We start from the raw sequence: 51920 nt of genomic DNA on the forward strand, positions 1-51920 counted from the left end.
TTTATGGTTATGGCTTGTATTGCCGTAACCGGAGTAGTACAGGCGCAAAAAATTACTGTTACTGGTGTTGTTAAGGATAGTCTTAATAATCCTTTAGAAATGGCTAACGTAGTAGCTATTAATGCAGAAACTAAAGCATTAGATGGTTTTGGAATTACCAATGAAAAAGGTATTTACAAAATGAATGTCGAGGAAAATTCTAAATACAATATTAAGGTAAGTTATTTAGGTTTTAAAACAAGAGAAATTGTTTTAGAAACTAAAGAAACAGATATAAACAGAAATTTTACTTTGTTAGATGAGGCAGAAAGTTTAGATGGTGTAGAAATTACGTATGAGATGCCTGTAAACGTTAAGGGAGATACAATTGAGTATAATGCAGATTCTTTTGCTACAGGTACAGAAAAAAAACTTGAAGATCTTTTAAAAAATTTACCAGGAGTAGAGGTTAATGACGATGGTGAAATTGAAGTAGAAGGTCAGTCTGTTGGTAAAGTAATGGTAGAGGGTAAAGATTTTTTTGACGGCGATAGCAAATTGGCATCAAAAAATATACCTGCAAATGCTTTAGATAAAATACAGGTTTTAAAAAACTACAATGAGGTTGGACAGTTAAAAGGTGTAACAGATAATCAAGACAATTACGCAATTAACATAAAACTAAAAGAAGGTAAAAAGAATTTTTGGTTTGGAGAAATCACAGCAGGTGTAGGTAATGAAGAACGTTACATTGCGCACCCTAAATTATTTTATTACAACCCTAATTATAGTATAAACTTAATTACAAACTTTAATAATATTGGCGAAGTACCATTTACACGTAGAGACTATTTTAGGTTTACTGGTGGTTTTGGTAATGGAGGTAGCACAAATACAGGTACAAGTTTTAATGTAGGTTCTAGTGATATGGGCTTTTTAACACTACAAAATAATAGGGCTCAAGAAATAAGCTCTAAGTTTGGTGCTGCTAACTTTAGTTATTCTCCTAAAAAAACTTGGGATTTAAGTGGTTTTGCAATCTACTCTGGTAACGTTACAGATATGCAGCAAAATACATTTAGACAATACAAAGCTAATGCAGATGGCAGCCAACCATCTCCAGATGAATTTACAGAGAGTGTAACAAACCAAAGAAGTGATTTGGCTTTGCTAAAGTTAAGTTCTAGTTACAAACCTAATGCAGATAATCATTTTGATTATGATATTTTTGGTAGAATATCTAGCCAAAAAGAAGTGCAAGATTTGTACTCAACTTTAACAGGTGATATAGATGAAGTTCAAAAACAGGACCCGTATAGTATAAATCAGAACGCTAATTATTACTACACTTTAAATGCAAAAAATATTTTTGCCGTAGAAGCACAATATTTATTACAACAAGAAGATCCTTTTTACAATGCAGCTTTGGCACAAAGTGATCAGTTTAGGTTAGATGAGGTTTTAGGTATGGACCAAAACCAAGATGGTTATGATGTTGTGCAAGACAAAATGGTAAAGACCAATAAACTAGATGCAAAAATAGATTACTGGTACATTACAGGAGATAAGAGTAATTTAAAATTTACACTTGGTTCTTTATTAAGTACACAAAAGTTTAATTCAGAAATTTTTCAGATTTTAGATAACGGTAATAAATTTACGTTAGATGATGCTGTTAGCTCTGTAGAAAATGATGTTAAGTACAACTTTACAGATATTTATATGGCTTTTGAGTATAGAGTAAAAGTAGGTGCATTTACATTTACTCCCGCAGTTTCTGTACACAATTATACAACAAAAAATGAGCAATTAGGATCTACTGTTACAGATGATTTTGTTCGTTTGTTGCCAAGTTTTAACACAAGATTACAAATTAAAAAGAGCGAGGATATCAACTTTAATTACAGAATGATGACTAGTTTTTCTGATGTTAACCAGTTTGCATCTTCTTTTGTAATGAATAATTACAACTCTCTTTTTCAAGGTAACAGAGATTTAGAAAGTGCATTGTCTCATAACTTAACACTGCGTTATAACAATTTTAATATGTTTAATTTTAGCAATATTAGAGCATCATTATCATATAACAAAAGGGTAGATCAAGTACGTAACATATCAGATTTCTTAAACTTTGCCAACCCAGATTATCCTGCAACTTCTGATGATGAGTTTATACAAACATCTAACAGAATATCGTCTCCGTTTAACTCTAACTTTGCAGATGAAACTTTTTCTGCAAACGGATCTTTTGAGCGTACTTTTGGTAAAATAAAAGCAGGTTTAGGAGCAACTATGAACTACTCTAAGTTTAACCAAATTGTAGATAATGAGCAAGCAATTAACGAGTCTTTTACAACTACTTACAGAGGTAGTTTAGGAACACGTTTTTTAAACGCGCCAAATATAGAGTTTGGTTATAATTTAGCCGTAAACAATTACGAGCAGCCAAATGGCTCTAGTATAAAATACTTTACACATCAGCCAACCATAAAATTAGATGCTACTTTTTTAAGAGATTTTATTTTTAATGCAGACTACTCTTATTACAACTATAAAAACGAGGTAGAAAGTTTAAATACATACTCTTTTATGGATGCAACATTGGGCTACCAAAAAAAGGATAGCAAATGGGAGTATATTTTAGGAGTAACAAACCTTTTTAATACAGAATCTTTAAATCAGGATAGTGATAATACCTTGTTTGTTAGCACAAGTGAGTATTTTATACAGCCAAGATATGTAACCTTAAAAGTAAGGTACAACCTGTAATACAGCATTGTTTGTTTATATAGAGGCTATGGATTGCAAATTAATTTGTAACCATAGCCTCTTATTTTTTCGTTAAAACTATTTTAGAACCAATCTAATTTTATACTTTTGCAGTCTAATTTAAGAGGAAGGATTTGACTGATTGCAACCTCGTATACTGTTACTCAGTACTACAAAAAATGCTAAAACAGATTTAGTTAATTTTTTTTGACGCCTTTTCCTGTTTTTTTTGCAATCTATCTTACCGTTTCTCTACTAACAATAGAAGTACAATATTATGGCATATTTATTCACATCAGAATCTGTAAGTGAAGGACATCCAGATAAAATTGCAGATCAAATTAGTGATGCATTATTAGATAATTTTTTAGCTTTTGATCCAGAAAGTAAAGTAGCTTGTGAAACACTAGTTACAACTGGGCAAGTAGTACTTGCTGGTGAGGTAAAAAGCAATACCTATGTAGACTTGCAAAACATAGCACGTGAGGTAATTAATAACATTGGTTACACAAAAGGAGCTTACCAATTTAGTGGAGATTCTTGTGGTGTTATCTCATTAATACATGAGCAGTCACAAGACATTAATCAAGGTGTAGACCGTGGTTCTAAAGAAGAACAAGGTGCTGGAGACCAAGGTATGATGTTTGGTTACGCAAGTAAAGAAACAGAAAACTATATGCCATTGGCATTAGATATTTCGCATAAAATATTACAAGAGCTTGCTGCATTGCGTAGAGACGGTAAACAAATCTCTTATTTACGCCCAGATGCTAAGGCGCAAGTAACCATAGAATATTCAGATGATAACGTACCGCAAGGTATAGATACTATTGTTGTATCTACACAGCATGACGATTTTGATGCTAATGATGAAAAAATGTTAGCGCAAATAAAATCAGATATCATTTCTATTTTAATGCCAAAAGTAATAGCGCAATTTCCAGAGAAAGTACAAGCGTTATTTACCAACAAAATTCAGTATCACATTAACCCAACAGGTAAATTTGTAATTGGTGGTCCGCACGGAGACACAGGTCTTACAGGCCGTAAAATTATAGTAGATACCTACGGTGGTAAAGGTGCTCACGGTGGTGGTGCATTTAGTGGTAAAGATCCAAGTAAGGTAGACCGTAGTGCAGCATATGCGGCAAGGCACGCAGCTAAAAATTTAGTAGCAGCTGGTATTGCAGACGAGATTTTGGTGCAAGTAAGTTACGCCATTGGTGTAGTAGAACCAACATCTATTTTTGTAGACACCTATGGTACAGCAAAAGTAAATTTAACAGATGGAGAAATTGCCAAAACAGTAGCACAAATTTTTGATATGCGTCCGTTTGCCATAGAAGACCGTTTAAAGCTAAGAAACCCTATTTATTTAGAGACCGCAGCTTATGGCCATATGGGTAAAGAACCAAAAACAATCACAAAAGTTTTTGAGTCTCCATACAATGGTAAAGTAGAAAAAAAAGTAGAACTTTTTACTTGGGAAAAATTAGATATGGTAAGCGCAGTAAAAGCTGCTTTTAACCTTTAAAATAAAGTTTTTAATACTATATAAGTGCTTTGCTGTAATGGTAAAGCACTTTTTTTGTGTTTGATGTTTTGCTATTTATTTGGGTGTTACCGCAAGGGTCGGGCTTTTTGTTTCAATCTTTTTTAAGAAATATAAAAAAGGATTTTCACTGCAATCCCTAACACAAATAAAGTTTTAATTTAAAAAATCGTTACAAAAACAAACAATTATTGTGTTTCTGTTATTTAAGCTTGTTAAAAAGGTTAAAATCAATATTTTTTCAAAAAAGATTAGGATATTAAATTTTTCTAAACATATATTTGTAGCTCAAAGTTCAAAACACTTATTGAATAGTTATCAAGAAAGGCGGAGGGATTAGACCCAATGAAGCCTTAGCAACCCTTTGTGCAATACAAAGAAGGTGCTAAATTCTACCAAGTACAGCGGTACTATAGGCAGATAACGAAACAAGCTTTTTTATTTCAAAAAAAGCAAATTTCCAATTTCTTTTTAACTCATTTAATTTTTAAACCATCTTGCAAAGTCGGCAAGACGCGGTTTTGGCTTTTTTATTTTATCAATTTTAATAATTAAAAAATCAAAATTATGAGTACTCAAAAATTAGCAACAAACGCATTACACGCAGGTCACAACCCATCAGAAACAGGAGGAACAAGAGCAGTACCTATTTACCAAACGTCTTCATACGTTTTTAAAGACACAGACCACGCAGCAAACTTATTTTCTTTATCAGAATTAGGATTTATTTACACACGTTTAAACAATCCTACAAATCAAATATTACAAGACAGGTTAGCAGCGGCAGAAGGTGGTGTAGGAGCAGTAGTTTTTGCATCTGGCACAGCAGCAATCTCTACAGGTTTACTAACTCTTTTACGAGCGGGAGACCACATTGTAGCATCTAGCAGTTTGTATGGTGGCACATTTAATCTGTTAAATGTAACCTTACCAAGATTAGGTATTACAACCACTTTTGTAGATGCTTCTGAACCTGAAAATTTTGGTAAAGCAGTACAAGAAAATACAAGAGCATTTTTTGTAGAGTCATTAGGAAATCCTAAGCTAGATGTTTTAGACTTAAAAGCAATTTCTAAAGAAGCAAAAGAAGCACAAGTGCCTTTTATTGTAGACAATACAGTAGCATCACCAGCATTACTAAACCCAATTGAGCACGGTGCAAATTTAGTAATACACTCGCTAACAAAATATATAGGCGGACAAGGAACTTCTTTAGGAGGTGCAATTGTAGATGCAGGTACGTTTGACTGGACAAACGGGAAATTCCCAGAGTTTACAGAGCCATCTGCTGGGTACCACGGTTTAATATATAGTGAAGCTCTTGGTAATGCTGCATTTACATATAAATTAATTTTAGAGGGGTTAAGAGATTTTGGTGGAGCTTTAAGTCCGTTTAATGCATTCCAAATAATACAAGGTTTAGAAACTTTACCAGTGCGTATAAAACAACATAGTGCAAACGCATTAGAATTGGCTGCTTGGTTAGAGGGTAGAGATGAGGTTGCTTGGGTAAATTACCCAGGATTAGAAAGTAATAAATACTATGACCTTGCCAAAGAATATTTACCAAAAGGACAAAGTGGCTTAGTTACATTTGGTGTAAAAGGAGGTTTTGAAGCTGCTAAAAAACTAACAGATGCCACTAAAATATTCTCTCTTTTAGCAAACATAGGAGATACAAAATCTTTAATAATTCACCCAGCAAGTACAACGCATCAACAATTAACAGTAGAGCAGCAGGAGTCTGCAGGTGTTGGTCAAGATTTAATTCGTTTGTCTGTTGGTCTAGAAGATATAGAAGACTTAAAGTTAGATTTAGAAGAGGCTTTTAAGGCAGTATCTGCCGTTACGGCCTAGTAATAATTAGTTCTCAAAATAAATTACAAATAATCTAATTGGTCTTTAGATTAAAACAACTTACTATGTTGCATTACATAAAACTAAAAAAATATACAACGCTAAGTGGTAGCACACAAAATATAGACTTGTCATATCAGGTATTTGGAGCAGAATTGCACACCGCACCAATTGTACTTGTAAACCATGCTTTAACAGGTAACTCTAATGTGTCTGGTGAAAATGGTTGGTGGTCTACACTAATTGGCGAGGGAAAATGTATAGATACCACAAAATATACAGTGCTATCTTTTAATATTCCTGGCAATGGTTTTGATGGTTTTGTAATAGAAAATTATAAAGATTTTGTGGCTAAAGATATAGCGCATATATTTTTATTGGGATTAAAAGAACTAAATATAAATTCGCTTTTCGCCATAATAGGAGGTTCTTTAGGCGGCGGTATTGCTTGGGAAATGGCAGCGCTAAACCCAAGGCTAACTCAACATTTAATTCCGGTTGCATCAGATTGGAAATCTACAGATTGGCTTATTGCCAATTGCCAAATTCAAGAACAGTTTTTGGTGAACTCTAAACAACCTGTACACGATGCGCGTATGCATGCAATGTTGTGTTACCGTACACCAGAATCTTTTAAGGCTCGTTTTAATCGAAGTACAAATACAGAAGAACAGTTGTTTAATGTAGAAAGTTGGTTAACGCATCATGGTAAAAAATTACAAGAGCGTTTTCAATTATCTGCATATAAATTAATGAATCAGTTGTTAAAAACCATAGACATTACTAGAAATGGTAATGAGGCTTTTATCAACCTGCAAAATAGCAATACATCTATACATATTGTAGGTGTAGATTCTGATTTGTTTTTTACGGCAAAAGAAAATAAAGATACGTTTAAACAATTAGCACAAGCTAATAGTAATGTTACCTATGGGGAAATACACTCGCTTCACGGTCATGATGCTTTTTTAATAGAGTTTGATCAGTTAGAGCAATTGCTAAATGGTATTTTTAGTGACCAAAAAAGTACTGAAGATTTAAAAGTAATTAAGTTTGGAGGTAAATCGCTAGCCAACGGTGAGGGTATTTCTAATGTGGTACGCAAAATAGAATCTAAGATTAAGGCACAAGAAAATATTGCGATAGTAGTTTCTGCTCGAGGAGAATCTACAAACGTATTAGAAAAATTATTAGATTTAGCGGCAAAGGGAGAACCGTATTTAGCAGCCTTTGAAGATTTTAAAGCTTATCAGCAAAATGGGTTACAATTAGATTTTTCAACAGAATATAAAGAGATATTACAAATTTTAGAAGGTGTTGCCTTGTTGGGTGATTATAGCCTAAAAATTAAAGATCAGGTATTAGCATACGGAGAATTGCTTTCTGCACAATATGTTGTAAAAGCACTTGCTAAAGAAGGTGTAAAAGCTGAGTTTATAGATTCTAGAAAAGTAGTGAAAACTGATGCTAATTTTGGTAATGCAAACGTGTTAGAGGAAGAATCTAAAGCTAAAACACAAAAAATAATTTCTAGTTTAGCCAGTAATGTTGTGCCTGTTATTACAGGTTTTATTGCGTCTACAGAAGAAGGTAAAACAACAACTTTAGGTAGAAACGGTAGTAATTATTCAGCCTCTTTATTTGCCAACTTTTTAAATGCTGTAGAGTTACAGAGTTATACACACGTAGATGGTATTTTTACCGCTAATCCAGATTATGTTTCCGATGCAAAACGTATAGAACAATTAAGCTATTCTGAGGCTAACGAGCTTGCAAATTTTGGAGCAACTATTTTACACGCAAAAACAATTATTCCCCTATTAGAAAAGAATATTCCACTACGTATTTTAAATACTTTTAATGGTGATAATGAAGGCACATTAATTAGCGCCAAGACAACTAAGGAGGGTATAAAATCACTTTCTGTGATAGAAAATGTGGCTCTTGTAAACCTAGAAGGCCGTGGTTTGTTAGGTAAGGCTGGTATAGATGCACGTATATTTAAATCACTTGGTGATGAAAAAATTAGTGTTAGTATTATTTCCCAAGGATCATCAGAACGCGGTATTGGCTTGGTGGTAGATGCTGTAAGTGCAGATAAGGCAAAACAGGTTTTAGAGCGCGAGTTTGCTTCAGATTTTTACTCTAAAGACATCAACCTAATAACTGTACAAAAAGATGTTTCTGTAATATCTATTGTTGGTCAGGATTTAAGTACGTTTCATAAGCCATACAATGCATTAATAAAAAACCAGATTGTGCCATTGTTGTTTAATAATACGGTGTCTGGTAAAAACGTGAGTTTAGTGGTTAAAAAAGCTAGTTTACACAAAGCTTTAAATGTAGTGCACGGACAAATATTTGGTGTTGTTAAAAAAGTAAACATAGCCATTTTTGGTCACGGTACTGTTGGTGGTACACTTATAGAGCAATTATTAAAATCTGCTAAAGCCATAGAAGAACGTAAAGGAATTAACCTTAATGTTTTTGCAGTTGCCAACTCTAAAAAAGTATTGCTTAGTAAAAAAGGAATTGGAGAAGATTGGCCTACTAAGTTAAATGAAAATGGAAAATCCTATGAGCTTGCAGATATTTTTGAGTATGCAGAAAAACATCATTTAGAAAATTTAATAGCCATAGATAATACTGCAAATGAGGCTTTTGTGGCTAATTATGTTGATTTGGTAGAAAATGGATTTGATCTTGTATCATCTAACAAAATAGCAAATACTTTAGGGTTTGATTATTACAAAAAACTTAGAGAGATATTAGCTAAAAATCAGAAACAATATTTGTATGAGACTAATGTTGGAGCTGGCTTGCCATTGATAGATACTATTAAGTTATTGCATTTGTCTGGTGAAAATATTACCAGAATTAAAGGCGTATTCTCCGGATCCTTAAGTTATATTTTTAATACGTATTCTGAAGCAAATGTACCTTTTTCTACTATTTTAAATGAGGCAATGGAAAATGGATACACAGAGCCAGATCCGCGTGAAGATTTATGTGGTAATGATGTTGGTAGAAAATTATTGATTTTAGCACGTGAGTTAGAGTTAAGTAATGAATTTTCAGATATTAATATTCAAAATTTAATTCCAGAGGCATTAAGAGAAGGTAGTAAATCAGAATTTTTGAGTCAAGCTGATGCTTTAGATACTGCATTTTCTAAAATTAAAGCAGACCAAAAACCAAATCACGTTTTACGTTATGTAGGCGATTTACACGGTAATCTTCAAGAAGAAAAAGGAATTTTAGATGTAAAATTAGTTTCTGTTCCTAAAGAAAGTGCATTAGGTCAAGTAAAGGGATCAGATTCTATTATAGAAATTTATACCGAGTCTTATGGTAAAAATCCATTAGTAATACAGGGTGCAGGAGCAGGAGCCGCCGTAACCGCAAGAGGTGTATTTGGAGATATTTTAAGAATTGCAGAAAAAGGATAGCTTTTGCTTAGAAATAAGAGACAAGAATATAGAGTAAAGAAAAAAGAATATAGCGCTAATGGCTAATAATAGATGGTCAAGAATAAAAGAAATACTATGGATAATAAATTTGAAACTAACGCAATACGAACACAAATAGAACGCTCACAATTTTTAGAGCACTCTGCACCTTTATACTTAACATCTAGTTATGTTTTTGAAGATGCAGAAGATATGCGTGCGTCTTTTGCTGAGGAAAAGGATAGAAATATTTACTCTAGATATTCTAATCCTAACACGTCAGAATTTATACAAAAAATATGCAAAATGGAAGGAGCGGAGGCAGGCTTTGCTTTTGCTTCTGGTATGGCTGCTGTGTTTTCAACTTTTGCAGCTTTAGTAGAGAGCGGAGATCATATTATTTCATCTAAAAGTATATTTGGCTCTACACATAGTTTATTTGTAAACTTTTTCCCCAAATGGAATGTGACCACAAGTTATTTTGATGCTCATAATTTAGAAGGTATTGAAGCTTTAATCACTCCAAAAACTAAAATTTTATATGCCGAGTCACCTACCAATCCTGCTGTAGATATTTTAGATTTAGAGGTGCTTGGTGCTATTGCTAAAAAACACAATCTTATTTTAATTATAGACAATTGTTTTGCATCGCCCTATTTACAACAGCCTATAAAGTTTGGAGCAGATTTGGTGATACATTCTGGTACAAAATTAATAGATGGTCAAGGTCGTGTACTAGCAGGTATAACGGTTGGTAGTGCGGATTTAATAGATAAGGTTTATCGTTTCTCTAGAATATCAGGGCCTGCATTGTCTCCTTTTAACGCGTGGGTATTGTCTAAAAGCTTAGAAACGTTAGCAATTAGAGTAGATAGGCATTCTGAAAATGCATTGCAGTTAGCCGAGTATCTAGAAGCGCACCCAAAAGTAAACTGGGTTAAATACCCTTTTTTAAAGTCGCATCCACAATACAAAGTAGCTAAAAAACAAATGAAAGCTGGTGGTTGTATAGTTGCTTTTGAGGTAAAAGGAGGTTTGCAAGCAGGACAAGAATTTTTTAATGCTATAAAGTTGTTATCGCTCTCTGCAAACCTAGGAGATTCTAGAAGTATTGTAACTCACCCTGCATCTACAACGCATAGTAAACTTGCAGCAGAAGATAGAGTGGCCGTGGGTATTACAGATGGTACCGTTAGGGTTTCCGTTGGTTTAGAACATATAGATGATATTATTGCAGATATAAAACAAGCGTTGGGGTAGGTTGTAGTAATAAAGTATATATTTAGGCTTTTATAATAAGGGTTTAATTTAAAAATAGTTAGCTAAAAATCAGCACTTTTTTAAATCCCAATTTTGCCTATCTTTGTACTATGCTATCCAAAAAAACCAAATACGGGCTTAAGGCCTTAACTTATTTAGCTCAAAAAGAAGATAGGAATCCGGTTCCTATTGGAGAAATTGCGCAACAAAATAACATATCTCAAAAATTTTTAGAGAGTATTTTATTAATGCTTCGTAGAACAGGAGTTTTGTCTTCTAAAAAAGGTAAAGGAGGTGGTTATTACTTAATTAAGGAGCCATCAGAAATTTTAATGACAGATGTTATTAGAGTGTTAGAAGGGCCTATTGCAATGGTACCTTGTGTTAGTTTAAATTTTTATGAAAAGTGTGATGATTGCCCAGATGAAGGTACTTGTTCTGTTCACAAACTAATGCTAAAAGTAAGAGACAGTGCTTTAGAAATATATAAAAACACCACTCTTAGTCATCTTATCTAAGATTAAAATATTTACCGCTATACTATTTTAGCTTTGTAAGGCTACCAATATTCTATTGTGTTCTTTTACAGATACTTCATATTTATCAAAAAAACTTCTTATTTTTTGATAATCTACTAAAACCATAGGATTTATGCGTTTTTTAACAGTTACTATCGTTAAAAGTTATACATTTGTAATTCCTACTAATTAAATAGGGTAATAAAAATTAAGTAAATGATTGCTGATCAATTGATTTTAAATAAAGAAACTTCTAAAGGAAGTTACAAGTCAGACAAACAGTCAGAGAGTCCTAAAAGGAGCATAGTCAAGTCTATTAGCTGGAGAGTAGTGGGGACAATAGACACCGTTTTAATTTCTTGGTTTGTAACCGGAACATTAAAATTAGCGTTCTCTATAGGTTTAATAGAATTAGTTACAAAAATGGTATTGTATTTTTTTCACGAGCGTGTTTGGAATTCAATTAAGTGGGGTAAATAACATATAAGTATAGTAAAAATGAGTTTTACAGAAGATATCATAAAAAATTTAAATGCTCAGTTTAGAGGTATTCCGCCAGAAGAAATTATTTCTTGGGCAATAGAATATGCAAAAAATGCTGTAATTACTACCAATTTTAGACCTTATGAGGTTGCTATACTAAATGCGGTAACTGCAATTAAAAAAGATATTCCTGTTGTTTGGTGTGATACAGGTTACAATACACCAAACACCTATAAACACGCAGAAGAGTTAATTTCTACACTAGATTTAAACGTAAAATTATATGTGCCTTTACAAACTAGTGCACACAGAGACGCTGTAATGGGTATACCATCTATAGACGATCCAAAACATAAAGAGTTTACAGAGCAAGTTAAGTTAGAGCCTTTTAAAAGAGCTATGGCAGAACACAAGCCAGATGTATGGTTTACTAACTTAAGAAAAGGCCAAACGGCACTTAGAGATTCACTAGGAATTTTAAGCTTAAGTAAAGACGGAATTTTAAAAGTAAGTCCGTTTTACCACTGGTCAGATGTGCAGCTAGATGCATATTTAGCAGAACGTAATTTACCCAACGAACATAAATATTTTGATCCTACTAAGGTATTAGAAAACAGAGAGTGTGGTTTACACACTTAGGATAAACTAGGATTTAAAAAGATATAAAATAAAACACCAATATTTTGGAAACATTGATAAAAGATACAAAATCACAAACAACAGCCAACACTTCATTACAAGGGTTGGGTAATGCTTTGGAGAACGAAGCTATTTACATTTTTAGAGAAGTAGTAGCCCAGTTTGAAAAACCTGTATTGTTGTTTTCTGGCGGAAAGGATAGTATTACTCTAGTACGCTTGGCACAAAAAGCATTTTGGCCGGCTAAAATTCCGTTCCCTTTAATGCATATAGATACAGGACATAATTTTCCTGAAACTATAGAGTTTAGAGATAAATTGGTTAAAGAATTAGGTGTAGAGCTTATTGTTAGAAATGTACAAGATTCTATAGATCAAGGAAAAGTAGTAGAAGAAACAGGTAAGTACGCAAGTAGAAATATGCTACAGACTACTACACTTTTAGATGCTATTGAAGAATTTAAATTTGATGCTTGTATTGGTGGTGCTCGTAGAGATGAAGAAAAAGCGAGAGCTAAAGAGCGTATTTTTTCTGTTCGAGATGATTTTGGACAATGGGATGAAAAAAACCAGAGACCAGAATTGTTTGATATGTTAAATGGAACAATAGAAATAGGACAAAATGTACGTGTTTTTCCTATTAGCAACTGGACAGAGTTAGATGTATGGAGCTATATTCAAAAAGAACAAATTGAAATTCCATCAATCTATTTTGCACATAAAAGAAACATCTTTTTAAGAGATGGCTTAATCTGGTCTGCAGAAGATGATGTTGTTTTTAGAGCAGAAGATGAGGTAGTAGAAGAACGTTGGGTGCGATTTAGAACCGTTGGTGATATGTCTTGTACGGCAGCAGTGTTATCTAAAGCAGATTCTATAGATAAAGTAGTAGCAGAAATTAGAGATTCTAAAATATCTGAACGTGGTGCACGTATAGATGACAAGCGCTCCGAGGCTGCTATGGAAAAAAGAAAACAACAAGGATACTTTTAAAAAGTACAGCGTACTTAGTCTAAAGTATATAAGTTAAAAAAGAAGTTTAAAATAAAAAAAGTAAGAGTAACAAAGTCTTTGTACTTGCTACTTTATACTTAATACACATAAAATGAACGTACTAAAAATAGCAACAGCAGGTAGTGTAGATGATGGTAAAAGTACCTTAATTGGTAGGTTACTTTACGATACAAAATCACTTACCGAAGATAAACTAGAGGCCATTAAAAAAAGTAGTGAACAACGTGGGTATGATTACCTAGATTTTTCATTAGCTACAGATGGTTTAGTTGCAGAACGTGAACAAGGTATAACTATAGATGTGGCTCATATCTATTTCTCAACACCAACAAAAAGTTACATTATAGCAGATACACCTGGTCACGTAGAGTATACCAGAAATATGGTTACAGGTGCATCAACTTCTCAGGTGGCTATTATTTTAATTGATGCTAGAAAAGGGGTTATAGAGCAAACATACCGTCATTTTTTCATCAACAATTTATTACGTGTAAAAAATGTAATAGTTGCTGTAAATAAAATGGATTTGGTAGATTATTCTGAAGAGGTTTTTAATAACATTAAAAAAGATTTTGAAGCCTTAAATGCAAAAAGTACGTACGCAGAACAAATAGTTAGTTATATTCCGGTTAGTGCCTTAAAAGGAGACAATATTGTAGACAAAACAGATGCAATGTCTTGGTACAATGGTGATACAATTTTAGGGCATTTAGAGGAATTAGAGGCGCAAGATGTTTATGATGCAGGTAAAGTACGTTTTCCTGTGCAAACCGTAATCAGACCAAAAACAGATGAGTTTCACGATTTTAGAGGCTATGCAGGTAAAATTACAGGTGGAAGCCTAAAAGTAGGAGATGCTGTAACTGTTTTACCTTCTTTAACGCAGTCTAAAATAAAAGAGATATTCTTTTTTGATAAGACTTATAATGAGGCACCAGCAGGTAGTTCTGTAAATATTACCTTAGAAGATGATATTAACATTACTAGGGGAGATATGCTTGTTAAAACAGATGAACTTCCAAAAATTGAAAAACAAGTTACTGCTACAGTTTGTTGGATGGATAGTAAAAACTTAGTGCCAGGAACTAAGTATATTGTACAACATAATACTAACCGTGTGTTATCTAAAATTGATAGTATAAACAGTGTTATAGCAACAGATTATACAGGAGAACAAGAAAACAATAATAAATTATCCTTAAATGAAATAGGAGAAGTGAGTATTAAACTTAGCAAGCCTATTTATTTTGATAGTTATAACGATAATAAATCTAATGGAGCTTTTATTTTAATTGATGCGCAAACCAACACAACGGCTGGTGCAGGATTTATAAGTTAAGCCAAAAGAAGTAATAAAGAGTGTTTATTTTAAGCACTTTTTTATCTAAAATCCTATTATATCTATAGGATAATAGTAATTATAAAAAAAGCCATAATCACAAGCAAATGCAAAGTTTTAGAACAGAAATAGAAAATCCAGTAGTAGCTAAAGATATTATAGATTTAGAAGCTAAAATAAAACAGTTTAATGACGGTAAGTTAGACGAAGAAAAGTTTAGAAGTTTGCGTTTGGCTCGTGGTATTTATGGTCAGCGTCAACCAGGCGTACAAATGATCCGTATTAAATTGCCATATGGTAAAGTAACATCTACACAGCTTAAGCGTATTTGTGATGTATCTGAAGAATATTCTACAGGACGCTTACACATTACCACGCGTCAGGATATACAAATACATTATGTAGATATAGAGCGTACACCAGAACTTTGGGCGCAATTGGCTAAAGATGATATAACTATTAGAGAGGCTTGTGGTAATGCAGTACGTAATATAACTGCTAGTGAAACCGCTGGTATAGATGTAGATGAGCCTTTTGATGTATCTCCGTACGCACACGCAATGTTTCAATACTTTTTAAGAAATCCTATTAGTCAAGAAATGGGAAGAAAATTTAAGGTTTCTTTTTCTTCTAGTGATACAGATACAGGACTTTCTTATATGCATGATCTTGGTTTTATAGCCAAAATACAAAACGGAGTTAGAGGATTTAAAGTGCTTTTAGCTGGTGGTTTAGGCTCGCAGCCACGCCACGCAGAAGAGTTGTATACTTTTTTGGAGGCCGATAAAATTATTCCGTTAATGGATGGTGTTATTCGTGTTTTTGACAGGTACGGAGAACGTAAAAGTAGAGCGAAAGCCAGAATGAAATTTTTGCTAAAGGATATTGGTTTAGATGGTTTTAGAGCATTGTTAGAAGAAGAGCAAAATGCAATTCCGCAAGATTCTTTTCCTGTAGATGTAGATGCATATCCAAAGGTAAAAGTAGCAAATGCTAAAGTACCAGAAGTAGCAATTAAAAATACAGAAGCTTTTCAGCAATGGAAAAGCACAAACCTTGTGCCTCAAAAACAACAAGGCTATGTAGCTATTGGTATAAAAGTAAAGTTAGGAGATTTTTATATTGAAGAAGCTCGTCAATTAGCAGATTTAGTAGATGCGTATGCAGCGGGAGAATTTCGTTTGTCATTGCGTCAAAACATCCTAATACCTTATGTAAAAGAGGAGTTGGTTCCTTTCTTTTATACAGAGTTAGAAAAACTTGGTTTTGTAGAGGCTGGTTATAACAAAGCATCAGATATAACTGCTTGTCCTGGTACAGATACGTGTAATTTAGGTATTGCAAGTAGTACTGGTATTGCAGCAGAGTTAGAAAGAGTAATTACAGCAGAATATCCACAATACATAAACAATAAAGATGTTGTTATAAAAATTAGTGGATGTATGAATGCCTGTGGTCAACACAATATGGCAAACATTGGTTTCCAAGGGATGTCTGTACGTACAAAAGATAAGTTGGTAGCGCCTGCTTTGCAAGTTCTATTAGGTGGTGGTAATTTAGGTGATGGTAATGGCGTTTTTGCAGATAAAGTTGTAAAAGTGCCAAGTAAAAGAGGCCCAGAAGCCTTGCGTTTAATTTTAAACGATTTTGATGCCAATGCAAACGGACAATCGTTTACAGAATATTACAAAGAAAAAGGAGAGCATTATTTTTATGATTTTCTAAAACACCTAACAGACGTAGATAATTTAACTCAGGAAGATTTTATAGACTGGGGAAATACAGAACGTTATGAAAAAGCTATTGGAGTAGGCGAGTGTGCTGGTGTTGTTATAGATTTAATTGCAACTTTATTGTTTGAGAGCGAAGAAAAAATTGAAAACGCAGCAGCAGCATTAGAAGATAAAAAATGGTCTGCTAGTATTTTTCATTCGTATTCTGCAATGGTAAACTCTGCTAAAGCATTACTTACAGCACAAAACACAAAAACAAACACGCATATTAGTATTATTAAAGATTTTGATACTCATTTTGTGTCAAACGGTTTAATAAAATTACAGACGTCTTTTGAGGAGTTGGCGTTGCAAATAAAAAGCAACAAACCAACGCAAGAATTTGCAGAAGCATATCTTAAAGATTCTAAAGTGTTTTTAGAGGTAGTACAAAAGTTTAGAGAAAAAGAATTAGAAGAAGCTTAAAATTATGGCAAACAAACAAAACACAAACGGACTACTTACAGTAGTTGGTGCAGGGCCTGGAGATGCAGAACTTATTACGCTAAAAGCTATAAAAGCATTGCAAAATGCAGATGTTGTTTTGTTTGATGCTTTGGTGAATAAGGAGTTGCTAGAGTTTGCAGTAAATGCAGAGCATATTTTTGTAGGTAAAAGAAAAGGGTGTTATGCGTACCAACAAGAGCAAATTAATGAGCTTATTGTAAGCAGAGCAAAAAGTCACGGTAATGTAGTACGTTTAAAAGGTGGCGACCCATTTATTTTTGGTCGCGGATCAGAAGAAATGGAATATGCAGCTAGTCACGATGTGGCAGTAGCTATGGTTCCAGGAATATCGTCTTCAATAGCAGTACCAGCTTTTCAAAACATACCAGTTACAAAAAGGGGAGCTTCAGAGAGTTTTTGGGTAATTACTGGTACAACCAAAAACCATAAATTATCTACAGATGTGCACTTGGCAGCAAAGTCTAGTGCAACAGTAGTAATTTTAATGGGTATGGGTAAATTATCAGAAATTGTACAGTTATTTCAGCAAGAAGACAAAGCAGAAACACCTGTGGCAATTATTCAAAACGGAACCACCGTTAACGAAAAAGTTGGTGTTGGTACCATATCAACCATAGAAAAAGTAGTGCAAGAAAATGAGTTGTCTAATCCTGCAATTATTGTTATTGGTGATGTTGTTAGGCATAGAGCGCAATTGCATAAGGTACAACAACAGATAAAAACAAAAGAAGTAGTAGTAAATTAAGTGGTACAGTTATTTGGTTATTTTTGATGAGGTAAACAAAACAGTAACACCAAAAACAAAGTAATGGAACGTAATAATTTATATCCAGTTTTTTTAAAAACGTCTCAACTGCACGTGCTAATAGTAGGTGGCGGTAATGTGGCAGAAGAAAAACTACGCTTTTTAACCAAATCTAGTCCAGATGCTGTAGTTACAATGGTATCTCCTTGGTATGCAGAAAAAACACTAGAATTGGCTAATAAATTTAATGTTACAACTATTACAGATGTCTATAATGTAAGCTATTTAGATGGTAAACATATGGTAGTTGCCACTACAGATAATGTAGATGTAAACATACAAGTTTATAAAGATTGTAGAGCGCAATTTAAATTGGTAAACGTAGCAGATAATCCTCCGTATTGCGATTTTTATATGGGCGGAATTGTAACCAAAGGCAATGTAAAAATTGGTATTTCTACCAACGGTAAGTCGCCAACAACAGCAAAACGTTTGCGTCAGTTTTTTGAAGACGTAATACCAGAAGATATTAGTAAAATGGTTCAGAATTTAAACGATTACAGGAAAACCATAAAAGGAGATTTTGAAGAAAAAGTAGATAAAATGAACCAGATTACAAGTTCCTTAGTAGATAAAAAAGAAAATAATTAAAACATTAGAATGAGGATAAATACTCATTAGTAAGTACTAAATTAAAATTATGATTAAGACAGATATATTAATTATTGGCGCAGGACCAACAGGATTGTTTACCGTTTTTGAGGCAGGTTTGTTAAAACTAAAATGCCATTTAATAGATGCATTGCCGCAACCAGGCGGACAGTGTGCAGAGATATATCCTAAAAAACCAATTTATGATATTCCTGCTTTTCCAGAAATTTTAGCAGGCGATTTGGTTACCAATCTAATGGAGCAAATAAAATCTTTTGAGCCTGGTTTTACATTAGCAGAAAGAGCAGATACTTTAGATAAGTTAGACGATGGTACTTTTGTGGTAACCACAAACAAAGGAACAAAGCACAATGCACCAGTTGTTGTTATTGCAGGTGGTTTAGGATCTTTTGAGCCTAGAAAACCGCAAATAGAGAACATTCTTAATTTTGAAGATAAAGGTGTTGCTTATATGATTAAAGATCCAGAAGTATACAGAGACAAAAAAGTTGTTATTGCTGGTGGTGGAGATTCTGCCTTAGACTGGGCAATTTTCTTAGCAGACGTAGCAGCAGAAGTATCTTTAGTACACCGTAGAAATGAGTTTAGAGGCGCTTTAGATTCTGTAGAAAAAGCATCAGAACTTGCAAAAGCAGGTAAAATAAAATTATTTACAGAGGCACAAGTAACCAAGTTATACGGAGACGATCATTTAGAGGCTGTAGTTGTAAAATATAACGACGAGGAAAAAGGAGAAAGCTACGTAGAAGTAGATAATTTTATCCCTTTATTTGGACTATCACCTAAATTAGGTCCAATAGGAAATTGGGGACTAGAGATAGAGAAAAATGCCATAAAAGTAGACAACTCTTATGACTACCAAACCAACATACCAGGTGTTTATGCAATTGGCGATGTTAACACTTACAAAGGCAAATTAAAACTAATTTTATCTGGTTTTCATGAAGCAGCCGTAATGTGTCAAAGTGCATACCAACGTATAAACCCAGGCAAACGTTACGTAATGAAATACACAACCGTAGGTGGCGTAGAAGGTTTTGATGGTTCAAAAAAAGAAGCCAAAAAAGAAGTTGTACAAAGCATTTCGTAAAAATATTACAATTTTAAGCCTATATGTTTAAAAAACACGTGTAGGCTTAAAAATTACCAGCAATATTTGGTTATAAAAAAGTTGTGCTGTTACTTTGTGGCTCAATTAGTTCATTAATAGACTGAAAACGTTATCAAGAAAGGTGGAGGGATTAGACCCTATGAAACCTTAGCAACCCTTTATTCTTATTTAAAGAAGGTGCTACATTCTACTACGTTGTTACAAAACAACACGGCAGATAACTCACAAATTAGTAAAGACATTCACAGTCTTATCTCATTTACCTTACTTGATATTTTATTTATAGCGTTCCATTTGTTTGCAAGCACAAATGGCCAGGCTTTCTGCTGTATTTTTTGGTTTTAGCAAACAGGTTTTACAAACCGTTGCCACCAAAAAGATGCCGCATCAATCCTTAACGCACAACATAATATTATACGGTACAATGAAAAGTATACAAGACATATTAAAAGAAAGAATTTTAGTGCTAGACGGTGCCATGGGTACAATGTTACAGCGCTACAAGTTTACCGAAGAAGACTTTAGAGGCAAACGTTTTGCAGACTGGGAACACCCATTACAAGGCAATAACGATTTACTTTCGCTAACCCAACCAGAAGCTATAGCAGAAGTACACCGTAAATATTTTGCAGCTGGTGCAGATATTGTAGAAACCAACACCTTTTCTGGTACAACCATAGCAATGGCAGACTATTTTATGGAAGATTTAGTGTACGAACTAAATTATGAGTCGGCACGTATAGCAAAACAAGTTGCAGATGAGTTTACCGCTAAAGAACCACACAAACCAAGGTTTGTAGCAGGTAGTATTGGGCCAACCAATAAAACGGCAAGTATGTCTCCAGATGTTAACGATCCTGGTTTTAGAGGTATTACTTTTGACGAACTTAGAATAGCCTACAAACAACAAGTAGAAGCGTTGTTAGATGGTGGCTCAGATATTTTATTAGTAGAAACCATTTTTGATACCCTTAACGCAAAAGCGGCACTTTTTGCTATAGAAGAGGTAAAAGAAGAACGCAGTATAGATGTTCCTATAATGGTAAGCGGCACAATTACAGATGCCTCTGGCAGAACTTTATCTGGGCAAACAGCAGAAGCTTTTTTAATATCAATAAGTCATATTCCTATTTTAACTGTTGGTTTTAATTGTGCTTTAGGAGCAAACCAATTAGTGCCACACTTAGAGGTTTTGGCGACAAAAACAGATTTTGGAGTTTCTGCACATCCAAATGCAGGTTTGCCAAATGCTTTTGGTGAGTATGATGAGACTGCAGAAGAAATGGCTGTACAAATAAAAGAATATTTAGATAAAAGTTTGGTAAATATTGTTGGTGGTTGCTGTGGTACAACACCAGAACATATTAGCGCAATTGCCAATTTAGCAAAAGATTACAAACCAAGAAGTATTTCTGCAGAAACGGTATCGTAATGAAAAATGAAAAACCAAAATACTTAAAACTATCCGGACTAGAGCCTTTAATTGTTACGGAAAACACCAACTTTATAAATGTTGGTGAACGTACTAATGTTGCGGGTTCTAAAAAGTTTTTAAGGTTAATAAAAGAAGAAAAGTTTGATGAGGCCCTAGATATTGCTCGCCACCAAGTAGATGGTGGTGCTCAAATTATAGATATTAATATGGATGACGGACTTATAGATGGCAAAGAAGCTATGGTTAAGTTCTTAAATCTAATTATTGCAGAGCCAGATATCTCTAGAGTCCCAATTATGATAGACAGTTCTAAATGGGAAATTATAGAAGCTGGTTTGCAAGTGGTACAAGGCAAATGTGTGGTAAACTCTATAAGTCTTAAAGAAGGAGAAGAAGAATTTATACACCACGCAAAGCTTATTAAACGTTATGGTGCTGCTGTAATAGTAATGGCTTTTGATGAGGTTGGACAAGCAGATAATTACGAACGTAGAATAGAAATTGCAAAACGTTCTTATGATGTTTTGGTAAACAAAGTAAAATTTGCACCAGAAGATATCATTTTTGATCTTAATATTTTTCCTGTTGCTACCGGTATGGAGGAGCACAGACGTAATGCCATAGATTTTATTGAGGCTACTGATTGGGTAAAAGAAAACTTGCCGCATTGTAGTGTAAGTGGTGGCGTTAGTAATGTATCGTTTTCTTTTAGAGGTAACAATCCCGTACGTGAGGCTATGCACTCGGTGTTTTTATACCACGCCATACAAGCTGGTATGAATATGGGAATTGTAAATCCTACTATGCTAGAGGTTTATGATGATATTCCTAAAGATTTATTAGAGCGTGTAGAAGATGTAATGTTAGACCGTAGAGATGATGCTACAGAACGTTTGCTAGATTTTGCAGAAACTGTTGTAGGTAAAGCTAAAGAAAGCACGGTAGATTTATCATGGAGAGAAGAACCAATACAAAACCGTATTACTAGAGCATTGGTAAAAGGTATAGACCAATATATTGTAGAAGACGTAGAAGCAGCTAGGCAAAGTGTAGAAAAACCTATAGAGGTTATAGAAGGTCATTTAATGACAGGAATGAATGTTGTAGGGGACTTGTTTGGTAGCGGAAAAATGTTTTTACCGCAGGTTGTAAAGTCGGCACGAGTAATGAAAAAAGCGGTTGCTTATTTATTACCGTACATAGAAGAGGAAAAACTTAAAAATCCGCAAGAGGGTGACTCAAAAAATGCGGGTAAAATTTTAATGGCTACCGTAAAAGGAGATGTACATGATATAGGTAAAAATATTGTGGGTGTGGTTTTAGCTTGCAACAATTATGAAATTGTAGACCTAGGCGTAATGGTGCCACCAGAAAAAATTATACAAGCTGCCAAAGATGAAAAAGTAGATGTTATTGGTTTAAGCGGATTAATAACACCCTCTTTAGATGAAATGGTTTTTTTAGCTAAAGAAATGGAGCGCCAAAACTTTACTGTGCCTTTGCTTATTGGTGGCGCAACCACTAGCAAAGCACATACTGCCGTAAAAATAGATCCGCAGTATAAAAATGCTGTGGTATATGTTAATGATGCCTCTAGAGCGGTTACTGTTGTTGGAGATTTGTTGCAAAAAGAAACCAAAGACGACTTTAAAAAAACTATAAAATTAGATTATGAAGAGTTTAGAAAACAGTTTTTAAAGCGTACCAAACATAAGGAGTATTTATCTATAGCAGATGCACGTAAAAACAAGTATAAAATAGATTGGAAAACATCTGAAATTGTAAAGCCAAATACACTTGGAATACAAGTTATAGAGGAATATGATTTAAGCAAGTTGGTAGAATTTATAGATTGGACTCCGTTTTTTAGAAGCTGGGAGCTACACGGTAAATTTCCAGATATTTTAACTGATGAAATTGTAGGTACACAGGCTACAGATTTGTTTGCAGAAGCACAACAAATGCTAACAAAGCTTATAGATGAAAAACTACTAACCGCAAAAGCAGTTTTTGGTTTGTTTAAAGCCAATACAATTAATGATGATGACATTGAGTTAGAGACTCCAAATGGGAAACACACGTTTAGAACCTTGCGTCAGCAATTAAAGAAGTATGCTGGTAAGCCAAATTTTGCTTTGTCAGATTTTATTGCGCCAAAAGAAACAGGTAAAGAAGATTATATAGGTTGTTTTTGCGTAAGCACTGGTTTTGGTGCAGAAGAAATAGCCGAAAATTACCGTAAAGATTTAGACGACTACAATTCTATTATGGTAAAAGCTTTAGCAGATAGGTTGGCAGAGGCTTTTGCTGAATGCCTGCATAAAGACATTAGAACTACTCATTGGGGATATGCAAGTAATGAAACTTTAGATAATGAAGCTTTAATTAAAGAAGAGTACAAAGGTATTAGGCCGGCACCGGGGTACCCCGCTTGTCCAGACCACCTAGAGAAACCTACTATCTGGGACATTTTAAAAGTAAAAGAAACTATTGGTGTAGAACTTACCGATAGTTTGGCAATGTGGCCAGCAGCATCGGTTTCTGGATATTATTTTGCTAACCCAGAGGCTCGCTATTTTGGAGTTGGAAAAATAAAAGAAGACCAAGTGGAAGATTTTGCAGCTCGTAAAAATATAGAATTAGAAACCGCTTTAAAATGGCTTGCGCCAAATATAGCAGATGATTAATGTTGTGTTGTTGCGTTAGGGATTAAGGTATTGTTGAAGCTCTTTTATGGTTTTTATCCATAAAAAGCGACTACCGAAAGCCCGACCGTAGGAACGCCAAAAAAATATAAAAATGAAAGTAACCGACCATATTAAAAACGCAAACGGAAAAACATTATTTTCTTTTGAAATTATACCGCCTGTAAAGGGTAGAAATATTCAGGAATTATACGGAAATATAGATCCGTTAATGGAGTTTAAACCACCTTTTATTGATGTTACCACGTCTAGAGAAGAGTATATTTATATAGACCGTGATGGTTTGTTAGATAAAAAACTTACGCGAATGAGACCCGGTACTGTTGGTATTTGTGCGTCTATAAAACATAAATATGATGTAGATACCGTGCCGCATGTATTGTGTGGTGGTTTTACTAAGGAAGAAACCGAATATTTGTTGGTAGATTGTCACTATTTGGGTATTGATAATGTTATGGCGTTACGCGGAGATGCTATGCGTGAACAAAAGTATTTTGAAGCCACAAAAGGTGGACACAAATATGCAGTAAGTTTGGTAGAACAAATACAAAAGCTTAATTGCGGAACATATTTACATGAAGTTATAGAAACTGATAATTGTTCTGATTTTTGCATTGGTGTTGCAGGTTACCCAGAAAAACATATGGAAGCACCGTCTTTATTAACAGATTTAAAACGCCTAAAGCAAAAGGTAGATGCTGGTGCAGATTATGTGGTTACGCAAATGTTTTTTGATAATAACAAATATTTTGAGTTTGTAAAGGCTGCTAAAGATTTTGGAATTCATGTGCCAATTATTCCGGGAATAAAACCAATTGCTGTTAAAAAACACCTACAGTTACTACCACAAGTTTTTAAAATTGATGTACCACAAGACTTAGTAGATGCTGTTGAGGATTGTAAGGATAATAAAGCAGTGCGCCAAGTTGGGGTAGATTGGGCTATACAACAATCTAAAGAGTTAAAAGATGCGGGTGTACCTGTATTGCATTACTACTCTATGGGTAAGTCTGACAATATTAAGGCTATAGCAAAAGAACTTTTTTAATTTTTGTAAGTATTAGCTTATAAAGATTTACTGTAGGTGTAAAATTGCTATTTTTGCACGCAATGAATATAAGAATCCTTTTTATTGCCTTGTTTTCTGTAGGCTGTTTTGCCCAGCAGAAAAGTAAAATAGTAATAGATGCAAATCAGTTTTACGGCTCTATTGCATTACATAATAATAGTATTGCACACTTAATATCTGCCCATCCGGCTGGTTTAATTTTAAGTTACAATAAAAAAACGTTTGGTAATGAGGCTTGGGAGCAACTTTATAATTATCCAGATTTAGGGTACTCCTTTATTTACCAAGATATGAATAACAGTACGCTAGGTAAAAACTATGGTGCGTATGCGCATTATAACTTCTATTTTTTTAAAAGAAATGTACAGCTTAGAGTAGGGCAAGGTATTGCCTATACTACAAACCCTTATGATAAAGTAACCAACTTTAGAAACAATGCCTATGGGTCTGATATTTTGAGTAGTACCTACGCAATGGTTAATTACCATAAAGAAAATATTTATAAAGGCTTGGGTTTTAAAGCCGGACTAACATTGGTGCACTATTCTAATGCAAATTTTAAAGCGCCAAATACATCTACAAACACCATTGCATTAAATGCAGGTTTAACGTACGATTTGGATGGAGGTGAAAAATTACCATATAAGACTATTACAGATACTACAAATTACAACCAACCTATACATTTAAATGTTGCCTTTAGAGGTGGTGTTAATGAAAGTGATGTAATTGGCTTGGGACAATCTCCTTTTTATATTTTATCGGCTTATTCAGATAAAAGAATTGGCAGAAAAAGTGGGTTTCAGTTAGGTGCAGATGTTTTCTTTTCTAAGTTTTTAAAGGAGTTAATTACATACAATTCTATTGCTTTTCCTGAGAAAAATGTAGATGCTAATGACGATTATAAACGTGTTGGTGTTTTTGTTGGTCACGAGTTGTACATAAACAAAATGTCTGTAGTAACACAACTTGGCTATTATGTATACTACCCGTTTGATTTTGAAGGAAGAATGTACAACAGAATGGGATTGAAACGTTACTTTGGAGATAAAATGTTTGCTGCAATTACTTTAAAATCTCACGCTGCTAAAGCAGAAGCAGTAGAATTTGGAGTTGGAATCCGTTTTTAAAAATATGAAGATGATTACAAGAAAACAGATTAAAAATATAGGATTGCAAATTACAGGTAAATCAATTTTACTATACACTTTAACACTTGTTTTAGTGTGTGGTTGTAATAGTGAAAATGCATCTGATTGTTTTCAGAACGCAGGAGATACCATAAGAGAAGAAATTGTGGTAGAACCTTTTACAACTATTACTGTTTTTGAAAATTCAGCTTTAGTTATAAAGGAAGGTCCAGTACAAAAGGTTGAGGTAGAAACAGGAGAATATTTGCGTAGTGATATTGATGCTAAAGTTGTAGATGGTAGATTGATGCTTACCAATACAAACGGATGTAATTTTACTAGAGACTATGGTTTAACTACTTTTTATGTTACCGCACCAAACTTAACATCTATACGTAGTAGTACTGGTTTTGATATTAGTAGTGATGGTGTTTTAAGTTATCCAAGTTTAGCTCTTTTATCTGAAGATTTTGGAGACCAAGAAGCAGATTTTACTACCGGATCTTTTACTTTAGAGTTGTTAGATACTAAAGTGTCTATAGTTTCTAACGGTGCTGCTTATTTTGATTTGAAAGGAACGGCAGAAAGTTTAAATGTTGTTTTTGCAGCAGGGGACTCTAGGCTTAATGCAGAAAATTTAATAACTAAAAATGTAAATGTAAACCACAGAAGTTCTAATGATATATTGGTGTATCCGCAAGAGAGTATATCTGGTACAATTAGAGGAGTTGGTGATGTTATTAGTTACAATATGCCTGCTATTGTAAATGTAGAAGAACTTTACAAAGGAAAGCTTATATTTAAGGAGTTATAACTAAAGTTGCTTTATAGTGAGTTTTAAAAGATTCTTATCTTATTTTACAAAAAGAATTAGCAGTTCTAAAGATAATTGTGTTGCTAATAATATTAATTACAGTAAGGTTGATGATTTACTGCAATCTTTAGTTTATGATGCTAAAGTGCCTGGAATTGCAATTACAGTAACACAACATAACAAAACCATTTTTAATAAAGGATATGGTTTTTCTAATCTTGAAAAAAAAACACTTGTAAATCCAGATGAAACTGTATTTAGAATAGCAAGTGTGTCTAAACCTATTGCAGCAACTGCTTTAGCTTTAATGGTGCAAGATGGAGTAATAGATTTGGAAGAGTCTTTTTATACTTATGTTCCTTATTATCCTAAAAAAAAGTACGACTTTACAATTAATCAATTGGCTAGTCATACTGCTGGTATACGGGGTTACAGAGGAAAAGAATATGGTTTAAATATGCCATACACTATTAAAGATAGTATTGCTATTTTTAAAGACGATGAATTACTTTTTAAACCAGGAACTGACTATTATTACAATAGTTATGATTGGGTTTTGTTGTCACTAGCAATGCAAGAGGTAAGTGGTGTACCTTTTGAAGAATATGTACAAAAAAAAGTTTTAGATCCTTTGCAAATGAAGCACACATTTGCAGATGTAAAAGGTAGCTTTATAAAAGGTATTACTCAGTTTTACTCTAAAAAAAGACTTGGCTTTAGAAAAGCTATGGAAGTTGATAATTATTACAAGCTTGCTGGTGGCGGGTTTTTATCTACTACGGCAGATATAGTAAAGCTAGGAAACGCATATTTAAAAGGTAATTTGTTAGAACAAGCTACGCAACAACAATTTTTAACGGCTCAAGAAGTAAAAGGGGATTCTACCTACTACGGTTTGGGTTGGCAAGTAAGTACAGATAAAAAAGGCAATGTGTACTATGGCCATATTGGTAATGGTGTAGGCGGCTACTCTAACTTTTTTGTGTACCCTACGCAAGGTTTGGTTATTACCATACTAACCAACTGTACAAATCCCAATATACAAACTGTTTTAGATGAGGTTGTATTGGAGTTTGTAGAACAATAAAAGAATGTTAACCAGTAATCTCAGTAAATAAACTTTCTAAGTTTTTGTTTTTACGACTAAGTTGTAGTGTTTTTAATTGGTTATCGTGTGCAAAGTCAAACACAGCAGGGCGCATATCTACATCAGTATTAAAAGTAATTTCATATACAAAACCAGCAGTGTTGTTAACAGTAACAACGTTTGGTAATCTGTTTAGTAATTGCTCTTCAACCCTATAATCAAATTCTACTTCTATAATTTGTTCGGTAGCGTCTCTTAAGTCGGTTAACTTTTTATCTGCAACAACCAAACCTTTGTTTATAATTACTACGCGGTCACAAACAGCTTCTACCTCTTTCATAATATGTGTAGAAAGTAAAATGGTTTTTTCTTTACCGATTTCTTTAATTAGTTTACGTATTTCTAAAAGTTGGTTAGGGTCTAAGCCTGTGGTGGGTTCGTCTAATATTAGCACCTCTGGGTTGTGTAATAAAGCTGCTGCTAAACCAACACGTTGTCTGTACCCTTTAGATAGTTGGTCTATTTTTTTATGTGCTTCTGGTGTTAAACCAGTTTGTGCTATAACTTCTTCAATTCTAGTTTTAGATACGTTGTAAACATTTGCATTAAAGTTTAAATATTCTTTTACATACATATCTAAATACAATGGGTTATGCTCTGGTAAATAACCAATACTTTTTTGTACATTAATTTTATCAGCTACGCTAAAGTCGTTTACAGCAGCATCTCCACTATCTGCTAAAATATAAGTAGTAAGTATTTTCATAAGTGTAGACTTACCAGCTCCGTTTGGACCTAAAAAGCCAACAATTTCTCCTTTATTAATAGTAAAGGAAACATTATCTAGTGCTTTTTGACTTCCAAAAGTTTTACAGATGTTTTGTACCGAAATAGACATACTTATATTTTTTATCAAAAATAACGTAAATAAGTGAATTTTGTTTTTAAATGAGATAAGAAAAAAAGACGATTTTTAACGTTTTAAGGTTCTGTCTATTAACAAAATTTTAACATTTTAAAACACCCAACTCTTAATATAATGTTAAAAAAATAACATCGGTATTAAATAATGTTAGATGAGTGAAAAAAAATAATAATAAAATTTGTTTTTTAAATTTAATAATTACCTTAGCCACATATTACAAGAATAATGAACACAAGATATTTCTGGAACGGTTTTTATTTTTACTTCTTTTTTAAGAGAGGTACGGGACTGTTGTAGTATATTTTAACTATAGATATAAATTAAAGTCCCGTGTATAACGGGACTTTTTTTATGCATAAAACTGAAGTTTAAGGAGATATTTAAAAATGGCATTAAAAATAGCAATACAAGGTATAAAGGGCTCTAACCACCACCAAGTAGCTAATGAGTTTTTTGGTGAAGACGTAGAGTTGGTAGAGTGTCTTTCTTTTGATGAGTTAATACATCAATTAATGACGGGTTACGCAGATAAAGCTGTTATGGCTATAGAAAACTCAATTGCAGGTTCTATAATACCAAATTATGCTTTGGTTTATAATAATGATTTACATATAATTGGTGAACACTACTTAAATATTCATCATCATTTAATGGCATTAAAAGGTCAAAAAATAGAGGATATACAAGAGGTGCATTCACACCCAATGGCGTTATTGCAATGTAAAGATTTTTTAAAAGCATACTCGCATATAAAATTGGTAGAGTCTGTAGATACTGCAGAAACGGCACAACGTATAGAAAAAGATAGTCTTAAGGGTATTGCTGCAATTGCACCAAAAGTAGCATCAGAACTATACAATTTAGAAGTTTTAGCATCAGAAATACAAACCATATCTAATAATGCTACCCGTTTTATTATTCTTAAAAAAGAAAATAAAGAATTGCCAGAAGAAGAAATTAATAAAGCATCATTACGCTTTGTATTAGACCATAAGCGAGGTAGTCTTGCAGCAGTTTTAAATGTAATGAGCGATTGTAACCTAAACTTAACAAAAATACAATCACTACCAGTAATAGAGCAACCTTGGAAATATTCTTTCTTTGTAGATGTAACTTTTTTAAAGTATAAAGATTATAAAAAAGCAAAAGCGCTATTGCAAATTATGGCAGAAGAGTTTAAAGTTTTAGGAGAATACAAAAATGCAAGAAGATGATAACTGCAGATAGATTACAACATATACAGGAATACTATTTTTCTAAAAAACTTAGAGAAGTACGTGGTTTAATGGCGGACGGTAAACCTATAATAAATATGGGAATTGGTAGTCCAGATTTGGTACCTTCTACAGTTGTAGTAGAGGCTATTAAAAATGCTGTTGAAGATGCAGGAGCGCACCAGTACCAGAGTTACCAAGGCTTACCTGAGCTAAGAGAAAGTATGGCGGCTTTTTACAGAGCTAATTTTAATGTTCCTGCAGATCCGGCAACAGAAATATTACCGTTAATGGGTTCTAAAGAAGGTATTTTACACATAAGTATGGCCTTTTTAAACCAAGGAGATGAGGCGCTAATTCCTAATCCTGGTTACCCAACGTATACATCTGTTACAAATTTAGTAGGGGCAGAGCCTAAGTATTATAATTTGGTTGCAGAAAACAATTGGTTTCCAGATTTAGAAGCCTTAGAAAAGCAAGACTTGACTAAGGTAAAAATAATGTGGGTTTGTTACCCTCATATGCCAACAGGTGCGGTAGCAACTAAGGAGCAATTACAAAAGTTAGTTGTATTTGCCTTAAAAAATAATATTCTATTGGTAAATGACAATCCTTATAGTTTTGTTTTAAACAATGCGCCAACAAGCATATTAAGTATAGAAAACGCTAAAGATTGTACCTTAGAGTTAAACTCGCTAAGTAAAACCTTTAATATGGCAGGCTGGCGTGTAGGTATGGTTTTAGGTAGCGCAGAACATATAAATGCAGTGTTAAAAGTAAAAAGTAATATGGACTCTGGTATGTTTTACGGCATTCAAAAAGGAGCTATAGCGGCATTAAAAAGTAGTAAAGATTGGTTCTCAAATTTAAATAAAATATATGATACTCGTAGAGATTTAATTTTTCAGTTAGCAGACAAGTTAAATTGTACTTATGATAAAAATGCTGTAGGAATGTTTGTATGGGCAAAGCTGCCAATAGGTAGTAGTTCATCAGAAGAATTTATAGATGAAGTATTGTACAGTAAAGATGTTTTTATAACACCAGGAACAATTTTTGGAAGTAACGGAGAAGGTTATATACGTTTCTCATTATGTGTAACCCAAGAGAAAATTAAAGAAGCAATAAGTAGATTTTAAAAGAAGTAGGGGTATTAAAGTTTAGTGATAAGTAAATTTTACGACCAACATCTTTTCTATTATATAAAATAAATAATGAACGTATTTGTAATTGGCATAGGATTAATAGGTGGCTCAATGGCCAAGGATATTAAAAGAATAAATGCTAGTGCTAAAATTTATGGTGTAGATATTAATGATGCACATTTAGAAGAGGCATTGTCTTTAGGCGTAATAGACCAAAAGGCAAGTTATCATGATTTACAGTTGGCAGATGTAGTAATTGTTAGTATTCCTGTAGATGTATTGGTAGTAGAGTTGCCAAAAATATTAGATGCTATTAATGATGATGCTATTGTTTTAGATGCTGGATCAACAAAAAGTTTAATTTGCAAGGAGGTAGAAAATCACCCAAAAAGAAGAAACTTTATAGCGTGCCACCCAATTGCAGGAACAGAATTTTCTGGACCGTCTGCAGCAATAGAAAACTTGTTTAAAGGCAAAACAAATATAATTTGTGAGGTAGAAAAAACTGCTTTTAAATTGCAAGAGAAAGCCTTAGATCTTTTTAGAGATATGGGGATGCGTATACGTTATATGAATGTAGATGCCCATGATAAACACATAGCATATGTGTCTCATTTATCTCATATTAGTTCTTTTATGTTAGGAAAGACTGTTATTGAGAAAGAAAAGAATGAACGCGATATATTTGATATGGCGGGTAGTGGGTTTGAGAGTACTGTGCGTTTAGCAAAAAGTTCGCCAGCAATGTGGACACCTATTTTTAAACAGAATAAAACAAATGTTTTAGAAACATTAGAAGAATACATTGAAAATTTAAAAGCCTTTAAAGAAATGATTGAAGAAGACAATTATACAGGCATTTTTAATGAAATGGAAAACGCGAATAAGATAAAAAAAATATTAAAAGGAATACCCCAGAATAAAAATTAAGTAAAGATGGAAAACTCAAAAGAAATGAGAACATGGTTGGATGACATGAAGCTAGATCATCCACTAGTAATAGCAGGGCCGTGTAGTGCTGAAACTGAAGAGCAAGTATTAAAAATTGCTCATCAATTAAAAGATACCGATGTTAACTATTATAGAGCAGGTATTTGGAAGCCAAGAACCCGTCCTGGGAATTTTGAAGGCGTAGGTATTTTAGGCCTAAAGTGGCTGCAAAAGGTAAAAGCAGAAACAGGTTTAAAAACAGCTACAGAAGTTGCAAACAGAGCACACGTAGAACTTGCATTAGAACATGATATAGATTTGTTGTGGATTGGTGCACGTACGTCTGTAAGTCCGTTTATCATGCAAGAAATTGCAGATGCATTGGCTGGTACAGATAAAATAGTACTGGTTAAAAACCCAATTAATCCAGATTTATCATTGTGGTTAGGCGGTATAGAACGTTTGCATACAGCTGGAATTAAAAACTTAGGAGCAATACACAGAGGTTTTTCTACTTATGAAAAAACAAAGTACAGAAATATACCAGAGTGGCAATTGGCAATTGAGTTTCAAAACAGATTTCCAGATTTGCCTTTAATTAATGATCCGTCTCATATTACAGGAAAAAGAGATATGATTTTTGATGTATCGCAAACAGCATTAGATCTTAATTTTGATGGTTTAATGATTGAAACTCATTTTGATCCGGATAATGCATGGAGTGATGCTGCACAACAAGTAACACCAGAAAAATTAGTGCAAATTATGCGCGATTTAAAGATTAGAAAAGAGTCTGACCCAGAAGCAGAATACAATAAAGATTTAAGTAATTTACGTGCACAAATAGATGTTATTGACGCACAGTTAATTGAAACTTTAGGAAAAAGAATGAAAATTTCTGACCAAATTGGAGCTCTAAAAAAAGAGAAAAACGTAGCCGTTTTACAATCTACAAGATGGAACGAGATTTTAGGAGCAATGATTTTAGAAGGAGAATCTAAAGGGTTAAGTGAGGAGTTTGTTTTAAAAATGTTTAAAGCAATACACCAAGAGTCTATTAACCACCAAGAAAAAATTATTAAAGGATAATTTAGAGTATAAAAAAATCCCGATGTAATTATGCATCGGGATTTTATAAAAAGGGTTAAGAAATTATTTTTTCTTAAAAATGTATCTGGTAATAAAAATACCTTTACCGTCACCTTTACCAGCTTCACTTTCTACAGCGCTAGTTACAAAGGCAAGTTCCCAGCCTTCTTTAACCATTGCATTAATTTTAGAAGTAATTATAGCATCGTTAGCTGCTATGTTCTGAAATCTAATTCCGCCAATGTTGTAAAAGTTAAGTAATTTAGTTTCATCAAAGCCTTTAACTCTAATGTCTCCTCTTTTAGACTTATTTCTTGTGTTATCTTCTTCAGTTTGTGTAGAAGTATATTCTTTGTAATCTTTTTCTTCGTTTGCAGAAATTAATCTAGATCTACCTAATCCGTTAGGTACAATAGATTCTACACTAGTAATAACTTTAAACTGCTGAGCGGTTAAGTCTACGGTTGTTAAGCAAAGAATAAATGCAAAAAATAATAATTTTTTCATAATTGTTAAATTGTTTGTTGTTTGTAAAATTTTTAACGACAAAAAAAATACCATATTGTTGCACTTATATTGTTTCTTTGTAAAAACAAAGTAAAATAAATAATTAATAATGATAGGAACTGTCTATAAATCTACTGGAAGTTGGTATACTGTAAAAACAGATGATGGCGTATTTTACGACTGTAGAATAAAGGGTAAGTTTCGTATAAAAGGTATAAAAAGTACAAATCCTATAGCGGTAGGAGATAGGGTATCTTTTGATATTGAAAAAAGTGGAGATGAGACCAACGCTACCATTACAGAAATTAAAGACCGTAAAAATTATATTGTACGTAAATCTGTAAACTTATCTAAGCAAACACATATAATTGCAGCAAATTTAGATCAGGTTTTTTTAATGATAACGTTAAATAATCCGCAAACATTTACCAGTTTTATAGATCGCTTTTTAGTGACAGCGGAAGCCTATGGTATACCTGCCGTTTTATTATTTAATAAGGTAGATTCTTACGATGAAGACGAACTTTTAGATGTAAAATATTTAGCAGCATTGTACCGTAGTATTGGGTATACCTGTGTAGGTATATCTGCTAAAACAGGTAAAAACGTAGACAAGGTAAAAGAAATGATGACAGGGAAAATAAGTATGTTTTCTGGTCATTCTGGGGTTGGTAAATCTACTTTGGTAAACACTATAGATAAAGAGTTAAATATAAAAACCAAAGAAATATCTGAGCAGCACATGCAAGGGCAACATACTACAACTTTTGCAGAAATGTACGATTTAGATTTTGGTGCCCAAATTATAGACACACCAGGTATACGTGGTTTTGGTATTGTAGATATGGAAAAAGAGGAAATAGGTGATTATTTTCCTGAATTTTTTGCTTTAAAAAGTGAATGTAAGTTTAATAACTGCTTACATATAGACGAACCAAAATGTGCTGTTAAAGACGCATTAGATAATGATGAAGTTGCTTGGACCAGATACAAAAGTTATGTGCAAATGATTACGGGTGATGAGGAAAATTACAGGCAAGATATTTACGGAGATAAAAAATGAGAGCAGTAATACAAAGGGTAACAAAAGCCATTGTTACCGTAGACAATAAACTAATTTCTAAAATAGATGTAGGTCTTCTAATTTTACTGGGAGTAGAGGAAGAAGATACAGCAGAAGATATAGATTGGTTGACTCGTAAAATTGCAAACCTCAGAATTTTTAATGATGAGGACGGGGTTATGAATAATTCTCTTTTAGACAATAAAGGAAACGCAATAGTTGTTAGCCAGTTTACACTATATGCAGCTACAAAAAAAGGCAATAGACCTTCTTACATAAAAGCGGCTAAACCAGATGTAGCAATTCCGCTTTATACTACTTTTGTTTCAAAATTAGAAACTGTATTAGGTAAGCCAGTTGGTACTGGTGTCTTTGGGGCAGATATGAAAGTAGATTTGCTTAATGATGGTCCAGTAACAATTATTATAGACACAAAAAATAAGGAATAATCGTATATTGTATTTTTAGGTTTTGTAAGATTTTTTCTTAATTTTATCCGCAACCAAAACCAACCTATGCGCATATTTTTTAGCCTTATATTGCTTTTAGCAGTACAACTGTCTGAAGCACAAGAAACTATTCATCAATCTTTATTAATTAATTCTAATTTAACCAAAAATGCGAATGCAGTTGTAAGGTTAGATGAAATGAACATTCATATTAGTTCTAAAACTAAAATGAATATTAAACACAAAAGAATAGTTACCGTCTTAAATAAATACGGTAGTAATGCCACACATATTTTTAGAGGGTATGACTTGGATAGTAGGTTAATATCTATGCAAGCGCTGGTTTTTAATCAATTTGGAAAACAAATAGACAAGTTTAAAGAAAAAGATTTTAAAGATGTTAGTGCTGTAGATGGTAGTACGTTATATTCAGATTCCAGAATTAAGTACTTAGAGTATACGCCAATTGCTTACCCTTATACTGTAGAGTTTACTTATGAATATACAACATCAAATACCGGAGAATTGTTGCCAATTTGGTATTTCTTAGATGAATTTTATTTAAGTACCGAAAAAAGTAGTATTACATTTACCTATGATGAGGAAAGTTTTAAACCAGAAGTTAGAGAGGTAAATTTAAAAGGCTTAGATGTAAAAAAAGACATTACCAAAGGAAAAATAACTTATACCGTAAAAAATATACCAGCTTTAAAAAAAGAAAGTTTAAGTCCGGCTTTTTTTAAAATTTCTCCGCAGCTACAAATAAGACCTGTAAATTTTACTTACGGAGGCTATGACGCCTCTATAAACACTTGGCAAGATCTAGGTAAATGGATGTATTCTAATTTACTTGTAGATAGAGATAAGTTGCCAGAACCTACAATAAATACAATAAAACTATTAACTAAAGAAGCTAAGTCAGATATAGAAAAAGCTAAAATAGTATATAAATATGTACAAGATAATACAAGGTATATAAGCGTACAGGTAGGTATTGGTGGTATGCAACCTATATCTGCTATAGATGTAGATAGGGTAAAGTATGGAGACTGTAAAGGATTATCTAATTATACAATGGCTCTTTTGCAGGCCGTAGGTGTAAAAGCATATTATACACACGTAGAAGCTGGTAGTTATAAAGAAAGCTTTAAAAAGGATTTTGCATCTCTTGCAGAAGGTAACCACGTAATTTTGGCGGTAGAAAGTAACGGTAGGTATTATTGGATAGATTGTACTTCTCAAATACATCCTTTTGGTTTTTTAGGAGATTTTACAGATGGTAGAATGGTACATGTTATAAAACCAAATGGTGGAGAGTTGGTGCAAACAGATAGTTATATAAATGAAGATAATTACCAAAAAACAGAAGCTCTAATTACACTAGCTAACAATGGCGCAATAGCTGCAGATGTAATAATAACAACAAAGGGAATACAATATGATGATAGGTTTAGTATAGAAAGAAAACCCTTTGATGATATTAAAAAGCATTATAAGTCTTATTGGAGGTATATAAACAATTTAACTTTAGGGGATTATAATTTTTTAAATAATAGAGACAGTATTGTGTTTACAGAAAAAGTTAGTTTGGAGGCAGCTAATTACGCATCGGTAAGTGGTGATAGGCTATTGTTTAGAGTAAATGCGCTAAACAGAAATAATGTAGTGCCAGATAGGTATAGAAGTAGAAAGTTGCCTTTAGAAATACAAAGAGGCTATTTAGATGAAGATGAGTTTAATATTTTGTTGCCTAATAGTTTTAAAGTTGAGGCAATGCCTAATAACACTTTAATAGAAAACGAATTTGGAATGTACAGTGTATCTTATAAGTTATCAGAAGACTTAAAAAATGTAGAATACAAAAGAAAATTACTTATTAAAGAAGGTTATTACCCTAAAGAAAAATATAAGGACTATCGAGACTTTAGAAAAAAAGTATCATTAACCGATAATGCAAAAGTTGTTTTAGTAAAAAAATAACCATAAAAAACCATAACCAAACAACCCAAAGCCAAAATTATGATTAAAAAATGCAATTTAATAGTGTACTTTTTTTTAGCTATTAACCTTATTACCGCTCAAGATTTTTCTTTTGGTAAAGTTTCATTAGAGGAGTTAAAAGAAAAAAGTCACCCAATAGATTCAGCAGCAAGTGCAACATATTTATATAAAAGTAAAAAATGTTATTTTAGATATTTAGATAACAGCGGTTTTGAATTAGTAACTGAAGTTTATGAGAGAATAAAAATTTATAATAAAGAAGGGTATGATTTTGCCACTAAAGCAATACCACTTTATAAGGCATCGCAAGGTAACAGAGAAAATATAATTGGTTTAAAGGCTGTTACTTACAATATAGTAGATGGTAAAATTGAAGAGTCAAAACTAAAAAAAGATGGGATTTTTGAGTCTGAAGTGTCTGAATACTACGATCAAACAAAGTTTACAATGCCAAACATTAAAGATGGTAGTGTAATAGAATTTAAATACAAAATTAATTCTCCTTTTATTTTTAATGTAGATGAGTTTGTGTTTCAGCATAGTATACCGGTAAATAAATTAGAGTCTAGTTTTTCTTCTCCAGAATATTTTAATTATAAGTTAAACTCAAAAGGCTATTTGGGTATATATCCCAAAATAACTAGAGAAAACTCTAGTTTAAATATAAAAAGCAAAACTAGGTCTAGTATGTCATCAAGAGTAGTGGGTACTACTTTTAATAATGATAAAATAGATTTTTTTGAGAACAAACACGTGTATGATTTATCAAACATTCCAGCATTAAAAGAAGAGCCTTACATTAATAATATAAATAATTATAGAGCAGCTGTAAAATATGAGCTTTCTTACGTACAATACCCAAATAGTATACCTAAATATTACTCCAGAACCTGGAAAGATGTAGTAAAAACAATATATACAAGTCCAAATTTTGGAGCAGAATTAAATAAAACAGGTTATTACAATCAGGACATAGACGCTTTAGTTGGCGCAGTATCAGACCCTATGCAAAAATCTGCGTTAATATATAATTTTGTAAAAAGTAAAGTAAAATGGAATGGTATATATGGTAAATATACCTATAATGGCGTGCGTAAGGCATATAAAGAAAATGTAGGTAATGTAGCAGATATTAATTTAATGCTAACCTCTATGTTAAGGTATGCTGGGGTAAATGCTAATCCCGTGTTAATAAGCACTAGAGGTAATGGTATTCCTCTTTTTCCAACAAGAGAAGGTTATAATTACGTAATATCTGCAATAGATACAGGGGAGGGTGTTGTATTATTAGATGCCACTAGTATGTATAGTATGCCAAACGTGTTGCCAACCAGAACTCTAAATTGGGAAGGTAGAATTATTAATAAGGATGGGCAATCATCTACAATAAGTTTGTATCCTAACCAACAATCTTCTAGAACAATAATGATGACAACCAAATTAGGAGAAAATGGAGATTTATCTGGGTCATTTAGAAGGCTAGCTAAACTGCACAATGCTAGAATATACCGCAATAATTATAATGAGTCTGATGAAGATAGCTATATAGAAAAGATAGAAAAGTCTTTAGATTTAGAAATATCTGATTTTGAAGTAAAAAATAGCTTAGATTTAGGTAAACCAATCTCTGAAAGTTATAAATTTGTAAAAGAGAGTCAGGCAGATATTATTGGCGATAAAATTTATTTTTCACCAATGTTTTTTTATAGGTCTAAAAGTAACCCTTTTAAATTAGATAAAAGGAGCTACCCTATAGATTTTAGTTACCCATCAGAAACCACCTATAGAATTATTATAGAGCTTCCTGAAGGGTACAAAGTAGAGACACTGCCAGAGGTTAAAAGTATTGCTCTTCCAGAGCAATTAGGATCTTTTAGGTATAAAATTACTGAAAAAAATAATCAGATTCATTTATTAGTTATTGAGTCTATTAATAAAGCAATTATAACACCATCGTATTACGAGGCTATTAAAAACTATTATAAAATTTTAATAGAGAAGGAGAACGAAAAGGTTGTATTAACAAAAGTATAATGAACATTCAAAACGCACAACAAGCCGTAGATAATTGGATTAAAGAACATGGAGTACGCTATTTTAATGAGCTTACAAATATGGCACAGCTTACAGAAGAAGTAGGTGAGGTGGCACGTATTATTGCGCGTAGGTATGGAGAACAAAGTGAAAAGGAATCTGATAAAAACAAAGATTTAGGTGAAGAACTAGCAGATGTTATGTTTGTTGTTCTGTGTCTTGCCAACCAAACAGGTATAAATTTGCAAGATGCTTTTGATAAAAAATTAGATCTTAAAACTAAAAGAGATCATGATCGTCATCACAACAATCAAAAATTAAAATAATCTGGTTGTACAAACCACTAAAATACCTTTACATTGAAATTACATTTATCAGCACCAGAAAATAAAACTCTAAATTCTGCTATTAAAATAACAGGAAGCAAAAGCGAGTCTAACCGTCTATTGTTATTACAAGCATTATATCCGAATATAAAAATAGAAAACCTTTCTAATTCTGATGATGCAGTTGTTATGCAAAAAGGAATTAAGGTGTCTAAAGGAGAAGTAGATATACATCATGCTGGTACAGCAATGCGTTTTTTAACAACATATTTTTCTTGCCAAAATGGTAAAGAAGTGGTACTTACCGGGTCTAAACGTATGACCGAGAGACCTATTGGTGTTTTAGTAGATGCGCTTAAGTCTTTAGGGGCAGATATTACTTATTTAGAAAACAACGGTTATCCTCCACTACATATAAAAGGAAAAAAAATAACGGCTAATAAAGTAAGTTTGCCAGCAAATATAAGTAGCCAGTATATTTCTTCATTATTGCTAACTGCTCCAAGTTTAGATAATGGATTAGAATTAGAGTTGGTAGGTAAAATCACTTCTGTGCCTTATATTAAAATGACCTTGGCTTTACTAACTAAAATAGGGGTAGAAAACTCTTTTGAGGGTAACATAATAAAAGTATCTCCTAAAAAAGCAGTAAATGATACAACACTGGTAGTAGAATCAGACTGGAGCTCGGCATCATATTATTACAGTATTGTTGCTATGTCTTCTGTTGGTACAGAGATATCATTATCTGCATATAAAAAAGACAGCTTACAAGGAGATAGCGTGTTACAAGAAATTTATAAAGATTTTGGTGTAGAAACTACATTTTTAAACAATAAAGTGGTTTTAAAAAAGGTAACAGATAACCAAGAACAAAAAATTACAACAGACCTAAGTAATGCGCCAGATATAGCACAAACCATTGCGGTTACGGTTTTTGGTTTAGGACTAGGTTGCCATTTAACAGGTTTACACACACTTAAAATTAAAGAAACAGACAGGTTAGAGGCTTTAAAAACAGAACTGACAAAATTAGGAGCCGCAATAACAGTTACAGATAAAACACTAACCATTACACCAACAACAAAAATTAATAAAAATATTCCTATAGATACCTATAATGATCATAGAATGGGAATGGCGTTTGCTCCATTAGCTCTAAAAACAACACTATTTATAAATGATGCTGGCGTGGTGTCTAAATCATACCCAGATTTCTGGACAGACCTAAAACAGCTTCAATTTGGTATTAAAGAAGCTTAATTATAGCTAAATTGTTATTTAATTGGTGTTTTACTTGACAACGCCTATTGTAGCGTAGTATATTTGCAATCGCATAAAAGGAAAATTAAAAAATATGCACTAAACCGTAAAACGTTGGGTGCTTTTTTATTAGCATAAAATAATATCGTTTTTAATTTTCAGAGGTTATGTATAACCGTTAACATCATAAAAAATATTAAATGAAATTATCTAGCTTTAATTTTGAACTTCCAGACAATTTGTTAGCCGAGTACCCTTCAGAACACAGGGATGAAGCTAAATTGATGGTAATACATAGAGAAACCGGAAAAATTGAACACAAAATGTTTAAAGACCTTATCAATTATTTTGATGAAGGTGATGTAATGGTTTTAAACAATACAAAAGTTTTTCCTGCTCGTTTGTATGGTAATAAAGAAAAAACAGGGGCAAGAATTGAAGTGTTTTTGTTACGTGAGTTAAATGCAGAACAACGTTTATGGGATGTTTTAGTAGATCCTGCACGTAAAATAAGAATAGGGAACAAATTATATTTTGGTGATGATGAAACTCTAGTGGCTGAGGTTATAGACAATACTACATCTAGAGGTAGAACTTTACGTTTTTTATATGACGGTTCTTATACAGACTTTAGACAAAAACTAAAAGATTTAGGAGAAACACCATTACCTAAATACATTAAAAGAGATGTAGAGGAATCTGATGAAGACAGATACCAAACAATTTACGCTAAGCACGAAGGTGCTGTAGCTGCACCAACTGCAGGTTTGCACTTTTCTAAACACTTATTAAAAAGACTAGAAATTAAAGGAGTAGATTTTGCAGAATTAACATTACATGTTGGTTTAGGTACCTTTAACCCAGTAGAGGTAGAGGATTTATCTAAACACAAAATGGATAGTGAAGAATTAATTATAGATGAAAAAGCTACAGAAGTAGTAAACGCAGCTATAGATAATAAACGTAGAATTTGTGCCGTAGGTACAACTGCTATGCGTGGTTTAGAAAGTGCTGTTTCATCTAACGGTCGCTTAAATACATATGAAGGATGGACAAATAAATTTATTTTTCCTCCTTATGATTTTAGTATTGCCAACTGTATGGTAACAAACTTTCACTTACCAAAATCTACATTGTTAATGATGATTTCTGCTTTTATAGGTCATGACCTTATGAAAAAAGCATACAAGGAGGCAATTTTAGAAAGCTATAAATTTTACTCTTACGGAGATGCAATGCTAATTATTTAATTGGTATTTTAATACAAACAAATAAAATCCCGTCAGTTTTCTATTTTTATAGAATTTGGCGGGATTAACTTTTATCTACTACCTTTAGTACTGTGGAAAAAATTAAGAAAAAAGACATAAGAGCCTTAACTAAGGAACAAATTAGAGCATTTTTTGTAGCTCAAGGAGATAAAGCCTTTAGAGGTAACCAAGTATACGAATGGTTATGGCAAAAGGGGGCACACTCTTTTGATGCTATGACAAATGTATCTAAAGAAACAAGGCAGCTGTTAAATGCTAACTTTGTAATAAACCACATAAAAGTAGATCAAATGCAGCGTAGTAGTGATGGAACTATAAAAAACGCTGTACAACTGCATGACGGTTTAATTGTAGAGTCGGTTTTAATACCAACAAAAACAAGAACAACAGCCTGTGTATCTAGTCAAGTAGGTTGTAGTTTAGATTGTAGGTTTTGTGCAACATCTAGGTTAAAGCGTATGCGAAACTTAAATCCAGATGAAATTTATGATCAAGTAGTTGCTATAGATAACGAAAGTAGATTGTATTTTGATCGTAAATTAAGCAATATTGTATTTATGGGTATGGGAGAGCCATTAATGAATTACAATAATGTTCTAAAAGCTATAGATAAAATTACCTCTGCAGAGGGTTTAGCAATGTCTCCTAAGAGAATAACAGTGTCTACATCTGGTGTTCCTAAAATGATTAAAAAAATGGCAGATGATGAGGTGAAATTTAAACTAGCCGTGTCTTTACATTCTGCAGTAGATGAAATAAGAACATCTATTATGCCTTTTAATGCCACATTTCCTTTAAAAGATTTAAGGGAGGCGTTGCAGTATTGGTACGCTAAAACAAAAAGCAGAATTACCTATGAATATGTGGTCTGGGATGGTATTAATGATACACAAAATGATGCCAATGCTTTGGTAGATTTTTGCAAGTTTGCACCGTCTAAAGTTAATTTAATAGAGTATAACCCTATAGATGATGGAGAGTTTCAGCAAGCAAATAACAACGCTATAGATATGTATGTGGCAACATTAGAGCGAAATGGTATTACAGTTACCGTAAGGCGCTCTAGAGGTAAAGATATAGATGCAGCTTGCGGGCAATTAGCAAATAAAAGCTAAAAAAGGCAGGTGAAAATAAATCACCCGCCTTTAACTAAAAAAACACATTAACCACAATGTTTTTTTTATTTCATTTGAGCTTTTAACTCATCAATAGTTTTGGCCATAACAACTCCAGGTATTTTAATAGGAGCAGCAACTTCAGCTAAAAATGTTCCTTTAACTTCGCCTCTTTTGTACGTAGTAAAACCAACTCGGTATAAACCAGCAGTTAAGGCTTTAGTAGGGTTACTTACTTCGCTTTTGTAACGTAATAAAGAGTTGTAACTGCTGCCACTTGGTTGCTTAGGTAACTCAGACGTGTCGTCATTAGAAGCTAAAGTAACCCAGTTTGCACTTTTGGCACCTTCTGTAGTTACATTTGCAGCAGATACAATATCAGATCTTTCTAACGTAATATATGTGTCAAAAAAGTCTTTTGTAGAAGCGTGCTCGTCAAAATCTGCAGATTTTACAGCGTTTTTAATTTTATCGCCATTGGCAGGAGAAACCATTCTTACCCCTAATTCAGGAGCAGCTAATGGCACCCAAACGTATATGTAGTAAAACTTTTTGTTGTCTTTTACTTCATCTTCGTTACCAGGACTAGCATAACCTAAGTAGCTAATGTTGTCTGTGTAAGGTACTTTAATTGTTTTTGGTCCTATTTTCTTTTCAACAGAACTTCCAAATTTTTTCAGTTTCTGAGCATTTACAATTGCGCTACAGCTAAAAAGTAACATTGCTGCTACAAATAGATTTTTTTTCATCTTAAGTGTGATTTATTAATTGTTTTTTGTTAATAATAACACAGCAAAGATGGCGTTAATTAAGAAAACAAATAGACCTATTTGTAGGGAAAATTTTACCCCTGTTTTCAGGGGTAGGTAATAATATTACTAAAACGTAAATCATTGCCTTGAAATCTAATAATTTAATTACTTTTACCTTTCCAAATTTAACGAATTGCTTTTTTGAAAATTGTAGCACAAATTAAGGACCCTGTAAATAAAGAAATGGAACTTTTTGAGAAAAAGTTTCACGCCTCTATGTCTTCTAAGGTTGCCTTATTAAATAGAATTACTTATTATATTGTAAACAGAAAAGGGAAACAAATGCGGCCAATGTTTGTTTTTTTAACAGCAAAATTGGTGTCTGGTGGCAAGGTTAATGAGCGTACTTATAGAGGTGCATCTGTTATAGAGCTAATACATACTGCCACGTTAGTTCATGATGATGTTGTAGATGACAGTAACAAGCGTCGTGGCTTTTTCTCTGTAAATGCACTTTGGAAAAATAAAATAGCTGTACTTGTTGGTGATTTTTTATTGTCTAAAGGATTGCTGCTTTCTATAGATAATGGAGATTTTGATCTTCTTAAAATAATTTCAGTAGCAGTGCGAGAGATGAGTGAGGGAGAATTGCTGCAAATTGAAAAAGCACGTAAACTAGATATTACCGAAGAGGTTTACTACGAAATAATTAGGCAAAAAACAGCTACCTTAATTGCAGCTTGTTGCAGCTTGGGGGCTTGCTCTGTTAATCCAGATTCTGATGATGTAGAGATATTCAGAAAATTTGGGGAACTTATAGGTATGGCTTTTCAAATTAAAGATGATTTGTTTGACTATGGTGATGAAGCCATTGGCAAGCCAACTGGTATAGATATTAAAGAACAAAAAATGACGCTTCCTTTAATATATACGCTTAATAACTGCACAAAAAAAGAAAAAAGTTGGCTAATAAACTCTGTTAAAAAGCACAATAAAGACAAAAAGCGAGTTAAAGAGGTTATAAACTTTGTAAAAGAAAGCGGAGGATTGGCATACGCAGAACAAAAAATGTTATCTTTTAAAACAGAAGCTCTTACTTTATTAAATAAATATCCAGAGTCTGACTATAAAAGTTCGCTAGAACTAATGGTAAATTACGTTGTAGATAGAAAAAAATAATAACTTTATTACTTTAAAAATCAGAGCGTTGTGATTTATTTTAAAATAAATTTATTTTCTGGGCAACGTTACAGTAGTGTTTGTTGTCTATACTTATAGAACACCATTACTGTGAAAATTATTAAACTTTACAAAAACGAGAATACCCTTATAAAAAAGGCCGCTGCAGAAGACAGGGATGCTCAAGAGCGCTTGTATAATAAATATGCGCCAAAAATGCTAAGTGTTTGCCGGCAGTATATAAAAGACTTACAGTTTGCAGAAGATGTAATGGTAGGCGCTTTTTTAAAGGTATTTAAATATTTAGATACGTTTAAGTTTGAGGGTAGTTTTGAAGGTTGGGTTCGTAGAATAATGGTAAGGGAATGTATAACTTACTTGCGTAAAAAACAGCACATTGTTTTTGATGACGAAGTATATGAGCGTTCTGCACCTAAACATATAACTAGTACGCCAGATTTAGATATAGAGCAAGTACAGTTGTTAATAGATGCTTTACCAGAAGGTTATAAAATAGTATTTGTAATGTATGCTATTGAAGGGTATAAACATTTTGAAATTGCAGAGCAATTGGGTATTTCAGAAAATACATCAAGATCTCAGTTGTTTAAGGCTAGAAAAATGTTACAAGAGAAATTAGAAAAAATTAAAAAAGCAGATTCTGTTACAATAGAATCTTAAAAAAAATAATACAATGGCACCTTTAAAATTTGAAGAACATTTAAAAGAAAAACTAGAAGGTAGAGAAATTGCCCCTTCTAGTAAGGCTTGGTCTAAAATTGCTGCGGGTTTGGAAAGCCAACCAATAAAACAAAAAAGTAAAAAACCAGCATATTTTGCTATTGCTGCTTGTTTAATTGGTTTGTTAATAGCTTCTGTTTGGTTTTTTAACACCGCACAAACAGATGTAAATACCCCGCAAGTGGTAGACGTAGATAAGATTAATTCTAAAAAAGAATCAATTTTAAAAGCAAATACAAGTTTAAAAGAGCAAAATGCAACTATTGTTACATCAAAAGAAGAAAATAAAAACCTGATAAAGGAAGTTGTAACAAAACAAAATTCTAAATTAACCATTAAAGAAAATCCACTAAAACAAAATACAGAGGTTGCGGTGCAACAAAACAATACAAAGGAGCTAAAATTAGCAGAACCAGAAAAAAAGTTAATAGATGCTAAACTTAATGTTGTTATAGAAAAACTAGCCTTGTTAGAAGAGAATAATGTTGCTGTAACAGATGCAGAAGTAGACTCTTTATTACGTAATGCGCAACAAGAAATTTTAGCAGAAAAAGCAATTAATGCAGGGATATCTATAGACGCTATGGCTTTATTAATAGAGGCAGAAAACGAACTAGACGTGAGTTTTAGAGATAAAATTTTTGACAATCTTAAACAACGCTATCTAAAATTAAAAACTGCGGTGGCTGCACGTGCTAACTAACAAATAAACATTCATCAATCAGAGTTTTATGGTTTTCTTCTGGCATATTGTGCTCAATATGCTAGAGGAATAATAAAACACATCTAAAATTTAATTATTATGAAAAAAACTACACACTACATTTTATTAATTATATCGGTTTTTTGTGTGCAAATCTCATTTGCTCAAGAAGAAATTAAGTCTAAAATAGATCTTTTACTAAAAGAAAAAGAGCAAATTAGAATTTATGAAAAAGATGCTCTAAAAGCTGAAATAGAAGCTATAACCAAGCGTTTAAATAAAAACGAAATCACAGCTGAAGAAGCTCAAAATTTAAAAACAGAAGCTGCTAAAAATAGAGCTTTAAATATAGAGAATAGGGTAGCTATTTTAGATAATAAAATAGCACTGTTACAGCGTAATGGTACAGACAAAGTTGTGGCTCTAGACTCTTTAGGTGCTAAATTTGAAATGGATGTATTTGATATAAAATTTAACGATAAATCTATTTTTTACAGTGAAACAAAAAAGCAAGAAGTTAAGTATGATGTTAGAACTGTGTCTGAACTTGTAATGGCTGTTGGTTTAAACAATGCAATTATAGATGGCCAATCTTTAGATGATTCTCCTTATAAAATAGGTGGTAGTCGTTTTTTTGAAATAGGAATTAATTGGAAAACAAGACTGTTTAAAAATTCTAATGCTGTACGTTTACATTACGGTTTTTCTTTTCAGTTTAATGGTCTTAAATTAGATGATAACTTATATTTTGTAGAGAACGGAAAACAAACAGAGTTGCAGGAGTTTGATTTTAATTTAGACAAAGCAAAGCTTAGAATGGATAACTTGGTATTTCCTGTACATTTTGAGTTTGGGCCATCTACTAAAGAAGAAACAGAGGAAACTTTACGTTATTATTTGGATAAAAAATTAAGAATTGGAGTTGGAGCTTATGGAGGATTTAATATTGGAACTCGCCAAAAACTTAAATATAAAGAAGATGGGGAAAAAGTAAAAGATAAGTTTAAGAGAGACTACAATACATCAGATCTAATTTATGGTTTAAGTGCTTATGCTGGTTTTGGAGAAACTGTCTTGTATGTTAAGTACGATTTAAACCCAATATTTAAAGATGCGTTAGTAGAACAACACAATATTTCTGTTGGCTTGCGTTTTGATTTGTAAATTAATTAACATAAAAAAAAGTCCTAAGCAATTGCGCTTAGGACTTTTTACTTAAATTTTTTAAATAAATGAAGAATCTTGAGCTAGTGGAAACTATGGAGACAATTTAAACTAGTCAAGATTCTTACCCTTATCAACCAAATAAGTATTGTTAATTTTATTAGACTACCACGTATAAGAATGATGAAACAATCATCCAAGCACCCAATATAAGTCCTACTAAACCTAATTTTCCTTGTTTAGGAGCAATTTTAGCTCTCATTTCTTCAGCTTTTGCTTTGGCAGCTTCGTTTTTAGATAATACATACTTGTTAATTAGTCCGTACCCTAACATAAATCCTAAAGCAGCTGTAACAATGTTACCTACTAAGTAAGTAATCCATAATATAGGCCAAGTACTTAACCAGCCTATAGTTAAAATAGCACTAACTATACCCCAAATTCCCCAAAAGCAAAACACCATTCCAATCCAACCTTGGTAAGGTTCAATTTTTTCTAGTAGTTCTTTTGCATTTGGTTTTTTAGAAAGTAATAAAGACGGTACTGCTAAAATGCTTAATAATATTAAAGAAATTCCCCAGCTCATAATTTTTAATTTTTTTTTAGATTAATATTGGTTTATTTAATTTTGATGTTACAAAGGTGCGGCCATTATAGAATTTAAATTACCCTTTGGCTAGCCTAAATACACACCCTGAAAACAGGGGTAACGGTAAAAACACTTATTTTAGAATAGTTTATTTTTTTGATATTTAGTTTCATTATATTTACCCTCTTATTTAAAATTTTTTAAAAATTGATTTCTAAATCTACTATAGACCAAGTTTATGAAACTGCTCGTTTAGAGGAGGTAATTGGCGATTTTGTACAGTTAAAAAAATCAGGTACCAACTTTAAAGGTTTGAGTCCGTTTACAGATGAGCGTTCACCAAGTTTTATGGTATCTCCTGTAAAACAAATTTGGAAGGATTTTAGTAGTGGAAAAGGTGGTAATGTGGTTGCTTTTTTAATGGAGCATGAACATTTTACGTATCCAGAGGCTATAAAGTACTTGGCTAAAAAGTATAATATAGAAATAGAAGAAACCGAACGTACTGATGAGCAAAAAGAGCAGGCAAATGAAAAAGAGAGTATGTACTTGGTGTCTGAGTATGCTCAAAAATACTTTTCTGAAGTTTTGTGGGAACGTGAGTTGGGTAAGGCTATAGGTCTAAGTTATTTTAAAGAGCGCGGTTTTACAGATGAAACCATTAAAAAGTTTAGTCTTGGTTATTGTTTAGATCAGTGGGACTCTTTTACAAATACTGCCTTAGATAAAGGGTATAAGTTAGAGTATTTAGAAAAAACAGGTTTAACAATTGTTAAGCAGCAAGAAGGAAAAGAGGCCAGAAAGTTTGATAGGTTTAAAGGCCGCGTAATGTTCCCTATACAGTCTATGAGCGGTAGAGTGTTAGGTTTTGGGGGGCGTATTTTAACTAACGATAAAAAAGCGGCTAAATACTTAAACTCTCCAGAGAGTGATATTTACCATAAAAGTAAAGTGCTTTATGGCATTTACCACGCTAAGCAGTCTATAGCTAAAGAAGACAATTGTTATTTGGTAGAAGGTTATACAGATGTTATTCAATTTCATCAAAGAGGTATACACAACGTTGTTGCTTCTAGTGGTACCGCACTTACTCCAGACCAAATAAGACTTATAAATAGACTAACAAAAAATATTACTGTTTTGTTTGATGGTGATGCGGCTGGCTTGCGAGCATCATTACGAGGTATAGATTTAATTCTTGAACAGGGTATGAATGTTAGGGTTTGTACTTTTCCTGAAGGTGAAGACCCAGACAGTTTTTCTAAAAACAACTCTTTAGAAGAAGTTCATCAATATTTAGAAAGTAACTCTAAAGATTTTATACAGTTTAAAGCTTCCTTATTAATTAAAGAAACAGCTAACGACCCAATAAAAAAAGCAGAAACTGTACGTGATATTGTAAATAGTATTTCTAAAATACCAGACAGGATTAAGAAAGAAATTTACATACAAGAGTGCGCGCAGTTAATGAATATTTCAGAATCTGTACTATTTAATACGTTAGCGCAGATAGGTAAAAAGGAGATTGCAGACGAGGTTAAAAAACAAAAAGAAGAGCAAAAACCTTTTCAGGTAGTAAAAAATGAGGTTGTACAAGAAAAGTTAGATGTACAATATGTTTTAGAAAAAAAGATAATAGAATTGCTTTTACTTTACGGGGATACTACTCAGCAGTTTGATGATTTGCTACTAAAAGAAGATGATAAAGGAGAACTTATTTTAGAAAAAGAAACTGTAGAGGCGCGTGTTTTTGAGAAAATATATTTGGATTTACAGGAAGATGAAATAGAGCTTACTAATGCTAAGTTTAGAGATATTTATTATAAGCTTATAGAGAACCTAAACGAAAAGGAACATTTTGAGGCAAATAAGTTTATTGGTGGTTTAGATCAAGATTTAGTCTCCGAAATTTCTTCTATTTTAATGGAAGAAGAAAAATATATTTTACATGATTGGGAGCGTAAAGAAATATATCCTAAAGAAAAATCTGTAAGTATAGGTCAGTTGGTTAGTGAAACCATTTTAACTTTACGCTGTTACCTTATAAAAAGGAGAATTGGAGAACTGCAAGAAAAAACTCAAGATCCAAGCCTAGATAATTCAGAAATTTTACAAGAAATAATGAATTATCTAAACCTAAACTCTTTATTGGGTAAAAAATTGGCCAGAGTACTGTCTTAATTATATAAGTACGTAATTATTTTTAATAGTTCTCCCACCAATTAGTGCTTTTGTTTACAGCGTCTTTTATTATAATTTCATCTCCAATTTCTGGGGTTAGAACCTCTAAGTTTAATTCTAGAGCTTTTGCTTTTACACGTGTAACAGGATCTGTCCAGCTATGTAAAGCTAATTTAAAGCCAGCCCAGTGTATCGGGACAATTTTTTTGGCTTGCACATCTACGCCCGCTTGTGCGGTTTCTTCGGGCATCATATGTATATCTGCCCACATTTGGTTGTATTGTCCGCATTCCATTAGGGCAATATCAAAAGGGCCGTATTTATCTCCAATTTCTTTAAAGTGTGGGGAGTAGCCACTATCCCCACTAAAGTAAATGTTATCTTGTTTAGATTTTATTACCCAAGAGCTCCAAAGTGTGCTTTGGCTGTTGTTAAGTTTACGTCCAGAGAAATGTTGTGCTGGAGTACAAACAAAAGTTAAGTTGTCTAGTTTTGTGTTTTGCCACCAATCTAATTCTGTAATCTTATCTTTTGCTACGCCCCAAGCTTCTAAATGTACACCTACACCTAACGGTACATAAAAGTGTTTGGCTTTGTCTTTAATTTTTAAAATGGTTTCATAATCTAAATGATCATAATGATCGTGCGAAAACAATACAGCATCAATTTTATTAAGCTGTTCTAATGCTATAGGGAATTTAGAATTAAATCTATTAGCCCCCATTAATGGATGTGGAGCAGCAACTTTACCTAACATTGGGTCTAAAAGAATGTTTTTACCTTCAATTTGTAATAGAAAAGAAGAGTGACCATACCAAAAAAGTCGAGATTCTTTGTTGTAATTTGCAATATCAACAGAGTCTACTGTTTTTACATTTAAGTCTTTTTTAGGTCTAGCATCAGGTACTTTAGTTGTAAAAAATTTGTAGGCTAATGATAGTGTTTGTGTAAAACTTAAATCTTTGGGTACAGGTAAAGTGTTGTTAAACTTGCTGTTTTTGTATTGAGCAGATTTTTTATAAATTTCTTTACGCTCTTTGGTAATATCACCACCAAATGTTGGGTAAAAATTAGTAAATAAAAAATAGGCTATTACTAATGCTATAAGTATTGTAAATATTGTTACCATTATTTTTTTAAGTATTTTTTTTAGCATACCGCTGATAGTGAGTTTTTAAAAGCTACAAAATTAAACAACAAATTGTATTGTAATAGGTAGTTTGGGTTTTAGTTAAGATTTGTATTAATAATAAAAAAAGCCAGCTTTTAGCTGGCTTTTTTTATTATTAATACGTACTAATTTTCTTAGAAAATATCTAATGCTTTAGCTTGTTGTAATAATTATACAATATTTTATACGTTTAATTTCTTCTTAATAATAAAATTTTAATTACTAATGTTTTTTTTTTTTTT

42 protein-coding genes and 2 riboswitches (1 of these 44 running past the window's edge) are annotated in these 51920 nt (G+C 32.8%); of the genes, 37 read left to right on the forward strand and 5 right to left on the reverse strand.

Features of this window, described 5'->3' with window-relative positions; translation table 11 throughout:
- The 20 genes from BFJ87_RS07345 to BFJ87_RS07440 all read left to right on the forward strand — a co-directional run.
- Positions 1 to 2748, forward strand: partial view of a carboxypeptidase-like regulatory domain-containing protein gene (locus BFJ87_RS07345; protein WP_077402098.1) — the 3' portion only. It extends 21 nt beyond the left edge of the window; only the last 2748 of its 2769 coding nucleotides appear in the window; the start codon falls outside the window, past its left edge; it ends in the stop codon at positions 2746 to 2748.
- Positions 2749 to 3025: 277 nt separating this feature from the next.
- Positions 3026 to 4282, forward strand: coding sequence for a methionine adenosyltransferase (gene metK / locus BFJ87_RS07350; protein ID WP_077402101.1), 1257 nt, complete (start codon positions 3026 to 3028; stop codon positions 4280 to 4282).
- A gap of 330 nt (positions 4283 to 4612) precedes the next feature.
- Positions 4613 to 4727: riboswitch (SAM riboswitch) on the forward strand.
- Positions 4728 to 4867: 140 nt separating this feature from the next.
- Positions 4868 to 6157 (forward strand): O-acetylhomoserine aminocarboxypropyltransferase/cysteine synthase family protein, encoded by a 1290-nt coding sequence (locus BFJ87_RS07355; protein WP_077402104.1) that lies wholly within the window; start codon positions 4868 to 4870, stop codon positions 6155 to 6157.
- A 65-nt stretch (positions 6158 to 6222) separates the two neighbouring features.
- Positions 6223 to 9606, forward strand: coding sequence for a bifunctional aspartate kinase/homoserine dehydrogenase I (thrA, locus tag BFJ87_RS07360; RefSeq protein ID WP_077402107.1), 3384 nt, complete (start codon positions 6223 to 6225; stop codon positions 9604 to 9606).
- A 96-nt stretch (positions 9607 to 9702) separates the two neighbouring features.
- Positions 9703 to 10866, forward strand: coding sequence for a trans-sulfuration enzyme family protein (locus tag BFJ87_RS07365; RefSeq protein ID WP_077402110.1), 1164 nt, complete (start codon positions 9703 to 9705; stop codon positions 10864 to 10866).
- Positions 10867 to 10976: 110 nt separating this feature from the next.
- Positions 10977 to 11384 (forward strand): RrF2 family transcriptional regulator, encoded by a 408-nt coding sequence (locus BFJ87_RS07370; RefSeq protein WP_077402113.1) that lies wholly within the window; start codon positions 10977 to 10979, stop codon positions 11382 to 11384.
- Positions 11385 to 11600: 216 nt separating this feature from the next.
- A complete protein-coding gene (locus BFJ87_RS07375) occupies positions 11601 to 11864 on the forward strand; it encodes a DUF2061 domain-containing protein (protein ID WP_013621535.1) in 264 nt (87 codons plus the stop codon).
- A gap of 18 nt (positions 11865 to 11882) precedes the next feature.
- Positions 11883 to 12506, forward strand: a complete 624-nt coding sequence (locus BFJ87_RS07380) for a phosphoadenosine phosphosulfate reductase domain-containing protein (RefSeq protein WP_077402116.1) — start codon at positions 11883 to 11885, stop codon at positions 12504 to 12506.
- 53 nt (positions 12507 to 12559) lie between these two features.
- Positions 12560 to 13498, forward strand: coding sequence for a sulfate adenylyltransferase subunit CysD (gene cysD, locus BFJ87_RS07385; protein ID WP_408612218.1), 939 nt, complete (start codon positions 12560 to 12562; stop codon positions 13496 to 13498).
- A 112-nt stretch (positions 13499 to 13610) separates the two neighbouring features.
- Entirely contained in the window at positions 13611 to 14858 is a 1248-nt protein-coding gene (locus BFJ87_RS07390; RefSeq protein WP_077402119.1) for a sulfate adenylyltransferase subunit 1, read from the forward strand.
- Between the two features lie 107 nt (positions 14859 to 14965).
- Positions 14966 to 17056 (forward strand): HEPN domain-containing protein, encoded by a 2091-nt coding sequence (locus BFJ87_RS07395; RefSeq protein WP_077402122.1) that lies wholly within the window; start codon positions 14966 to 14968, stop codon positions 17054 to 17056.
- Between the two features lie 4 nt (positions 17057 to 17060).
- The gene (cobA, locus tag BFJ87_RS07400; protein WP_077402125.1) at positions 17061 to 17843 is read left to right on the forward strand and encodes a uroporphyrinogen-III C-methyltransferase; all 783 of its coding nucleotides are present in this window, start codon (positions 17061 to 17063) and stop codon (positions 17841 to 17843) included.
- Positions 17844 to 17906: 63 nt separating this feature from the next.
- Positions 17907 to 18494, forward strand: a complete 588-nt coding sequence (locus tag BFJ87_RS07405) for a precorrin-2 dehydrogenase/sirohydrochlorin ferrochelatase family protein (RefSeq protein WP_077402128.1) — start codon at positions 17907 to 17909, stop codon at positions 18492 to 18494.
- Positions 18495 to 18543: 49 nt separating this feature from the next.
- A complete protein-coding gene (locus BFJ87_RS07410) occupies positions 18544 to 19605 on the forward strand; it encodes an NAD(P)/FAD-dependent oxidoreductase (RefSeq protein ID WP_077402131.1) in 1062 nt (353 codons plus the stop codon).
- Between the two features lie 127 nt (positions 19606 to 19732).
- A riboswitch (SAM riboswitch) is annotated at positions 19733 to 19850 on the forward strand.
- 200 nt (positions 19851 to 20050) lie between these two features.
- Positions 20051 to 21058 carry a homocysteine S-methyltransferase family protein gene (locus tag BFJ87_RS07415; RefSeq protein WP_077402261.1) on the forward strand — a complete coding sequence of 336 codons (1008 nt, stop codon included), beginning with the start codon at positions 20051 to 20053 and terminating at the stop codon, positions 21056 to 21058.
- The gene (metH, locus tag BFJ87_RS07420; protein WP_077402134.1) at positions 21058 to 23748 is read left to right on the forward strand and encodes a methionine synthase; all 2691 of its coding nucleotides are present in this window, start codon (positions 21058 to 21060) and stop codon (positions 23746 to 23748) included. The genes BFJ87_RS07415 and metH overlap by 1 nt, the downstream gene beginning before the upstream one ends.
- 112 nt (positions 23749 to 23860) lie before the next feature.
- Positions 23861 to 24814, forward strand: coding sequence for a methylenetetrahydrofolate reductase [NAD(P)H] (gene metF, locus BFJ87_RS07425; RefSeq protein WP_077402137.1), 954 nt, complete (start codon positions 23861 to 23863; stop codon positions 24812 to 24814).
- A 62-nt stretch (positions 24815 to 24876) separates the two neighbouring features.
- The gene (locus tag BFJ87_RS07430; RefSeq protein ID WP_077402140.1) at positions 24877 to 25965 is read left to right on the forward strand and encodes an acyloxyacyl hydrolase; all 1089 of its coding nucleotides are present in this window, start codon (positions 24877 to 24879) and stop codon (positions 25963 to 25965) included.
- Between the two features lie 10 nt (positions 25966 to 25975).
- Positions 25976 to 26779, forward strand: a complete 804-nt coding sequence (locus BFJ87_RS07435) for a head GIN domain-containing protein (protein WP_077402143.1) — start codon at positions 25976 to 25978, stop codon at positions 26777 to 26779.
- 16 nt (positions 26780 to 26795) lie between these two features.
- On the forward strand, positions 26796 to 27866 hold the full coding sequence (locus BFJ87_RS07440; RefSeq protein ID WP_077402147.1) for a serine hydrolase domain-containing protein: 1071 nt from the start codon (positions 26796 to 26798) through the stop codon (positions 27864 to 27866).
- Positions 27867 to 27873: 7 nt separating this feature from the next.
- On the opposite strand, the gene gldA is transcribed toward BFJ87_RS07440, so the two are convergent.
- Positions 27874 to 28764 carry a gliding motility-associated ABC transporter ATP-binding subunit GldA gene (gene gldA / locus BFJ87_RS07445; protein WP_077402150.1) on the reverse strand — a complete coding sequence of 297 codons (891 nt, stop codon included), beginning with the start codon at positions 28762 to 28764 and terminating at the stop codon, positions 27874 to 27876.
- Positions 28765 to 29177: 413 nt separating this feature from the next.
- On the opposite strand from gldA, the gene BFJ87_RS07450 reads away from it, so the two are divergent.
- The 4 genes from BFJ87_RS07450 (at position 29178) to BFJ87_RS07465 (ending at position 33169) form a co-directional block, all read left to right on the forward strand.
- Positions 29178 to 30005: a prephenate dehydratase gene (locus BFJ87_RS07450; protein ID WP_077402153.1), complete on the forward strand. Its 828-nt coding sequence runs from the start codon at positions 29178 to 29180 to the stop codon at positions 30003 to 30005.
- The gene (locus tag BFJ87_RS07455) at positions 30002 to 31144 is read left to right on the forward strand and encodes a pyridoxal phosphate-dependent aminotransferase (protein WP_077402156.1); all 1143 of its coding nucleotides are present in this window, start codon (positions 30002 to 30004) and stop codon (positions 31142 to 31144) included. The genes BFJ87_RS07450 and BFJ87_RS07455 overlap by 4 nt, the downstream gene beginning before the upstream one ends.
- Before the next feature lie 75 nt (positions 31145 to 31219).
- Entirely contained in the window at positions 31220 to 32080 is an 861-nt protein-coding gene (locus BFJ87_RS07460) for a prephenate dehydrogenase (RefSeq protein WP_077402159.1), read from the forward strand.
- Between the two features lie 6 nt (positions 32081 to 32086).
- Positions 32087 to 33169, forward strand: a complete 1083-nt coding sequence (locus BFJ87_RS07465; protein WP_077402162.1) for a bifunctional 3-deoxy-7-phosphoheptulonate synthase/chorismate mutase type II — start codon at positions 32087 to 32089, stop codon at positions 33167 to 33169.
- Positions 33170 to 33232: 63 nt separating this feature from the next.
- Here BFJ87_RS07465 and BFJ87_RS07470 read toward each other — a convergent pair whose 3' ends face one another.
- The gene (locus BFJ87_RS07470; RefSeq protein WP_077402262.1) at positions 33233 to 33676 is read right to left on the reverse strand and encodes a hypothetical protein; all 444 of its coding nucleotides are present in this window, start codon (positions 33674 to 33676) and stop codon (positions 33233 to 33235) included.
- Positions 33677 to 33785: 109 nt separating this feature from the next.
- Between BFJ87_RS07470 and rsgA the strand changes: the two genes are divergently transcribed.
- The 8 genes from rsgA to rlmN all read left to right on the forward strand — a co-directional run bounded on the left by rsgA (position 33786) and on the right by rlmN (position 43198).
- On the forward strand, positions 33786 to 34739 hold the full coding sequence (rsgA, locus tag BFJ87_RS07475) for a ribosome small subunit-dependent GTPase A (protein WP_077402165.1): 954 nt from the start codon (positions 33786 to 33788) through the stop codon (positions 34737 to 34739).
- Positions 34736 to 35188: a D-aminoacyl-tRNA deacylase gene (dtd, locus tag BFJ87_RS07480; RefSeq protein ID WP_077402168.1), complete on the forward strand. Its 453-nt coding sequence runs from the start codon at positions 34736 to 34738 to the stop codon at positions 35186 to 35188. The genes rsgA and dtd overlap by 4 nt, the downstream gene beginning before the upstream one ends.
- Before the next feature lie 66 nt (positions 35189 to 35254).
- Positions 35255 to 37168: a DUF3857 domain-containing transglutaminase family protein gene (locus BFJ87_RS07485; protein WP_077402171.1), complete on the forward strand. Its 1914-nt coding sequence runs from the start codon at positions 35255 to 35257 to the stop codon at positions 37166 to 37168.
- Positions 37169 to 37207: 39 nt separating this feature from the next.
- Entirely contained in the window at positions 37208 to 39223 is a 2016-nt protein-coding gene (locus BFJ87_RS07490; RefSeq protein ID WP_077402174.1) for a transglutaminase domain-containing protein, read from the forward strand.
- Positions 39223 to 39549: a nucleotide pyrophosphohydrolase gene (locus tag BFJ87_RS07495; RefSeq protein WP_077402177.1), complete on the forward strand. Its 327-nt coding sequence runs from the start codon at positions 39223 to 39225 to the stop codon at positions 39547 to 39549. The genes BFJ87_RS07490 and BFJ87_RS07495 overlap by 1 nt, the downstream gene beginning before the upstream one ends.
- 33 nt (positions 39550 to 39582) lie before the next feature.
- Entirely contained in the window at positions 39583 to 40812 is a 1230-nt protein-coding gene (locus BFJ87_RS07500) for a 3-phosphoshikimate 1-carboxyvinyltransferase (protein ID WP_077402180.1), read from the forward strand.
- A gap of 200 nt (positions 40813 to 41012) precedes the next feature.
- Positions 41013 to 42062, forward strand: coding sequence for a tRNA preQ1(34) S-adenosylmethionine ribosyltransferase-isomerase QueA (queA, locus tag BFJ87_RS07505; RefSeq protein WP_077402183.1), 1050 nt, complete (start codon positions 41013 to 41015; stop codon positions 42060 to 42062).
- 92 nt (positions 42063 to 42154) lie between these two features.
- A complete protein-coding gene (gene rlmN, locus BFJ87_RS07510; protein ID WP_077402185.1) occupies positions 42155 to 43198 on the forward strand; it encodes a dual-specificity RNA methyltransferase RlmN in 1044 nt (347 codons plus the stop codon).
- 65 nt (positions 43199 to 43263) lie between these two features.
- Here rlmN and BFJ87_RS07515 read toward each other — a convergent pair whose 3' ends face one another.
- The gene (locus tag BFJ87_RS07515) at positions 43264 to 43947 is read right to left on the reverse strand and encodes a Lipl32 family lipoprotein (protein ID WP_077402188.1); all 684 of its coding nucleotides are present in this window, start codon (positions 43945 to 43947) and stop codon (positions 43264 to 43266) included.
- A 204-nt stretch (positions 43948 to 44151) separates the two neighbouring features.
- Between BFJ87_RS07515 and BFJ87_RS07520 the strand changes: the two genes are divergently transcribed.
- The 4 genes from BFJ87_RS07520 (at position 44152) to BFJ87_RS07535 (ending at position 47737) form a co-directional block, all read left to right on the forward strand.
- Positions 44152 to 45129: a polyprenyl synthetase family protein gene (locus tag BFJ87_RS07520; protein ID WP_077402191.1), complete on the forward strand. Its 978-nt coding sequence runs from the start codon at positions 44152 to 44154 to the stop codon at positions 45127 to 45129.
- A gap of 111 nt (positions 45130 to 45240) precedes the next feature.
- Entirely contained in the window at positions 45241 to 45810 is a 570-nt protein-coding gene (locus tag BFJ87_RS07525; RefSeq protein ID WP_077402194.1) for an RNA polymerase sigma factor, read from the forward strand.
- A gap of 13 nt (positions 45811 to 45823) precedes the next feature.
- On the forward strand, positions 45824 to 46573 hold the full coding sequence (locus tag BFJ87_RS07530) for a hypothetical protein (protein ID WP_077402197.1): 750 nt from the start codon (positions 45824 to 45826) through the stop codon (positions 46571 to 46573).
- Between the two features lie 99 nt (positions 46574 to 46672).
- The gene (locus tag BFJ87_RS07535) at positions 46673 to 47737 is read left to right on the forward strand and encodes a hypothetical protein (RefSeq protein ID WP_077402200.1); all 1065 of its coding nucleotides are present in this window, start codon (positions 46673 to 46675) and stop codon (positions 47735 to 47737) included.
- Between the two features lie 160 nt (positions 47738 to 47897).
- On the opposite strand, the gene BFJ87_RS07540 is transcribed toward BFJ87_RS07535, so the two are convergent.
- A complete protein-coding gene (locus BFJ87_RS07540) occupies positions 47898 to 48323 on the reverse strand; it encodes a hypothetical protein (RefSeq protein WP_077402203.1) in 426 nt (141 codons plus the stop codon).
- A 210-nt stretch (positions 48324 to 48533) separates the two neighbouring features.
- On the opposite strand from BFJ87_RS07540, the gene dnaG reads away from it, so the two are divergent.
- The gene (gene dnaG / locus BFJ87_RS07545) at positions 48534 to 50507 is read left to right on the forward strand and encodes a DNA primase (RefSeq protein WP_077402206.1); all 1974 of its coding nucleotides are present in this window, start codon (positions 48534 to 48536) and stop codon (positions 50505 to 50507) included.
- A 22-nt stretch (positions 50508 to 50529) separates the two neighbouring features.
- On the opposite strand, the gene BFJ87_RS07550 is transcribed toward dnaG, so the two are convergent.
- Positions 50530 to 51663: an MBL fold metallo-hydrolase gene (locus BFJ87_RS07550; protein ID WP_245799600.1), complete on the reverse strand. Its 1134-nt coding sequence runs from the start codon at positions 51661 to 51663 to the stop codon at positions 50530 to 50532.
- Positions 51664 to 51920: the final 257 nt, after the last annotated feature.

It is taken from the genome of Cellulophaga omnivescoria, assembly GCF_001999725.1.
Taxonomy (GTDB): domain Bacteria; phylum Bacteroidota; class Bacteroidia; order Flavobacteriales; family Flavobacteriaceae; genus Cellulophaga; species Cellulophaga omnivescoria.

What these genes read in the sequence shown, in the direction of transcription:
- metK (WP_077402101.1), top strand. Translation starts at nt 3,026, where the DNA reads ATGGCATATTTATTCACATCAGAATCTGTAAGTGAAGGACATCCAGAT.
- BFJ87_RS07355 (WP_077402104.1), top strand. Translation starts at nt 4,868, where the DNA reads ATGAGTACTCAAAAATTAGCAACAAACGCATTACACGCAGGTCACAAC.
- thrA (WP_077402107.1), top strand. Translation starts at nt 6,223, where the DNA reads ATGTTGCATTACATAAAACTAAAAAAATATACAACGCTAAGTGGTAGC.
- BFJ87_RS07365 (WP_077402110.1), top strand. Translation starts at nt 9,703, where the DNA reads ATGGATAATAAATTTGAAACTAACGCAATACGAACACAAATAGAACGC.
- BFJ87_RS07370 (WP_077402113.1), top strand. Translation starts at nt 10,977, where the DNA reads ATGCTATCCAAAAAAACCAAATACGGGCTTAAGGCCTTAACTTATTTA.
- BFJ87_RS07375 (WP_013621535.1), top strand. Translation starts at nt 11,601, where the DNA reads ATGATTGCTGATCAATTGATTTTAAATAAAGAAACTTCTAAAGGAAGT.
- BFJ87_RS07380 (WP_077402116.1), top strand. Translation starts at nt 11,883, where the DNA reads ATGAGTTTTACAGAAGATATCATAAAAAATTTAAATGCTCAGTTTAGA.
- BFJ87_RS07390 (WP_077402119.1), top strand. Translation starts at nt 13,611, where the DNA reads ATGAACGTACTAAAAATAGCAACAGCAGGTAGTGTAGATGATGGTAAA.
- BFJ87_RS07395 (WP_077402122.1), top strand. Translation starts at nt 14,966, where the DNA reads ATGCAAAGTTTTAGAACAGAAATAGAAAATCCAGTAGTAGCTAAAGAT.
- cobA (WP_077402125.1), top strand. Translation starts at nt 17,061, where the DNA reads ATGGCAAACAAACAAAACACAAACGGACTACTTACAGTAGTTGGTGCA.
- BFJ87_RS07405 (WP_077402128.1), top strand. Translation starts at nt 17,907, where the DNA reads ATGGAACGTAATAATTTATATCCAGTTTTTTTAAAAACGTCTCAACTG.
- BFJ87_RS07410 (WP_077402131.1), top strand. Translation starts at nt 18,544, where the DNA reads ATGATTAAGACAGATATATTAATTATTGGCGCAGGACCAACAGGATTG.
- BFJ87_RS07415 (WP_077402261.1), top strand. Translation starts at nt 20,051, where the DNA reads ATGAAAAGTATACAAGACATATTAAAAGAAAGAATTTTAGTGCTAGAC.
- metH (WP_077402134.1), top strand. Translation starts at nt 21,058, where the DNA reads ATGAAAAATGAAAAACCAAAATACTTAAAACTATCCGGACTAGAGCCT.
- metF (WP_077402137.1), top strand. Translation starts at nt 23,861, where the DNA reads ATGAAAGTAACCGACCATATTAAAAACGCAAACGGAAAAACATTATTT.
- BFJ87_RS07430 (WP_077402140.1), top strand. Translation starts at nt 24,877, where the DNA reads ATGAATATAAGAATCCTTTTTATTGCCTTGTTTTCTGTAGGCTGTTTT.
- BFJ87_RS07435 (WP_077402143.1), top strand. Translation starts at nt 25,976, where the DNA reads ATGATTACAAGAAAACAGATTAAAAATATAGGATTGCAAATTACAGGT.
- gldA (WP_077402150.1), bottom strand. Translation starts at nt 28,764, where the DNA reads ATGTCTATTTCGGTACAAAACATCTGTAAAACTTTTGGAAGTCAAAAA.
- BFJ87_RS07450 (WP_077402153.1), top strand. Translation starts at nt 29,178, where the DNA reads ATGGCATTAAAAATAGCAATACAAGGTATAAAGGGCTCTAACCACCAC.
- BFJ87_RS07455 (WP_077402156.1), top strand. Translation starts at nt 30,002, where the DNA reads ATGATAACTGCAGATAGATTACAACATATACAGGAATACTATTTTTCT.
- BFJ87_RS07460 (WP_077402159.1), top strand. Translation starts at nt 31,220, where the DNA reads ATGAACGTATTTGTAATTGGCATAGGATTAATAGGTGGCTCAATGGCC.
- BFJ87_RS07465 (WP_077402162.1), top strand. Translation starts at nt 32,087, where the DNA reads ATGGAAAACTCAAAAGAAATGAGAACATGGTTGGATGACATGAAGCTA.
- BFJ87_RS07470 (WP_077402262.1), bottom strand. Translation starts at nt 33,676, where the DNA reads ATGAAAAAATTATTATTTTTTGCATTTATTCTTTGCTTAACAACCGTA.
- rsgA (WP_077402165.1), top strand. Translation starts at nt 33,786, where the DNA reads ATGATAGGAACTGTCTATAAATCTACTGGAAGTTGGTATACTGTAAAA.
- dtd (WP_077402168.1), top strand. Translation starts at nt 34,736, where the DNA reads ATGAGAGCAGTAATACAAAGGGTAACAAAAGCCATTGTTACCGTAGAC.
- BFJ87_RS07485 (WP_077402171.1), top strand. Translation starts at nt 35,255, where the DNA reads ATGCGCATATTTTTTAGCCTTATATTGCTTTTAGCAGTACAACTGTCT.
- BFJ87_RS07490 (WP_077402174.1), top strand. Translation starts at nt 37,208, where the DNA reads ATGATTAAAAAATGCAATTTAATAGTGTACTTTTTTTTAGCTATTAAC.
- BFJ87_RS07495 (WP_077402177.1), top strand. Translation starts at nt 39,223, where the DNA reads ATGAACATTCAAAACGCACAACAAGCCGTAGATAATTGGATTAAAGAA.
- queA (WP_077402183.1), top strand. Translation starts at nt 41,013, where the DNA reads ATGAAATTATCTAGCTTTAATTTTGAACTTCCAGACAATTTGTTAGCC.
- BFJ87_RS07515 (WP_077402188.1), bottom strand. Translation starts at nt 43,947, where the DNA reads ATGAAAAAAAATCTATTTGTAGCAGCAATGTTACTTTTTAGCTGTAGC.
- BFJ87_RS07530 (WP_077402197.1), top strand. Translation starts at nt 45,824, where the DNA reads ATGGCACCTTTAAAATTTGAAGAACATTTAAAAGAAAAACTAGAAGGT.
- BFJ87_RS07535 (WP_077402200.1), top strand. Translation starts at nt 46,673, where the DNA reads ATGAAAAAAACTACACACTACATTTTATTAATTATATCGGTTTTTTGT.
- BFJ87_RS07540 (WP_077402203.1), bottom strand. Translation starts at nt 48,323, where the DNA reads ATGAGCTGGGGAATTTCTTTAATATTATTAAGCATTTTAGCAGTACCG.
- BFJ87_RS07550 (WP_245799600.1), bottom strand. Translation starts at nt 51,663, where the DNA reads ATGCTAAAAAAAATACTTAAAAAAATAATGGTAACAATATTTACAATA.